The sequence below is a fragment of the Streptomyces sp. NPDC045778 genome, from assembly GCF_056431945.1.
Genome location: NZ_JBWKJZ010000017.1, coordinates 140,699 through 187,826 on the forward strand (window position 1 = coordinate 140,699; position 47,128 = coordinate 187,826).

The 47,128-nt window shown below is 72.2% G+C and carries 40 protein-coding genes and 2 pseudogenes (1 of these 42 only partly in view); 26 read left to right on the forward strand and 16 right to left on the reverse strand.

The genetic code is table 11. The features are described 5' to 3' along the window. On the forward strand, positions 1–716 hold the 3' portion of the coding sequence (locus AC07GB_RS22645; RefSeq protein ID WP_478848141.1) for a sulfurtransferase. The gene continues 115 nt to the left of window position 1, outside the view; the window shows 716 of its 831 coding nt (coding positions 116–831); the start codon falls outside the window, past its left edge; it ends in the stop codon at positions 714–716. Positions 717–943: 227 nt separating this feature from the next. On the opposite strand, the gene sepH is transcribed toward AC07GB_RS22645, so the two are convergent. Then, a complete protein-coding gene (gene sepH / locus AC07GB_RS22650) occupies positions 944–2,005 on the reverse strand; it encodes a septation protein SepH (protein ID WP_478848143.1) in 1,062 nt (353 codons plus the stop codon). 497 nt (positions 2,006–2,502) lie between these two features. Between sepH and AC07GB_RS22655 the strand changes: the two genes are divergently transcribed. Continuing rightward, on the forward strand, positions 2,503–3,879 hold the full coding sequence (locus tag AC07GB_RS22655) for a hypothetical protein (protein WP_478848145.1): 1,377 nt from the start codon (positions 2,503–2,505) through the stop codon (positions 3,877–3,879). A gap of 27 nt (positions 3,880–3,906) precedes the next feature. Here AC07GB_RS22655 and AC07GB_RS22660 read toward each other — a convergent pair whose 3' ends face one another. Together AC07GB_RS22660 and AC07GB_RS22665 are read right to left on the reverse strand one after the other, a co-directional pair. After that, complete coding sequence (locus AC07GB_RS22660; protein WP_478848147.1) at positions 3,907–5,250, reverse strand: D-arabinono-1,4-lactone oxidase; 1,344 nt, start codon at positions 5,248–5,250, stop codon at positions 3,907–3,909. Next, the gene (locus AC07GB_RS22665) at positions 5,186–6,448 is read right to left on the reverse strand and encodes an MFS transporter (protein ID WP_478848150.1); all 1,263 of its coding nucleotides are present in this window, start codon (positions 6,446–6,448) and stop codon (positions 5,186–5,188) included. Before AC07GB_RS22665 ends, AC07GB_RS22660 begins: the two co-directional genes overlap by 65 nt. A 271-nt stretch (positions 6,449–6,719) precedes the next feature. Here AC07GB_RS22665 and AC07GB_RS22670 point away from each other — a divergent pair, with 271 nt between their 5' ends. Both AC07GB_RS22670 and AC07GB_RS22675 read left to right on the forward strand, forming a co-directional pair. Next, positions 6,720–7,859 carry a ferrochelatase gene (locus tag AC07GB_RS22670; RefSeq protein ID WP_478848152.1) on the forward strand — a complete coding sequence of 380 codons (1,140 nt, stop codon included), beginning with the start codon at positions 6,720–6,722 and terminating at the stop codon, positions 7,857–7,859. A 9-nt stretch (positions 7,860–7,868) separates the two neighbouring features. Further along, positions 7,869–8,687, forward strand: a complete 819-nt coding sequence (locus AC07GB_RS22675; RefSeq protein WP_478848154.1) for an inositol monophosphatase family protein — start codon at positions 7,869–7,871, stop codon at positions 8,685–8,687. A gap of 89 nt (positions 8,688–8,776) precedes the next feature. Here the strand turns inward: AC07GB_RS22675 and AC07GB_RS22680 are convergent, their stop codons facing one another. Further along, the gene (locus AC07GB_RS22680) at positions 8,777–8,950 is read right to left on the reverse strand and encodes a hypothetical protein (protein WP_171075874.1); all 174 of its coding nucleotides are present in this window, start codon (positions 8,948–8,950) and stop codon (positions 8,777–8,779) included. 351 nt (positions 8,951–9,301) lie between these two features. Between AC07GB_RS22680 and AC07GB_RS22685 the strand changes: the two genes are divergently transcribed. The 4 genes from AC07GB_RS22685 to AC07GB_RS22700 all read left to right on the forward strand — a co-directional run bounded on the left by AC07GB_RS22685 (position 9,302) and on the right by AC07GB_RS22700 (position 12,893). Next, positions 9,302–9,955, forward strand: a complete 654-nt coding sequence (locus tag AC07GB_RS22685; RefSeq protein ID WP_030680296.1) for a response regulator transcription factor — start codon at positions 9,302–9,304, stop codon at positions 9,953–9,955. Positions 9,956–9,961: 6 nt separating this feature from the next. Next, complete coding sequence (locus AC07GB_RS22690; RefSeq protein WP_478848156.1) at positions 9,962–11,194, forward strand: sensor histidine kinase; 1,233 nt, start codon at positions 9,962–9,964, stop codon at positions 11,192–11,194. Between the two features lie 393 nt (positions 11,195–11,587). Continuing rightward, positions 11,588–11,884, forward strand: coding sequence for a DUF4193 domain-containing protein (locus tag AC07GB_RS22695; RefSeq protein ID WP_030680288.1), 297 nt, complete (start codon positions 11,588–11,590; stop codon positions 11,882–11,884). A gap of 13 nt (positions 11,885–11,897) precedes the next feature. Continuing rightward, positions 11,898–12,893: a hypothetical protein gene (locus tag AC07GB_RS22700; protein ID WP_478848158.1), complete on the forward strand. Its 996-nt coding sequence runs from the start codon at positions 11,898–11,900 to the stop codon at positions 12,891–12,893. 39 nt (positions 12,894–12,932) lie between these two features. Here AC07GB_RS22700 and AC07GB_RS22705 read toward each other — a convergent pair whose 3' ends face one another. Then, a complete protein-coding gene (locus AC07GB_RS22705; protein WP_478848160.1) occupies positions 12,933–13,379 on the reverse strand; it encodes a DUF3093 domain-containing protein in 447 nt (148 codons plus the stop codon). A gap of 58 nt (positions 13,380–13,437) precedes the next feature. Here AC07GB_RS22705 and AC07GB_RS22710 point away from each other — a divergent pair, with 58 nt between their 5' ends. The 11 genes from AC07GB_RS22710 to AC07GB_RS22760 all read left to right on the forward strand — a co-directional run bounded on the left by AC07GB_RS22710 (position 13,438) and on the right by AC07GB_RS22760 (position 25,037). Then, positions 13,438–14,022, forward strand: coding sequence for a PaaI family thioesterase (locus tag AC07GB_RS22710; protein ID WP_478848162.1), 585 nt, complete (start codon positions 13,438–13,440; stop codon positions 14,020–14,022). A 20-nt stretch (positions 14,023–14,042) separates the two neighbouring features. Beyond that, positions 14,043–14,549 carry a dUTP diphosphatase gene (dut, locus tag AC07GB_RS22715; protein WP_478848218.1) on the forward strand — a complete coding sequence of 169 codons (507 nt, stop codon included), beginning with the start codon at positions 14,043–14,045 and terminating at the stop codon, positions 14,547–14,549. Position 14,550: 1 nt separating this feature from the next. After that, complete coding sequence (locus AC07GB_RS22720) at positions 14,551–15,333, forward strand: DUF3710 domain-containing protein (RefSeq protein WP_478848164.1); 783 nt, start codon at positions 14,551–14,553, stop codon at positions 15,331–15,333. Between the two features lie 369 nt (positions 15,334–15,702). Further along, on the forward strand, positions 15,703–15,792 hold the full coding sequence (gene kdpF, locus AC07GB_RS22725) for a K(+)-transporting ATPase subunit F (protein ID WP_033264828.1): 90 nt from the start codon (positions 15,703–15,705) through the stop codon (positions 15,790–15,792). Between the two features lie 8 nt (positions 15,793–15,800). After that, positions 15,801–17,465, forward strand: coding sequence for a potassium-transporting ATPase subunit KdpA (gene kdpA, locus AC07GB_RS22730; RefSeq protein ID WP_478848166.1), 1,665 nt, complete (start codon positions 15,801–15,803; stop codon positions 17,463–17,465). Then, complete coding sequence (kdpB, locus tag AC07GB_RS22735) at positions 17,462–19,606, forward strand: potassium-transporting ATPase subunit KdpB (protein ID WP_478848168.1); 2,145 nt, start codon at positions 17,462–17,464, stop codon at positions 19,604–19,606. The genes kdpA and kdpB overlap by 4 nt, the downstream gene beginning before the upstream one ends. Before the next feature lie 6 nt (positions 19,607–19,612). Continuing rightward, positions 19,613–20,335, forward strand: coding sequence for a potassium-transporting ATPase subunit C (locus tag AC07GB_RS22740; RefSeq protein WP_478848170.1), 723 nt, complete (start codon positions 19,613–19,615; stop codon positions 20,333–20,335). Between the two features lie 201 nt (positions 20,336–20,536). Continuing rightward, the gene (locus tag AC07GB_RS22745) at positions 20,537–23,083 is read left to right on the forward strand and encodes a DUF4118 domain-containing protein (RefSeq protein WP_478848172.1); all 2,547 of its coding nucleotides are present in this window, start codon (positions 20,537–20,539) and stop codon (positions 23,081–23,083) included. A gap of 74 nt (positions 23,084–23,157) precedes the next feature. Beyond that, complete coding sequence (locus AC07GB_RS22750) at positions 23,158–23,841, forward strand: response regulator (RefSeq protein WP_478848174.1); 684 nt, start codon at positions 23,158–23,160, stop codon at positions 23,839–23,841. A 62-nt stretch (positions 23,842–23,903) separates the two neighbouring features. Further along, positions 23,904–24,302, forward strand: coding sequence for an OB-fold nucleic acid binding domain-containing protein (locus AC07GB_RS22755; RefSeq protein WP_078869048.1), 399 nt, complete (start codon positions 23,904–23,906; stop codon positions 24,300–24,302). A 3-nt stretch (positions 24,303–24,305) separates the two neighbouring features. Then, positions 24,306–25,037: a DUF3159 domain-containing protein gene (locus tag AC07GB_RS22760; RefSeq protein WP_478848177.1), complete on the forward strand. Its 732-nt coding sequence runs from the start codon at positions 24,306–24,308 to the stop codon at positions 25,035–25,037. A gap of 128 nt (positions 25,038–25,165) precedes the next feature. Here the strand turns inward: AC07GB_RS22760 and AC07GB_RS22765 are convergent, their stop codons facing one another. The 4 genes from AC07GB_RS22765 to AC07GB_RS22780 all read right to left on the reverse strand — a co-directional run bounded on the left by AC07GB_RS22765 (position 25,166) and on the right by AC07GB_RS22780 (position 27,289). Next, positions 25,166–25,828, reverse strand: a complete 663-nt coding sequence (locus tag AC07GB_RS22765) for a potassium channel family protein (protein ID WP_478848179.1) — start codon at positions 25,826–25,828, stop codon at positions 25,166–25,168. Beyond that, entirely contained in the window at positions 25,828–26,496 is a 669-nt protein-coding gene (locus AC07GB_RS22770) for a potassium channel family protein (protein ID WP_030682402.1), read from the reverse strand. Before AC07GB_RS22770 ends, AC07GB_RS22765 begins: the two co-directional genes overlap by 1 nt. A 221-nt stretch (positions 26,497–26,717) precedes the next feature. Further along, complete coding sequence (locus AC07GB_RS22775) at positions 26,718–26,957, reverse strand: hypothetical protein (protein WP_478848181.1); 240 nt, start codon at positions 26,955–26,957, stop codon at positions 26,718–26,720. Then, positions 26,954–27,289, reverse strand: a complete 336-nt coding sequence (locus AC07GB_RS22780) for an ArsR/SmtB family transcription factor (RefSeq protein WP_478848183.1) — start codon at positions 27,287–27,289, stop codon at positions 26,954–26,956. The genes AC07GB_RS22775 and AC07GB_RS22780 overlap by 4 nt, the downstream gene beginning before the upstream one ends. Positions 27,290–27,488: 199 nt before the next feature. On the opposite strand from AC07GB_RS22780, the gene AC07GB_RS22785 reads away from it, so the two are divergent. The 5 genes and pseudogenes from AC07GB_RS22785 to AC07GB_RS22805 all read left to right on the forward strand — a co-directional run bounded on the left by AC07GB_RS22785 (position 27,489) and on the right by AC07GB_RS22805 (position 36,525). Beyond that, on the forward strand, positions 27,489–29,753 hold the full coding sequence (locus tag AC07GB_RS22785; RefSeq protein WP_478848185.1) for an MMPL family transporter: 2,265 nt from the start codon (positions 27,489–27,491) through the stop codon (positions 29,751–29,753). 176 nt (positions 29,754–29,929) lie between these two features. Next, positions 29,930–31,978, forward strand: coding sequence for an APC family permease (locus AC07GB_RS22790; protein ID WP_478848187.1), 2,049 nt, complete (start codon positions 29,930–29,932; stop codon positions 31,976–31,978). 129 nt (positions 31,979–32,107) lie between these two features. Beyond that, positions 32,108–33,439 carry a class I SAM-dependent RNA methyltransferase gene (locus AC07GB_RS22795; protein WP_478848189.1) on the forward strand — a complete coding sequence of 444 codons (1,332 nt, stop codon included), beginning with the start codon at positions 32,108–32,110 and terminating at the stop codon, positions 33,437–33,439. Between the two features lie 51 nt (positions 33,440–33,490). Beyond that, positions 33,491–34,020, forward strand: a pseudogene (locus tag AC07GB_RS22800) (IS5/IS1182 family transposase); the annotation flags it as partial. Positions 34,021–34,383: 363 nt separating this feature from the next. Next, entirely contained in the window at positions 34,384–36,525 is a 2,142-nt protein-coding gene (locus tag AC07GB_RS22805) for an AAA family ATPase (RefSeq protein ID WP_478848220.1), read from the forward strand. Here the strand turns inward: AC07GB_RS22805 and AC07GB_RS22810 are convergent. From AC07GB_RS22810 to AC07GB_RS22835, 6 genes are all read right to left on the reverse strand, one after another. Then, the gene (locus AC07GB_RS22810; RefSeq protein ID WP_478848191.1) at positions 36,522–37,790 is read right to left on the reverse strand and encodes a hypothetical protein; all 1,269 of its coding nucleotides are present in this window, start codon (positions 37,788–37,790) and stop codon (positions 36,522–36,524) included. The genes AC07GB_RS22805 and AC07GB_RS22810 overlap by 4 nt on opposite strands. Before the next feature lie 934 nt (positions 37,791–38,724). Next, positions 38,725–39,390 (reverse strand): response regulator transcription factor, encoded by a 666-nt coding sequence (locus AC07GB_RS22815; RefSeq protein WP_478848193.1) that lies wholly within the window; start codon positions 39,388–39,390, stop codon positions 38,725–38,727. Then, the gene (locus AC07GB_RS22820; RefSeq protein WP_478848222.1) at positions 39,378–40,634 is read right to left on the reverse strand and encodes a sensor histidine kinase; all 1,257 of its coding nucleotides are present in this window, start codon (positions 40,632–40,634) and stop codon (positions 39,378–39,380) included. The genes AC07GB_RS22815 and AC07GB_RS22820 overlap by 13 nt, the downstream gene beginning before the upstream one ends. A gap of 207 nt (positions 40,635–40,841) precedes the next feature. Further along, positions 40,842–42,191: a hypothetical protein gene (locus AC07GB_RS22825; protein WP_478848196.1), complete on the reverse strand. Its 1,350-nt coding sequence runs from the start codon at positions 42,189–42,191 to the stop codon at positions 40,842–40,844. 99 nt (positions 42,192–42,290) lie between these two features. Beyond that, positions 42,291–42,911: a sigma-70 family RNA polymerase sigma factor gene (locus AC07GB_RS22830; protein ID WP_478848198.1), complete on the reverse strand. Its 621-nt coding sequence runs from the start codon at positions 42,909–42,911 to the stop codon at positions 42,291–42,293. Between the two features lie 253 nt (positions 42,912–43,164). Next, positions 43,165–44,043, reverse strand: a complete 879-nt coding sequence (locus tag AC07GB_RS22835) for a hypothetical protein (RefSeq protein WP_478848200.1) — start codon at positions 44,041–44,043, stop codon at positions 43,165–43,167. A gap of 267 nt (positions 44,044–44,310) precedes the next feature. On the opposite strand from AC07GB_RS22835, the gene AC07GB_RS22840 reads away from it, so the two are divergent. Together AC07GB_RS22840 and AC07GB_RS22845 are read left to right on the forward strand one after the other, a co-directional pair. Continuing rightward, entirely contained in the window at positions 44,311–45,447 is a 1,137-nt protein-coding gene (locus AC07GB_RS22840) for an MFS transporter (protein ID WP_478848224.1), read from the forward strand. Continuing rightward, positions 45,447–46,652 (forward strand): sugar ABC transporter permease, encoded by a 1,206-nt coding sequence (locus AC07GB_RS22845; RefSeq protein ID WP_478848202.1) that lies wholly within the window; start codon positions 45,447–45,449, stop codon positions 46,650–46,652. Before AC07GB_RS22840 ends, AC07GB_RS22845 begins: the two co-directional genes overlap by 1 nt. Before the next feature lie 53 nt (positions 46,653–46,705). Here AC07GB_RS22845 and AC07GB_RS22850 read toward each other — a convergent pair. After that, a pseudogene (locus tag AC07GB_RS22850) lies at positions 46,706–47,038 on the reverse strand (acyl-CoA dehydrogenase family protein); the annotation flags it as partial. Between the last annotated feature and the right edge of the window lie 90 nt (positions 47,039–47,128).

The following is a 47,128-nucleotide window of genomic DNA, read 5'->3' on the forward strand; positions in this document are numbered from 1 at the left end:
AGGAGGCGCACATCCCGTCGGCGGTCTTCGTCGACCTGGACGCCGATCTGGCCGGTCCGGCCGGCGCGGAAGGCCGGCATCCGCTGCCGGACGTCGCCCGCTTCGGCGCGGCGATGCGGGCGGCGGGCGTCTCGGGGGACCGGGACGTGGTCGTGTACGACGGCGGGCAGGGCTGGGCCGCGGCGCGCGCCTGGTGGCTGCTGCGCTGGGCGGGTCATCCGTCGGTGCGCGTCCTCGACGGCGGGCTCCCGGCGTGGCGCGGCGAGCTGGAGTCCGGTGACGTACGCCCGCCCCGGGAGGGCGCGTTCACGCCGGTCCCCGACTCGGTGGCGCGGCTCGACGCGGACGGTGCGGCCGCCCTGGCCCGCTCGGGGCTGCTCCTGGACGCGCGGGCCGCGGAGCGCTACCGGGGCGATGTCGAGCCGATCGACCGCGTGGGCGGTCACATCCCGGGCGCCGTGTCGGCCCCCACGACGGAGAACGTCTCCGAGGATGGCCGGTTCCGGCCGGCCGGGGAGCTGACGGCCCGCTTCACGGCCCTGGGCGCCCGCGAGGCGCCGGAGGTCGGGGTGTACTGCGGTTCGGGCGTCTCGGGCGCCCACGAGGTCCTCGCGCTCGCGGTGGCGGGCATTCCGGCGGCGCTGTACGTCGGTTCATGGTCGGAGTGGTCGTCGGACGCGTCCCGTCCGGTGGCGAAGGGGCCGGATCCGCAGTAGGGGATCTCCGGGGACGGCGACGGCATCGATGTCCCCGGAGCCGTGTGTCACGCCGTGTGACTTCGCGGCGCCGCGCGCCCGGGCGCGATGCTCACGCTCCGTAGGCGGGAGGCGGTTACGCTCCGTGACACGTGTCCGTTATGTGAAGGGCCCGTACGGATCTTGCGTACGGGCCCTTCGGTGTGTCCGTGGGGCGTGCGGAGGATGGTTCCTCCACCGCCGCGCGGCTACTCCTGCTTCTTGCGGCGGGTGCCGAAGACGATCTCGTCCCAGCTCGGCACGGCGGCGCGGCGGCCGGGCCGGACGCCGTCCGCCTCGGCCTGGCGGTCCGTGGACCCGACCAGGCGCTCGCGGTGGCTGGCGACGGCACGCGGCATCAGCACGTCCGCGTACGCCGAACCGGCCGACGCGGCGGTCGCCGGGGGCTCCTCGGCCTCGGGCTCCTGCTCCGGCTCCTCCGGTGCGGACGGCAGTTCGGAGGGTGCGGTGGTGGGGCGCTCCGGGACGACCATGTCGCCCCGGAAGCTCGGTACCGCCTCCAGGAGGCTGGTCAGCGAGTCGCGCTCCTGCTCGGCGACGGCGCCGCCGGGGCCCGGCTCCTCCGCGGGCTCGGGGGCCGGGGTGCCGGGGCGCTCCAGGGCGCGCTCCAGCGGCCGGTCCCGGGGCAGCCGGGCGATGCGCGGCACGAACGGGAAGCTCGGCTCGGGCGCGGCGATGTCGTCGGTCTCGCCGATGAGGGCGCGGGCCTCGTCGTCGACGGCCTGGACGAGGCGGCGCGGCGGGTCGTACGTCCAGCTCGCGGAGTGCGGCTCGGTGGCGACGCGGTAGACGAGCAGCACCTCCCAGGTGCCGTCGTCGCGGCGCCAGGAGTCCCACTGGACGGATTCCTTGTCGGCGCCGCGCAGCAGGAGCCGCTCCTGGACGGCCTCGCCGAGCTGAGGGCCGGTGTTCTCGCCGGGGCGGCGCACGGGGGTCTTCCGGGCGCGCTCGGCCATGAAGGCGCGCTCGGCGAGCACGGGGCCCTCGAAGCGGCGGACGCGGTCGACGGGGATGCCGGCGAGCGAGGCGACTTCTTCCGCGCTGGCTCCAGCGCGTATACGGGCCTGGATGTCACGGGGCCTGAGGTGGCTCTCCACCTCGATCTCGATCTGGCCGAGTCTCGGGCGGTCGCCGCGTACGGCGGCACGGAGCCGTTCGTCGATGGGAAGCGTGTACTCCGTGCTGTCCGCAGCCTTCAGCACCAGCCGTGTGCCGTCGTTGCTGACGGCCACGACACGCAGTTCGGGCATGGGGACCTCCCGGGTGGTGCCTGCCGACGTCACGTGCGTCGCTGCTTCCGCTAGTCGAGTGTGGCCTGCCCGGGTGCAGCCTGCCACAACCTTGCCGAGTTGCCCGGCGTGTCGGGCATGGGCCCTGGTTCGCCGTTATGGCACGGTTACCTATTCGCAACGCTAAGTGACCAACCTCGTCACCCTGTGCAGCGAGCCCCCTCCCGGCGGTCCTGGCTGGCCCCGGGCACCCTGGATGGAGACCGGGCCCAGGGCCAGCAACACTACTCCATTCGGGCCACCCGGGTGGACCGGCACGCCGCCGAACTTCTCCCGGGTGAAGGGAGTTGATGGTGGCAGGGGCGCGAAGCCCCCGCGCGTAGGTGGCGCTCTTCACGTAAACGCCAGAAGCGGAACTATTTTCTTCGGACGTACGTCCCTTTCTCATGTGACTCGCGTGACTCGTGCGCGAATCGGTACGGAAGTCGGCAAGGCGAGAAAGGCGGCAAGAGTCGGAGATGCGTGGCAAGCCGGATCTCGGCAGGACCTCGGAGGACACGGCGCATGACACCTCGGAAGGCACGTCGGAGGACGCGCCGAAGAAGCGGCTCGACCTGAGCGTGCCGCAGGTGGCGGGCAGTGCCGTGGCCGCCGTCCTCGCCGCGAAGCTCGCGTCCAGCTTCGGCGTGTACGGGACGATTCTCGGTGCCGGTGTGGTGAGCGGCATCGCCACCTGCGGAGGCACGGTCTTCCAGCACTTCTTCAAGCGCACGGGTGAGCAGATCCGCGACGTCGCGGTACAGGCCAAGCCGAAGGCGCAGCAGGTGCCGGTGACCGGGGCCACGCCGGTGCCCGAGGCCTTCAGAGCCGCGCCTTCCACGCCCGCGCCCGGTCACGTGCCCCCGTCCGGTCACGTGCCCCCGTCCGGCTACGGGACCTCGTCCGGTTACGCGACCTCGTCCGGCTATGTGACCGGCACGGGCCCGGTGACCACCACCTGGGGCAGGCAGCCGAGCGGCCACCACGCCCCGGACGCCGACCCGACGGCCGCGCTGCCGATGGCCGAGGTGGCCGACCCGACGGCCGTCCTTCCCAGGGCGGGAGCCGATCCGGGAGCCGCGCTGCCGATGGCCGGTGCCGCCGATCCGACGGTCGCCCTGCCCGCGCTCGGGCCCGGCGATCCCACCACCGCGCTGCCCGCCGGGTCCGCCGACGCCGAGCGGACGCAGCTCCTCGGGTCGGTGGACGCGACCCAGCTGATGCCGCGCGACCAGCGGACCCGCGTGCTGCGCGGCACCGGCCCCGCGGTGCCCGGGCCGCCGCAACCACCGCTCCCGTCGGACGAGTTCACCGAGGGCACCACGCACCGCGCGCGGGTGACGAGCTGGAAGCGGCCGCTGATCGCCGCCGCCGTCGTCTTCGGCGTGGCCCTCACCGGCATCACCACGTACGAGCTGGTGAGCGGCCAGAGCTTCAGCGGCGACGACCAGAGCACGTCCATCGGCGACTTCGTGAAGGGCAAGAACTCCTCCTCCAAGTCGGACGACCAGAAGCCGGGCGGCGACTCCGATCAGCCCTCCGACGAGGGCACGGGCGACAACGGCGACGGCTCCCAGCAGGGCGACGACACCTCCAAGGACCCCAGCGACAAGCCCTCGCCGGGCGACGGCACCGGCTCGGACACCGGGACCGGCACCGGCAAGGACCAGGGGGACAAGCCCGACGACGGCGGCAAGGACGACGGCGGTGACTCCGGCGACGGCGGCTCGAAGGTCGACCCGACCCCCACGCCCACTCCCACGCCGACCCCGACGCCCACCCCGACCCCGACGCCCACGCCGTCCAACGGCGGCGGGAACGACGTCCAGGAGCGGCAGCAGTCGCCCGAGCAGTGAACGGGGCGGCCGCCCCGGCCCGGCGGCTCAGCCGCCGAGGACCCGCCGCAGATAGGCGTTGGCGAAGAGCCGGTCCGGGTCGAGGCGGTCGCGCAGCGCCGTGAACTCGGCGAAGCGCGGATACGCCGCGGCGAAGTACGCGGCGTCGCGGGTGTGGAGCTTGCCCCAGTGGGGCCGCCCTTCGTGGGCGACGAAGATCTGCTCCGCGGCGCTGAAGTACGTACGGAAGGGCGTGCCCTTGTAGAGGTGCACGGCGATGTACGCGCTGTCGCGGCCGGACGCCGTGGAGAGCGTGATGTCGTCGGCGGGGGCCGTGCGGACCTCCACGGGGAAGCTCACGCGCAGCGCGGAGCGCTCGATCATCGCCTTCAGTTCCCGCAGCGTGTCCACGAGCGCCTCGCGCGGGACGGCGTACTCCATCTCCACGAAGCGCACCCGCCGGGGACTGGTGAAGACCTTGTACGGGATGTCCGTGTACGTGCGGGCCGACAGGGCCTTGCTGGAGATCTTGGCGATGGCCGGGATGGTCGCGGGCACGGCACGGCCGAGCGAATTGACGGCCTGGAAGAGGCCGTTGGAGAGCAGTTCGTCCTCTACGAAGGCGCTGATCGCGCCGGGCGGGGCCGCGGGGCCCAGGCTGCGGTTGTTGCGTTTGGTGGTGCAGTTGTCGGTGTGCGGGAACCAGTAGAACTCGAAGTGCTCGTTCTCGGTGACGAGTTCGTCGAACGACCCGGTGACCTGGTCGAAGGTCATGGGCTCCTCGCGTGCCCGCAGGAGGAAGAGGGGCTCTACGGAGAACGTGATCGCGCTGATGACGCCGAGCGCGCCGAGGCCCACGCGCGCGGCGGCGAAGACGTCGGGGTGCTCGTGACGGGAGCAGGTGAGGATCTCGCCGTCCGCGGTGACCAGTTCGAGCGCCGTGATCTGGGCGGCTATCGACGCGGAGTCGCGGCCCGTGCCGTGCGTCCCGGTGCTGACGGCCCCGGAGACCGTCTGGTCCATGATGTCGCCCATGTTCGTCAGCGACAGGCCTTCGCGGGCGAGCGCGGCGTTCAGGCGCTTGAGCGGGGTGCCCGCCTCGACGGTGACGGTGCCCGCGGCGCGGTCGATCCCGCGGATGCCGGTGAGCAGGTCGGGGCGGATCAGCAGGCCGTCGGTCGCGGCGGCGGCCGTGAAGGAGTGGCCGGTGCCCACGGGCTTCACCGTCAGGCCTTCGGCCCTGGCCCCGCGGACCGCCGCGACGAGTTCGTCGACCGAGGCGGGCGTCGCCTCGCGCGCGGGGTGCGCGCTGACGGTCCCCGCCCAGTTACGCCACGTCGCTCGGCTCCTCCCGGTGGCCGCTGCCGTGCCCCTGCCCGTTGCCCTGCCCATGGGTCCCTCCCCGTCGCGGATCCGGCCGCTGCAGCCGGCGATACCCCAGGAATCCGACCGCCGCCGCGAGCGCCCCGGCCACGCCCGCCACGCCGTACCCGGCGCTCGGTCCCGCGGCGTCGATCACCCAGCCGGCCACGGAGGAGCCGAGCGCGATCCCGACGGCGAGGCCGGTGCTGACCCAGGTCATGCCCTCGGTCAGCTTCGCGCGTGGTACGTGCTGTTCCACGAGGGCCATGGTCGTGATCATCGTCGGTGCGATGGACAGGCCCGCGAGGAAGAGCGCCGCGGCCAGGAACGGCAGGCTCCCGACCAGTTGCAGCGGGATCATACTCACGGCCATCGCGCACAGGCCCACCAGCCATCTGCGCGCGGGCGCCCCGGCGAAGTGCATGAGGCCGAAGCCGACGCCCGCCAGACAGGAGCCGAGCGCGTACACGGCGAGGACCAGGCTCGCGGCACTCTTGCGGCCCTCCTCCTCGGCGAAGGCCACCGTGACCACGTCCACCGCGCCGAAGATCGTGCCCGTGGCGACGAACGCGGCGACCAGGACCTGGAGCCCGGGGGAGCGCAACGCGGAGCCCCGGGTGTGGTGTTCGCGCGGATGCGGCACCGGCTCGGTGGCGCGCTGCGCGGTCAGCCAGAAGACGCCCACGGCCAGGAACACGGCCGCGAGGAGGGGCCCCGACTCCGGGAACCACACCGTGGACAGGCCGATCGAGATGATCGGCCCGAAGATGAAGCAGATCTCGTCCACGACGGACTCGAAGGAGTACGCCGTGTGCAGCTGCGGGGTGTCGCGGTACAGGGCCGCCCAGCGCGCCCGCACCATCGAGCCGAGGCTCGGCACGCAGCCCGCGACCGCGGCGAAGAGGAACAGCGTCCAGTCCGGCAGCTCGAGGCGCGCGGCGAGCAGCAGGCCCGCGACGGCGACGAGCGTCACCAGGGTCGCGGGTCGCAGCACCCGGCGCTGGCCGTGCCGGTCCACGAGCCGGGATATCTGCGGGCCGATCGCGGCGGCGGACAGCGCGACGGTGGCGGACAGGGCGCCCGCGAGGCCGTACCGCCCGGTGATCTGGGAGACCATCGTCACGATGCCGATGCCCATCATCGACAACGGCATCCGCCCGATGAGGCCGGCGGCGGAGAAGCCCTTGCTGCCGGGGGCGGCGAAGATGGCGCGGTAGGGGCTCGGCACGTGGACTCCGCGGGGGCGCAGGGGCGGCCGACCCGTGAGAGGTCGCGCGGCTCCGGTAAGGCGTGAAGATGGCTGATACAGCTTACGGCCGGGAAGACCTTTGGCGCACCGGATTTTTCCGGCTCGGCCACGCCCCGCCGAGGGGTGTCTGTGGGTCCGCCTCCCTGGGCGGCCGGCGGGGACCACCGCTTCCCGGCCGGGGAGTGCCGCGCCCCCGGTGGGCAGCACCGCCGTTTCCCGCCTGTCAGTGGCGAGTGGCAGGATCAAAGGCATGTCCGATGCGCTGGATTCCCCACTGGATCCCACTCCGTACGACGCCCTGCTGCTGCTCTCGTTCGGCGGGCCCGAGGGCCCGGACGACGTCGTTCCGTTCCTGGAGAACGTGACGCGGGGCCGCGGCATCCCCAAGGAGCGCCTGAAGGAGGTGGGGCAGCACTACTTCCTCTTCGGCGGCGTCAGCCCCATCAACGACCAGAACCGCACCCTTCTGGACGCCCTGCGCAAGGACTTCGCCGACCACGGCCTCGACCTGCCGGTGTACTGGGGCAATCGCAACTGGGCGCCGTATCTGACGGACACCCTGCGGGACCTGGCGCGCGACGGGCGCCGCCGCGTGCTCACGCTCACCACCAGCGCGTACGCCTCGTACTCGGGCTGCCGGCAGTACCGCGAGAATCTCGCGGAGGCGCTGGCGGCCCTCCAGGAGGAGGGCCTGGAGCCCCCGCGCGTGGACAAGCTGCGGCACTACTTCAACCACCCGGGCTTCGTGCGCCCGATGGTCGACGGCGTCCTGAAGTCCCTCGCCGACCTCCCCGACGAGGTCCGGGACGGCGCGCACCTGGCGTTCACCACGCACTCCATCCCGACGGCCGCGGCCGACACCTCGGGCCCGGTGGCCGACCACGGCGACGGCGGGGCGTATGTGAAGCAGCACCTGGACGTCGCCCGCGTCATCGCGGAGGCGGTCCGCGTGGAGACCGGCGTCGACCGCCCCTGGGAGCTGGTCTACCAGTCGCGCTCCGGGGCCCCGCACATCCCATGGCTGGAGCCCGACATCTGCGACCACCTGGAGGAGCGGCACGGCGCCGGCGCCCCCGCCGTGGTGATGGTCCCGATCGGCTTCGTGTCGGACCACATGGAGGTGCTGTACGACCTCGACACCGAGGCCACGGCGAAGGCGGCCGAGCTGGGTCTGCCGGTGCGGCGCTCGGCCACGGTGGGCGCCGACCCGAGGTTCGCCGCGGCGGTGCGCGAGCTGGTCCTGGAGCGCGCCGCGGCCGAGAGCGGGCGCGCGGTGACGCCCTGCGCCCTGGGCGCGCTCGGCCCGAGCCACGACCTGTGCCCGGTGGGCTGCTGCCCCGCGCGCACCCCGAAGCCCGCCGCGGCGGGCGCCGACAGCCCGTTCGCCTGAGGAGCCCCTGTGACCGACCGCACCACCGCCCAGGACGACCTGAAGGCCGAACTGCTCGCCGTCGCCCTGGAGGCCGCGCACCGCGCCGGTGAGCTGCTGCGCGACGGCCGCCCGGACGACCTGGGCGTGGCCGCCACGAAGAGCAGTGCCGTCGACGTCGTCACCGAGATGGACATCGCGTCCGAGAAGCTCATCACGGACTTCCTCGCCGAGCGCAGGCCCGACGACGGCGTGCTCGGCGAGGAGGGCGCGAGCTTCGAGGGCAGCAGCGGCGTCCAGTGGGTGATCGACCCGATCGACGGCACCGTGAACTACCTGTACGGCCGCCCGGACTGGGCGGTGTCCATCGCCGCGCGCGCGGGCGGCGAGACCCTCGTCGGCGTCGTGCACGCGCCCGTGCGCGGCGACACGTTCCGCGCGGTGCTCGGCCAGGGCGCGTACGTCAACGACAGGGCGGCGCGCGCCCGCACCGCGCCCCCGTTCGAGCAGGCCCTGATCGGCACCGGCTTCGGGTACATCGCCGAGCGCCGCGCCCGCCAGGCCGAGGTCGCCCGGGAGCTGCTGCCGCGCGTGCGGGACATCCGCCGGGGCGGCTCGGCGGCGATCGACCTGTGCGACGTGGCGGCGGGCCGCCTGGACGCGTACTACGAACGCGGCCTGAACCCCTGGGACTTCGCCGCCGGAGACCTCGTCGCGCGCGAGGCGGGCGCCCTCACCGGCGGCCGCCCCGGCGAGCCCCTGTCCACCGAGCTGACGGTGGCGGGCCCGCCCGGCCTCTTCGAGCCGCTCCAGGCGTTCCTCGACGAGCGCGGCGCCTGGCACGACTGAGGCGCCCGCACGGCCCGAGGCGGCACGTCAGGGCCCCGGCGCCCGCAGAAGCGGAGCGCCGGGGCCCTGAGGTGTCACGTGTCGGCCGGTCAGGAGGACGGGACGGCGACCTCCACACCGTGCTCGGCGGCCAGGCGGTGGAGGTCTTCCAGCTCCGCCAGCTCGACCTCGGCCAGGAAGTCGTCGCCCGTCTCGCGGGCCTGCGCGAGGTCGGATTCCGTGGTCTTTATGCGCTGCAGGAGACCTGCGGTGAATGCGTCCATGGTTGCGCCCCCTCGGCTGGGTCGTGTGGGTCGGGTGGATCGGGTGGCACGGGGGTGTGCCCGAGAAGCGGCGATCACGTCCGATGACGCTGCGTGGAGCGCGTCGTGGCGCATCACATACGAAGCGTGATCGCGGGGTGTACAGGCCGTCCTCCCCCCGGCCCTCCTCAGGGAAACCTCAAACGCTGGCGGAAGTCTGAGAAGAACCGAGAAATTCCCGTGTTCCCAGGGGCACCGGCCGTCTTACAGCCGGTTTATGGCCGAAAGGGGCAGGATGGAGGCCTCACCCCCAGATCAGACCTGCCCTGCCCACGGGAGAACCGGGGCCGGGCGCAGAGGAAGGACAGCGACGTGCGCGTACTCGTCGTCGAGGACGAGCAGCTGCTCGCCGATGCGGTGGCCACCGGACTGCGCCGGGAGGCCATGGCCGTCGACGTCGTGTACGACGGCGCGGCCGCCCTGGAGCGCATCGGTGTGAACGACTACGACGTGGTCGTCCTGGACCGCGACCTCCCGCTCGTGCACGGCGACGACGTCTGCCGCAAGATCGTCGAGCTGGGCATGCCCACGCGCGTCCTGATGCTCACCGCGTCCGGCGACGTCAGCGACCGCGTCGAGGGCCTGGAGATCGGCGCCGACGACTACCTGCCCAAGCCGTTCGCCTTCAGCGAGCTGACGGCACGCGTGCGTGCTCTCGGCCGGCGCACCAGCGTGCCGCTGCCGCCCGTCCTGGAGCGCGCCGGCATCAAGCTCGACCCGAACCGCCGCGAGGTGTTCCGCGAGGGCCGCGAGATCCAGCTCGCGCCCAAGGAGTTCGCCGTCCTGGAGGTCCTGATGCGCAGCGAGGGCGCCGTGGTCTCCGCCGAGCAGCTCCTGGAGAAGGCCTGGGACGAGAACACGGACCCGTTCACGAACGTCGTCCGGGTCACCGTCATGACCCTGCGCCGTAAGCTCGGCGAGCCCGCCGTCATCGTCACGGTGCCCGGCTCGGGCTACCGGATCTGATCTCCGGTGGCCGCGACACCGGCGCCGCCAGCGGCGCCCCCCAAGCCGACATGGGACCCCAGGAAGGTCGAACCGCCCTTCCCGTGGCTGCGTCCCACCATCCGCATAAGGCTCACGCTCCTGTACGGCGGCATGTTCCTGATCGCGGGCATCCTGCTGCTCTCGATCATCTACCTGCTCGCCGCGCAGGCGCTGAACGTGGGCAGTGAGCTGCCCTTCAAGATCGTCTCGGGCCGGGTGGAGAGCAAGGTCTGCGACCTGCCGAGCCGCGCCTCGCCGGACGAGTTCAACGCCGCGATGAACGCCTGCGTGAACGAGCAGCGCCAGCACGCCCTGGACAACCTCCTGAGCCGCTCGCTGCTCGCCCTGCTCGGCCTCGCCGTGATCGCCTTCGCCTTCGGGTACGCGATGGCGGGCCGCGTCCTCTCGCCGCTCGGCCGCATCACCCGTACGGCACGCCGCGTGGCGGGCACGGACCTCAAGCGCCGTATCGAACTGGACGGTCCGGACGACGAGTTGAAGGAGCTGTCCGACACCTTCGACGAGATGCTGGACCGCCTGGAGCGCGCCTTCACGGCCCAGCAGCGCTTCGTCGCGAACGCCTCGCACGAGCTGCGCACGCCGCTCGCGATCAACCGCACGCTCCTCGAAGTGCAGCTGTCCGACCCGGGCGCGCCGCCCGAGCTCCAGCAGCTCGGCAAGACCCTCCTCGCCACCAACGAGCGCAGTGAGCAGCTCGTGGAAGGCCTGCTGCTGCTCGCCCGCAGCGACAACCAGATCGTCGAGCGCAAACCCGTGGACCTCGCCGAGGTCGCCAACCGCGCGGTCGACCAGGCGCGCGCCGAGGCCGAGGACAAGGGCGTCGAGATCCGCGGCGAGCGCGGCCTCGCGATCGTGCAGGGCAATGGCGTCCTCCTGGAGCGCATCGCCCTGAACCTCGTCCAGAACGCCGTTCGGTACAACGTGAAGGAAGCGGGCTGGGTCGAGGTCACCACGGAGGCCCAGCACGGCCAGGCGGTCCTCGTGGTGACGAACACGGGACCCGTGGTGCCCGCCTACGAGATCGACAACCTCTTCGAGCCCTTCCGCAGGCTCCGTACGGAGCGCACCGGCAGCGACAAGGGGGTGGGTCTCGGCCTGTCCATCGCCCGGTCGGTGGCGCGCGCCCACGGGGGCCGTATCATCGCGGAGCCTCGTGAGGGGGGTGGGCTCGTGATGCGCGTCACCCTGCCGATCTGAGATGCTTCCGCGTAACGCGCCGGATGTTCGCTTTAAGCGGAATTTTCAGGATCTGATCCTGTCAGTTTCGTGTGTGATCGATCACAGAGGCGAATATTCGGCCATCCACTCTCCGTGACCGCGAAAGTCGTCGGAAAGCCGGGAAAATCCGGGTTTTCGGGGGTCTTGATCACGGGAAGTACACGGGGTGGCGCCCGTGAAGTGCGACATTCGGACCGTGTACGGTCCCGATCGCCATCCAAACCGATCACCTCTTCAGGGGTGCGGTTGGGTGTCGATTGAGTAACAGACCTTGATGTGAGGCAAAATCTCCGCCTCAGGTCGGGCACAAGTCCGGCCTCTCACGCGTTACGTGCGCTGAGACACCGCAGACACCCAGAGGGGGAGAGCGACATGGCAACGGACTACGACACCCCACGCAAGACCGACGACGACGTCGACTCGGACAGTCTTGAAGAACTGAAGGCCCGGAGGAACGACAAGTCCTCCTCGGCCGTGGACGTCGACGAGTTCGAGGCCGCCGAAGGCCTCGAGCTGCCCGGAGCGGACCTGTCCAACGAGGAGCTCGCCGTGCGCGTGCTCCCCAAACAGCAGGACGAATTCACCTGCATGAGCTGCTTCCTGGTGCACCACCGCAGCCAGCTGGCCCGGGAGAAGAACGGTCAGCCGATCTGCCGCGACTGCGACTGAGGCAGGGTCGGCCGTGACTGGCTCGACCCCGCCTGGGAAGAACCGCTTCGGCGACCACGAAGCGGACGCAGCCGTGCCCGCCGGCGAGACGGACGCCGAGCGGGGCCCTGGGGCCTCGCTCAGGCCCGCCGACGCGCCGGGAGCGGACCCGGCCGACCCCGTCGGCCACCCGGGTCCCGCCGGGGCGCAGAGCGGCGCTGAGACGGCGTACGAGGCGGTCCCCGCCCTCGTGCACGAGGCGGCGGCCACGTCGCCGCACACAGCCGTCGAGGCCGTGGAGACCACGACGGCGGGAGACGAGGGCCCCTCGACCAAGGGCAAGCGTTTCACCGCCGTCGCCAACGGCTTGAAGAACGGGGTGCTCCGTGGTGGCCGCGGAGCCAAGGCCGGCATCGGCTATCTGGCCGACCGGATCATCGAGAACGCCCCTCGGGTCCCCGTCCGGGACCTGGCCACCCTCCGCAAGCAGTTCCCGGGCCTCGGCCCCGAGCAGCTCGCGGACAAACTCATCGCGGGCGCGGCGAACGCGACGTCCACGGTGGGCGCCGGTGTCGGCGCCGCCGCCATGCTGCCGGTGCCGCCGGCCATGCCCGCCGAGCTGGCCGCCGAGATCACCGGTGTCGCCGCGATCGAGCTGAAGCTCATCGCCGAGCTGCACGAGGTGTACGGCCACCGGCCGCCCGGCACCCTCAAGGAGCGCAGCACCGCCTATCTGCGGTCGTGGACCGAGGAGCGCGGGATCGACGTGGCCAAGCCCGCGTCGGTGAACGCCGCGCTCGGCGGCCAGATGAAGCGGGAGCTGCGCCAGCAGATCATGAAGCGGATGGTGCGGAACCTGCCGAACCTGATGCCGTTCATGGTGGGAGCCGCGGTCGGGGCGTTCATGAACCGCCGCGACACGAAGAAGCTCGCGGAGCGCGTCCGTACCGACCTGCGCCGCAGGCAGGTGCCCTGGGACGCCCTGGGGGAGCTGCCGCCGCTCACCGGCCCCAAGGAACTGGAGTCCTGAGCGGGCGCCTGACCCCTCCCCCCGGGGCCCGCGCCGGGGCTAGGACGCCGTGACGGTCCCCAGCGCCTTCGCCAGCGCCTGGGGGTTCCTCGTCGACACGTACACGTACGGGGTCGGGTCCTCGGGGTCCGTGACCTCGACGCGCAGGGCCGTCGGGATGTAGCTGCGCAGCACCATGAACGCGCGCGGGTCCGCCTTGTGGGTCCGCCAGGCGCGGGCCTCGGCCGCGTCCAGGGGCTCGGCGGGGCCGAGTGCCGTCAGCGGGATCTTGGCGTCGCCCGCGACCAGGAAGCCCGCCACGACCCGGACGCGCACCGCGCCGTACGCGCTCGTGAGCACCGCCGCGAGCGCCGTGCCCGCGACCAGACCGCCCAGGAACGGCAGGGTGCCGAACGGCAGCGCGGTCAGGCCCGTCGCGATGCCGACGAGCACCGAGACGAGCCACCACGAACGGGGCGCGGTCAGGCGTTCTTCGTAAGGCTGCATGAAGCCAAGCTTGGCATGGTGCGCGACGGCCGCTGACGCGGAGGTAAGGTCTGCGCCTGTGAGTGGTACAACTGCGGCCCTGCGGCCTCCGGCCGACGCCATACCCCCTGTGCGGCACCCCGACGCGCCCGCGCCCGGGGAGCTGATCGGCGCGCACTACGAACACTGCTTCGGCTGCGGGGAGGGCCAGGCCCACGGGCTGCACCTCGCGGCCCGGGCCGGCGACGGCGTCACCGTCACCGCCGAGTTCACCGTGCGCGAGGCGCACCAGGGTGCGCCCGGTCTCGCCCACGGCGGCGTGCTCGCGACCGCGCTCGACGAGACCCTCGGCTCCCTGAACTGGCTGCTGCGGGTGATCGCCGTGACCGGGCGCCTGGAGACCGACTTCCTGCGGCCGGTGCCGGTGGGCACGGTGCTGCATCTGGAGGCCGAGGTCACCGCCGTCGCCGGACGGAAGATCTACTCGCGGGCCAGGGGGCGCGTGGGCGGCCCCGACGGGCCGCTCGCCGTACGCGCCGACGCCCTCTTCATCGAGGTGAAGGTGGACCACTTCATCGACAACGGCCGCCCCCAGGAGATCCAGGCGGCCATGAACGACCCGGACCAGATCCGGCGCGCCCGCGCCTTCGAGGTGAACCCGTGACCGACCGTGCCCCCCTGGACGTGCTGATCAGGCGCGTCGACCCCGACGTACCGCTGCCCGCGTACGCGATGCCCGGCGACGCCGGCGCCGATCTGCGGACGACCGAGCCCTGCGAACTCGCGCCCGGTGAGCGGGCGGTGCTCCCGACGGGGGTTTCCATCGCCCTGCCCGAGGGGTACGCGGCCTTCGTGCACCCCCGGTCCGGTCTCGCCGCCCGCTGCGGTGTCGCCATGGTGAATGCCCCAGGGACGATTGATGCCGGGTACCGTGGGGAGATCAAGGTGATCGTGGTGAATCTCGACCCGCGCGACAGCGTGCGGTTCGAGCGCTTCGACCGGATCGCCCAACTGGTCGTCCAGCAGGTCGAGAAGGTCCGCTTCCAGGAGGTGGCGGAGCTTCCCGGCTCGGCGCGGGCCGAGGGGGGCTTCGGGTCCACCGGCGGTCACGCCGCGGTGGGCGCCAAGCCGGGCGAACAAACGGGTGGGAATCGATACGCGTCGGTCGTATCCGACCGGGAAGGACAGTGACGTGTTCGGACGTCGCAAGAAGAGCGGTGCCGCCGAGGACGCGGCGGGCGAGGCCGAGCAGGTCGTCGACGGCACGGAGAACGCAGAGCGCGCAGAGAACGCAGCGTCCGAGGACGCCGCGCCGCAGCGCGTGCGCCTGGAGCCGGAGCCGCGCCCGGACGGGCCCTGGGACGAATCCGAGGTCCGCGACCCGGGCGAGGGCCGGGTGGACCTCGGTGGTCTGTTCGTGCCGGGGGTCGAGGGCATGGAGCTGCGCGTGGAGGTCGCGGGTGACGCGATCGTCGCGGCCACCGTCGTGCTCCAGGACAGCGCCGTCCAGTTGCAGGCCTTCGCCGCTCCCAAGCGGGAGGGCATCTGGGGCGAGGTCCGCGAGGAGATCGCCTCCGGCATCACGCAGCAGGGCGGGGTCATCGACGAGGTCGAGGGGCCGCTCGGCTGGGAGCTGCGCGCGCAGGTGCCGGTGCAGCTGCCGGACGGCACGAGCGGCTTCCAGGTCGTCAGGTTCGTGGGTGTGGACGGCCCGCGCTGGTTCCTGCGTGGAGTGATCTCCGGGCAGGGCGCGGTGCAGCCGCAGGCCGCGGGCCTGCTGGAGCAGATCTTCCGGGACACGGTCGTCGTCCGCGGCGAGGGCCCGATGGCCCCGCGGGACCCGATCGTCCTCAAGCTGCCCGACGACGCGCAGATGGTCGCGGAGGGCGTGCAGCAGGAGGACCAGGAGACCTCCCGCTTCTCGGGCGGCATGGGCCAGCTCGCCCGGGGGCCGGAGATCACCGAGGTGCGCTGACGGCGTCACCGGCCGGACAGCGCGGGCCGTCGTCACCGGCACGAGAGCTGACGCGGAAGAACGCGAGCCGAAGGGGCCGCACTCCCGAACGGGGAGTGCGGCCCCTTCGGCCTTTTGTGCGTGTGAACTGGGGGAACGCACCACCGCAAGAGAGCGGAACGCACCCCGTAAGAGATTCGTCAACGCCGCGCCCCTGCCCGCTAGGGAGACGTCAACGGCGATCGAAATCCGCCATTGAGGCGGTTTCCTCGGGATGTCAGTAATTCCGCATCTCATCTAGGAGCACACGATGGCCGACGTGGCCTTCGTCGTCACCACGGTCGCGGTTTTCGCGCTGGTGGCTCTCGTCGCCAAGGGGGTGGCGAAGCTGTGACTGCCGAAAACATCGTCGGCCTCGTCGTGGCCGTCGCCCTCCTCGGCTATCTCGTCCTCGCCCTTGTGTTCCCGGAGAGGTTCTGAGTTCCCCCATGAGTCCCGTCCTCGCTGGCGTGCTCCAGCTGCTCGCGCTCGTGGCCGCGCTGGCCCTCGCGTACCGTCCGCTCGGCGACTACATGGCCGGCGTCTACTCCTCCGACAAGCATCTGCGCGTCGAGAAGTGGATCTACAAGGGCATCGGCGCCGACCCCGGCACCCAGATGCGCTGGCCCGCCTATCTGCGCGGCGTGCTCTCCTTCTCCCTGGCGAGCCTGCTCTTCCTGTACCTGCTCCAGCGGATCCAGGGCTCCCTCCCGGGCTCGCTCGGCTTCAAGTCGATCGACCCGGACCAGGCGTTCAACACCGCCGCGTCCTTCGTCGCCAACACCAACTGGCAGTCGTACTACGGCGAGCAGGCCATGGGCCACGTCGTGCAGACGGCCGGTCTCGCGGTGCAGAACTTCGTCTCCGCGGCCGTCGGCATCGCCGTCGCCGTGGCGCTGGTACGCGGCTTCTCCCGCTCGCGCACCGGTGAGCTGGGCAACTTCTGGGCCGACCTGGTGCGCGGTGTCGTGCGCGTCCTGATCCCGATCTCGGTGGTCGGCGCCCTGGTCCTGGTCGCCTGCGGCGCGATCCAGAACTTCTCCGGGATCCACGGCGTCGGCCAGTTCCTGGGCGGCGAGCAGCAGTGGAACGGCGGCGCCGTCGCCTCCCAGGAGGTCATCAAGGAGCTGGGCACCAACGGCGGCGGTTACTTCAACGCCAACTCCTCCCACCCCTTCGAGAACCCGAACCCGATCTCGAACCTCTTCGAGATCTTCCTGATCCTGGTGATCCCGTTCGCCCTGACCCGTACCTTCGGCCGGATGGTCGGCTCGCTCCGGCAGGGCTACGCGATCCTCGCCACGATGGCGACGATCTGGCTCGGCTTCACCGCGCTGATGATGTGGACCGAGTTCCACCACGGCGGCCCGGCGTTCGACCTCGCGGGCGGGGCGATGGAGGGCAAGGAGACGCGGTTCGGCGTCGGCGGCTCGTCGATCTTCGCGGTGGCCACCACGCTCACCTCCACCGGCGCGGTGAACTCCTTCCACTCCTCGTACACCGGATTCGGCGGCGGGATCACGATGCTGGGCATGCAGCTCGGCGAGATCGCACCCGGCGGTGTCGGGTCCGGCCTCTACGGCATGCTCATCATGGCGATCATCGCGGTCTTCCTCGCGGGCCTGATGGTCGGCCGCACCCCCGAGTACCTGGGCAAGAAGCTCGGCACCCGCGAGATCAAGCTCGCGGCCTGCTACATCCTCGTCACGCCCGCGCTCGTCCTCGGCTTCACCGGCGCCTCGATGGCCATGGACACGCCGAAGAACTCGATGACCAACAGCGGCGCCCACGGCTTCTCGGAGATCCTGTACGCCTTCACCTCCGGCGCCAACAACAACGGCTCGGCCTTCGCGGGCCTGAACGCGGACACGCAGTGGTTCAACACCACGATCGGCCTCGCGATGCTCCTCGGCCGGTTCCTGCCGATGGTGTTCGTGCTCGCGCTCGCCGGATCCCTCGCCGAGCAGCGGCCGATCCCGACGACGGCGGGCACCCTGCGCACGGAGAAGCCCCTGTTCACGGGCCTTCTCGTCGGCACCATCACGATCATCACCGGTCTGACGTATTTCCCGGCGCTCGCGCTCGGGCCGCTCGCCGAGGGTCTCGCGTCATGACCACCGACACCAGGAAGCAAGAGGAGCGCAGCTCCATGACGACCGCTACTCCCACGCGCGCGCCCCACCAGGACGTGCCGACCGGCCACAAGCCGGACGACACCAAGGTCGGCGGCGGTCTCTTCGACCCGGCGCAGCTCCTGAAGTCCTTCCCGGACGCCCTCAGGAAGCTCGATCCGCGGGTGATGGTCAAGTCGCCCGTGATGTTCGTGGTCCTGATCGGCTCGGTGCTCACCACCGTGCTCGCCTTCAAGGACCCGGGGGACTGGTTCGGCTGGACGATCGCCGCGTGGCTGTGGCTGACCACGGTCTTCGCCAACCTGGCGGAGGCGGTCGCCGAGGGCCGCGGCAAGGCCCAGGCCGACACGCTGCGCAAGGCCAAGACCGACACGGTCGCCCGGCGCCTGTCCGCCGACGGCAGGACCGAGGAGGAGGTGCCCGGCACCGACCTGAGGATCGGTGACCTGGTCGTCTGCGAGGCGGGCGACATCATCCCCGGTGACGGCGACGTCGTCGAGGGCGTGGCGAGCGTCGACGAGTCGGCGATCACCGGTGAGTCGGCGCCCGTCATCCGCGAGTCCGGCGGCGACCGGTCCGCGGTCACCGGCGGTACGAAGGTCCTCTCCGACCGCGTCGTCATCAAGATCACGACGAAGCCCGGCGAGACCTTCATCGACCGGATGATCAACCTGGTCGAGGGCGCGGCCCGGCAGAAGACGCCCAACGAGATCGCGCTGAACATCCTGCTCGCCTCGCTGACCATCGTCTTCCTGCTCGCGGTGGTCACGCTCCAGCCCTTCGCCGTGTACGCCGGTGCCGAGCAGTCCATGATCGTGCTCTGCGCGCTCCTGGTCTGCCTCATCCCGACGACGATCGGCGCCCTGCTCTCCGCGATCGGCATCGCGGGCATGGACCGCCTGGTCCAGCGCAACGTCCTCGCCATGTCCGGGCGCGCCGTCGAGGCGGCCGGTGACGTCTCCACGCTGCTGCTCGACAAGACCGGCACCATCACGCTCGGCAACCGCCAGGCCGCCGAGTTCGTGCCGGTGCGGGGCACCACCGAGGCCGAGGTCGCCGACGCCGCCCAGCTCTCCTCGCTGGCCGACGAGACGCCCGAGGGCCGCTCCGTCGTGGTCCTCGCCAAGGAGAAGTACGGGCTGCGCGAGCGCCACCAGGGTGAGCTGGTGGACGCCGAGTGGATCGCCTTCACCGCCCAGACCCGCATGTCGGGCGTGGACGTGGACGGGCGCAAGGTCCGCAAGGGCGCGACCGGCTCGGTCCTCGCCTGGGTCCGCGAGCGCGGCGGCACCGCCTCCGACGAGGCCCAGGAGCTGACCGACACGATCTCGCAGGCCGGCGGCACCCCGCTGCTCGTGGCGGTCGAGGACACCGAGGGCGCCCGCGTGCTCGGCGTCATCCACCTCAAGGACGTCGTCAAGGAGGGCATGCGGGAGCGGTTCGACGAACTGCGCCGCATGGGCATCAAGACCGTCATGATCACGGGTGACAACCCGCTGACGGCCAAGGCGATCGCCGACGAGGCGGGTGTGGACGACTTCCTCGCGGAGGCCACGCCCGAGGACAAGATGGCCCTCATCAAGCGCGAGCAGGCCGGCGGCAAGCTCGTCGCGATGACGGGCGACGGGACGAACGACGCCCCGGCGCTCGCGCAGGCCGACGTCGGCGTGGCCATGAACACCGGCACCTCGGCCGCCAAGGAGGCCGGGAACATGGTGGACCTGGACTCCAACCCGACCAAGCTCATCGAGATCGTGGAGATCGGCAAGCAGCTGCTCATCACGCGCGGCGCCCTGACGACCTTCTCGATCGCCAACGACGTGGCGAAGTACTTCGCGATCATCCCGGCGATGTTCGCGGTGGTCTACCCGGGCCTGGACAAGCTCAACATCATGGACCTGTCCAGCCCCAAGTCCGCGATCCTGTCGGCCGTCATCTTCAACGCGCTGATCATCGTGGCCCTGGTCCCGCTGGCCCTGAAGGGCGTCCAGTACCGGCCGATGAGCGCCGACCGGATGCTGCGCCGCAACCTCGGGATCTACGGTCTCGGCGGCCTGGTCGCGCCGTTCATCGGCATCAAGCTCATCGACCTGCTCCTCTCCCTCATCCCCGGCATTGGGTGACGCGACATGAACAACTCCGTCGGAAACACCGCCCGGCTGCTGGGCGCGGGCCTGCGGGCCGTGCTCGTCCTGACCGTGGTCTGCGGCGTGATCTACCCCCTCGTCGTCACCGGCGTCGCCCAGGCCGTCTTCCACGACAAGGCCAACGGTTCCGAGATCAAGGACGGCGGCAAGGTCGTCGGCTCCGAACTCATCGGCCAGCGCTACGACCTGCCCCTGAAGAAGGGCCAGGAGACGCCGGACCCCGACCTGAAGTGGTTCCAGCCCCGGCCGTCCAACGGCCTCGGCAGCAACAGCGTGAACACCCAGTACAAGCTGCTCCTGTCCGGCGCGACCAACCTCTCGGGCGACTCCGGGTCCATGAAGGACAAGAACGGCAAGCAGGTCTGCGACCCCAAGGCCGAGGACGGCCTGTGCGCCCAGGTGAAGGCCGCACAGGACGCCGTCGTCAAGGACAACTCGACGGCCGACTTCACGGTCCGCCCCGCCGACGTCCCGGCGGACGCCGTCACGTCCTCCGCCTCGGGTCTCGACCCGCACATCTCACCGGAGTACGCCGACCTCCAGGCGCACCGGGTCGCCGAGAGGAACCACCTGGCCGTCAAGGACGTCGAGAAGCTGGTCGACGACCACACGGACGGCCGCGTCCTCGGCTTCATGGGGGAGTCCCGGGTGAACGTCCTGAAGCTCAACATCGCTCTGAAGCACCTGGTCGCCGCCAAGGGCTGACCTGCCCGTCAGCGGCTCGCGCACGGCCCGTGGGCCCCGGGACACCCCGGGCCCACGGGCCTGTTTCCGTGCGCCCGCGGGCCAGAGCCATCAGAGTTGCGTCAAGGACCCCCGGGAACGCCCGCCCCGTCCGTTTTACCGCGATTGTTGGCCGTAAGGTCGACGCTGCGTACACAGCAGTTTCAGGAAGACAATGAGGCCATGGCACGCGGCAAGCTTCGGATCTACCTCGGTGCGGCACCGGGTGTCGGCAAGACGTACGCGATGCTGTCCGAGGCGCACCGCCGCGTCGAGCGCGGCACGGACTGCGTGGTGGCGTTCGTCGAGCACCACGGCAGACCGCGCACCGAAGTGATGCTGCACGGCCTGGAGCAGCTGGAGCGCAGGGAGCTGGGCCACCGGGGCGCGACCTTCACCGAGATGGACGTGGACGCCGTGCTGCGCCGGGCGCCGGCCGTGGCGCTCGTGGACGAGCTGGCCCACACGAACGTGCCGGGTTCGCGCAACGCCAAGCGGTGGCAGGACGTGGAGGAGCTGCTGGCCGCGGGCATCGACGTCATATCCACGGTCAACATCCAGCATCTGGAGTCGCTGGGTGACGTGGTGGAGTCGATCACGGGGGTGCGGCAGCGCGAGACGGTGCCGGACGAGGTGGTGCGGCGCGCGGACCAGATCGAGCTGGTCGACATGTCGCCGCAGGCGCTGCGGCGCCGGATGGCGCACGGGAACATCTACCAGGCGGACAAGGTCGACGCGGCCCTGTCGAACTACTTCCGGCCGGGCAATCTCACCGCGCTGCGGGAGCTGGCGCTGCTGTGGGTGGCCGACCGGGTCGACGAGTACTTGCAGCAGTACCGGGGCGAGCACAACATCCGCTCGACCTGGCAGGCCCGCGAGCGCATCGTCGTCGGCCTCACCGGAGGACCCGAAGGACGCACCCTGATCCGGCGCGCGTCCCGCATGGCCGCCAAGGGCTCGGGCAGCGAGATCCTCGCCCTGTACATCGCCCGCAGCGACGGTCTGACCGCGGCCTCGCCCAAGGAACTCGCCGTCCAGCGCACCCTCGTCGAAGACCTGGGAGGAACGTTCCACCACGTCATCGGCGACGACATCCCCGCGGCGCTCCTCGACTTCGCGCGCGGCGTCAACGCCACCCAGATCGTCCTCGGCTCCTCGCGCCGCAAGGCCTGGCAGTACGTCTTCGGACCCGGCGTCGGCGCCACCGTGGCCCGCGACTCAGGGCCCGACCTGGACGTCCACATCGTCACGCACAGCGAGGTCGCCAAGGGGCGCGGCCTCCCCGTGGCGCGCGGGGCCCGGCTCGGCCGCTCCCGGATCATCTGGGGCTGGCTCGCCGGCGTCGTGGGGCCCGCGCTGCTCACCCTGCTCCTGACGCACATCGACGCCGACCTCGGCCTCGCCAACGACATGCTGCTGTTCCTGAGCCTCACGGTCGCGGCGGCACTGCTCGGCGGCATGGCCCCGGCGCTCGCCTCCGCGGCCTTCGGCTCCCTCCTCCTCAACTATTTCTTTGCGCCGCCGCTGCACCGGTGGACGATCTCCGACGCCAAGAACATCGTCGCCATCTGCGTCTTCGTGTCCGTCGCCGTGGCCGTGGCGTCCGTGGTCGACCTGGCGGCCCGGCGCACCCACCAGGCCGCGCGCCTGCGGGCCGAGTCGGAGATCCTCTCCCACCTCGCGGGCAGCGTGCTGCGCGGCGAGAACAGCCTCGAAGCCCTCCTGGAGACCATGCGGGAGACCTTCGGCATGGAGGCCGTGGCCCTCCTGGAGCGCGCGGGCGACACCGCGCCGTGGACCTGCGCGGGCAGCGTCGGCACCGGCGCGCAAGTGAGCCGCCCCGAGGACGCCGACGTCGACGTCCCCGTGGGCGACCACATGGCGCTCGCCCTGTCCGGCCGGGTGCTGCCCGCCGAGGACCGCCGCGTGCTCGCCGCGTTCGCCGCGCAGGCCGCCGTCGTCCTCGACCGGCAGCGCTTGCAGTCCGAGGCCGACCAGGCGCGCACCCTCGCCGAGGGCAACCGCATCCGCACCGCCCTGCTCGCCGCCGTCAGCCACGACCTGCGCACCCCGCTCGCCGGGATCAAGGCCTCGGTCACCAGCCTGCGCTCCGAGGACGTCGAGTGGTCCGACGAGGACCAGGCCGAGCTGCTCGAAGGCATCGAGGCGGGCGCCGACCGGCTCGACCACCTCGTCGGCAACCTCCTGGACATGTCACGGCTCCAGACCGGCACCGTCGCCCCGCTGATCCGCGGGATCGACCTCGACGAGGTGGTGCCGATGGCGCTCGGCGGCGTACCCGACGGCAGCGTGGACCTCGACGTCCCCGAGGTCCTGCCGATGGTCGCCGTAGACAAGGGCCTCCTGGAGCGCGCCGTCGCCAACGTCGTCGAGAACGCCGTCAAGTACGCGCCTGACGACGCGCCGGTCCTGGTGTCGGCGAGCGCCCTGGGGGAGCAGGTGCAGCTGCGCGTCGTGGACCGCGGCCCCGGCGTCCCCGATGACGCCAAGGACCGCATCTTCGAGCCGTTCCAGCGTTACGGTGACGCTCCACGCGGCAGTGGCGTGGGCCTCGGCCTCGCCGTCGCCCGCGGCTTCGTGGAATCCATGGGGGGCACCCTCAACGCCGAGGACACCCCCGGCGGCGGCCTCACGATGGTGCTGACGCTGAAGGTGGCGGGCGGCCGGCCGGCCGCCCGGCCCGACCTCTCCGCCCGGATGACCTCGTGACCGCCACCGCCGGCCGCGCACGTGGCACAACCAGCCGCGGAAGCGGCGCTGACAAGCCCGAAAGGCAGGTAGGAATGACCCGGGTGCTCGTGGTCGACGACGAGCCGCAGATCGTACGCGCCCTCGTGATCAACCTGAAGGCGCGCAAGTACGAGGTGGACGCGGCACCGGACGGCGCGACCGCCCTCCAGCTCGCCGCCGCCCGCCACCCCGACGTGATCGTGCTCGACCTCGGTCTGCCCGACATGGACGGGGTGGAGGTGATCAAGGGGCTGCGCGGCTGGACGCGGGTGCCGATCCTGGTGCTCTCCGCGCGGCACAGCTCGGACGAGAAGGTCGAGGCCCTCGACGCGGGCGCCGACGACTACGTGACCAAGCCCTTCGGCATGGACGAGCTGCTCGCCCGGCTTCGCGCCGCCGTGCGGCGGGCCGAGCCCACCGGGGCCGGTGAGGACGACGTCACCATCGAGACCGAGGACTTCACGGTCGACCTGGCCGCGAAGAAGGTCAACCGGAGCGGGCGCGATGTGCGCCTGACACCCACCGAGTGGCACCTCCTGGAGGTCCTCGTACGCAACGCGGGCCGTCTCGTCAGCCAGAAACAGCTCCTCCAGGAGGTGTGGGGGCCCTCGTACGGCACGGAGACGAACTACCTGCGGGTCTACATGGCCCAGCTGCGGCGCAAGCTGGAGGCGGACCCGGCGCACCCCCGGCACTTCATCACGGAGCCGGGCATGGGCTACCGCTTCGAGCGGTGACCTCCCCACGGGCCGCGCACCGGCGTTGCGAGGGTGTCGGGGCACACCGGTAGGCTCGGGGTATGAGTGCTGTTCCTGGACCCGACAAGCCCGCAGGCCGCTTCCGGCGCATGCTCGACCGGCTGTCGTCCTCCCAGCAGGACTTGGACTCCCAGGAACTGCGCGAGGACGCCGAGACGGCCGGCTGCACCCGCATCGGGGACTGCCACGACCGCCAGATCGTCACGGTTACTGGTACGTTGCGCACGGTCACCCTGCGGCCACGGGCCGGTGTGCCCGCTCTGGAGGCGGAGCTGTTCGACGGCTCCGCCGCGGTGGACGTGGTCTGGCTCGGCAGGCGTTCCATCGTCGGCATCGAGCCGGGCCGCCGCCTGATCGCGTCGGGGCGGATATCCATAGACCGCGGCCGCAGAGTGCTCTTCAACCCCAAGTACGAACTCAGACCGCTCGGACGGGAGTAGCCGGTGACGTCAGTCGACAAGCCGACCGACCAGGGCCTGGCGGGCGCGAGCCCCCAGGACACGGACACCAGGGCTCTGACGCAGGCCGCGCTCTTCGACGCCTTCGGCGGTATTCGCGGCACGGTCGAGACGATGGTCCCGGGCCTGCTGTTCGTGCTGATCTACACGATCACCAAGGACCTGCACAGCTCGGCGATCGCCGCGCTCGGCGTCGCGCTGCTCCTGGTCGTGGTCCGGCTGGTCCGCCGCGACACGGTCAAGCACGCCTTCAGCGGCGTCTTCGGCGTCGCGTTCGGTGTGGCCTTCGCCATGTTCACGGGCAACGCCAAGGACTTCTACCTGCCTGGGATGATCTACGGCACCGGGCTCGGCGCCGCCTTCTTCCTGTCGGCGCTCGTGGGCTTCCCGCTGCTCGGCCTGCTGCTCGGTCCGGTCTTCCGGGAGAACCTCTCCTGGCGCACCCGCAACCCGGGCCGCAAGAAGGCGTACACCAAGGCGTCCCTGGCCTGGGGCCTGATCTTCCTCGCCAAGTACGCGATCCTCTTCCCGCTGTACTGGTGGGCGGACACCGAGCAGCTGGGCTGGGTCCTCATCGCCCTGAAGCTGCCGCCGATGGTCCTCGCGGTGTACTTCACCTGGGTCTTCCTGGCGAAGGCCCCGCCGCCGATCGACGTGTTCGCCGAGATGGAGGCGGAGGAGCGGGCCGAGGCCGAGCGCAAGGCAGCCGGAGCGTAAGCCGTCGGTCGTCTGCCGGTCCGTCGTGGCTGGTCGCGCAGTTCCCCGCGCCCCTTACGGGGCCGGACGCAGGTGGGGGCGCCCGGAACATTCCGGGCGCCCCCACCTGCTTACGAAGCCCTACGGCTCTAGTCCCGTGCCGAGAGCAGGTCCTCCAGCTGCTCCTCCCGGGCCTGCGCGGCCACGAAGAGCAGCTCGTCGCCCGCCTCCAGGGAGTCGTCCGGGGTCGGCGTCAGGACGCGCGTGCCCCGGATGATGGTGACGAGCGAGGTGTCCTCGGGCCACTGGACGTCGCCGACCCGGGTGCCCGCGAAGGTGGACTCCGGCGGCAGCGTCAGCTCGACCAGGTTCGCGTCGCCGTGGCTGAAGCGCAGCAGGCGTACCAGGTCGCCGACGCTCACCGCCTCCTCGACGAGCGCGGACATCAGGCGCGGCGTGGAGACCGCGACGTCCACACCCCAGGACTCGTTGAAGAGCCACTCGTTCTTCGGGTTGTTGACGCGGGCGACGACGCGCGGGACGCCGTACTCGGTCTTGGCGAGGAGCGAGACGACGAGGTTCACCTTGTCGTCGCCCGTCGCGGCGATGACCACGTTGCAGCGCTGGAGCGCCGCCTCGTCCAGGGAGGTGATCTCGCAGGCGTCGGCGAGCAGCCACTCGGCCTGCGGGACGCGCTCGACGGAGATGGCCGTCGGCGCCTTGTCGACGAGCAGCACCTCGTGCCCGTTCTCAAGCAGCTCGCCGGCGATGGAACGGCCCACCGCACCGGCTCCGGCAATGGCGACCCTCATCAGTGACCGCCTTCCTCGGGGCCCTCGGCGAACGCCGCCTCGACCTTCTCGACCTCGTCGGTGCGCATCATCACGTGCACCAGGTCGCCTTCTTGCAGAACCGTCTGCGAGGTCGGCAGGACCGCCTCGCCGAGCCGGGTGAGGAAGGCGACGCGCACGCCGGTCTCCTCCTGGAGTCGGCTGATCTTGTGGCCGATCCAGGACGCCGAGGCGTGCACCTCGGCGAGCTGGACGCCGCCGGTGGGGTCGCGCCACAGCGGCTCGGCGCCCGACGGCAGGAGCCGCCGCAGCATCTGGTCGGCGGTCCAGCGGACCGTGGCGACCGTGGGGATGCCCAGGCGCTGGTAGACCTCCGCGCGGCGGGGGTCGTAGATGCGGGCCGCGACGTTCTCGATGCCGAACATCTCGCGGGCCACCCGGGCAGCGATGATGTTCGAGTTGTCGCCGCTGGAGACGGCGGCGAAGGCGCCCGCGTCCTCGATGCCGGCCTCGCGCAGGGTGTCCTGGTCGAAGCCGACCCCGGTCACGCGACGGCCGCCGAAGCCGGAGCCCAGACGGCGGAATGCGGTGGGGTCCTGGTCGACCACGGCGACCGTGTGCCCCTGCTGTTCCAGGGTCTGCGCGAGAGCGGAACCGACTCTCCCGCAGCCCATGATGACGATGTGCACGTCGCTACCCCGCGCTCCTCACGGCCCACTTGACCTGCGTAAATGCCCTACTCATGACTCTCTTTCGGCGCGCCTGCGCGGTGGCGGCGCATCCCGGCCCGCGCTCGCGGTGCGGAGCGCCATCGGCCCGCCCGGTGTGTCCGGACGCGTTTGCAGAGTCCACGGTAACGGCTTTCGCGCGCGGGCCGGAGCCGGAGTGCGCGCGCCCTCCCCGCGGGCCGCTAGTCGACGGAGCGCAGCATGCTCTCCATGGACTTGACCCGCACGTTCAGCTCGGTGAGCTGCATGCGGACGGCGTCCGACTCGGACCGGGCGGTGTCGACGGCCCGGCGGTAGGACTCCATCGCCGCCGCGTACTCGCGGTCGCGCTCGCGGCTGCGCTGCGTCTGGAAGTAGGCCACGGCGACGATCGCGCCGGCGAGTATCAGGAAGAAGGCGATCGGGATGATCGCGTCGCTCATTGGGGCGTCCCCTCGGTCGAATGCTGTCCGGCCTCGCTCGCCCCGTCCCGCTGGGCAGCAGCCAGAATCGTATCCACGTTCAACCGCACGTCAAACGGCGCGAGTTCGAAGTACTTGAGGGCCTTGCCGTCGTCGGACAGCTCCAGCCTGCCGAGGACGAGGTCCGCCTTCTCCAGGCGCTCCAGGTGCATGTAGAGCAGGGGCCGGGAGACGCCGAGGCGCCGGGCCAGCTCGCTGACGTACATGGGGCCCGCGGCCAGCTCCTTGATGATCCGGATGCGCTGCGCGTGGCCCACCGCCGAGAGGAAGGCAAGCAGCTCCTCGCTGTTCATGGCCCGCCTCTGTGCCGTCCCGATACCTGTCAGCCAAGGCTTACGCACGCTGTGAAGCACTGTCAAACCCTCCGTCGCCCCGGAGTTCCCGCGGGATCTGACAGTTGACGTACTCATCCTTCACCTGTCAGTCTGCGCTTACACATCACATGTAAGTCAGTTCTTACACATGAAGCACGGCTAGTCATGGGGGTCGGAGATGGGGATACGAGGATCGGGCGGGGAGCGGCGGTCGCTGACCGTGCGGGTGGCCCGCTGGAGCGCGCTGCACCCGTGGCGGGCGATCGTCGGCTGGTTCGTCTTCGTCGCGCTGTGTCTCGTCGCGGGGAGCGCGGCCGGGATGAACAGCGCGACCTCCGCGGACTTCCGCGTGGGTGAGGCCGGGCGCGCCGAGGCCATGGCCTCCGAGGGAGACCTCCAGATCAAGTCGCTGGAGCAGATCCTGATCAGCGCCAAGGGCGGAAAGCTGGACGAGGCCGCCGCCGACGCCGCCGTACGGGACGTCACCCGGCGGATGAAGGCGCTGCCCGAGGTCGACGAGGTGGGTGCGCCCGCCCGCTCCGCGAACGGCGAGGTCATCCGCGTACCCGTGACGCTGAAGGGCCCCGAACAGGAGGCCAGGGAGATCGTCGTCCCGCTCCAGGAGCTGACCGAGAAGATCAAGAAGGCCCATCCGGACGTCGTGGTCGAGGAGACCGGCGCCGCCTCCGTGAGCAAGGGCGTCGACGACCAGCGGGACGCGGACCTCGCGTTCTCCGAAGCGATCACACTGCCCATCACGCTGATCACGCTGGCCCTGGTGTTCGGCTCGCTGCTGATGGTCGGCGTACCGCTGCTGCTCGCCGTCACCTCCATCGCGGCGACCATGGGCCTGGCGATGCTGGCCTCGCACCTGCTGCCCGACACGGGCGTCGGGCTGAGCATGATCCTGCTCATCGGCATGGCCGTCGGCGTCGACTACACGCTCTTCTACCTCAAGCGCGAGCGCGAGGAGCGGGCCCGCGCGGGCGGCAGGCTGTCCTCCGAGGCGCTCGTGGAGGCCGCCGCCGCGACGGCGGGGCGCGCGATCGTGGTCTCCGGGCTCGCCGTCATCGTCTCCACCGCGGCCCTGTTCCTGGCCGACGACGTCATCTTCGACTCGCTCGCCGTCGGCACCATCCTGGTCGTGGCGGTCGCCGTGGCCAGCTCGGTGAGCGTGCTGCCCGCGATGCTGGTCAAGCTGGGGCAGCGGGCCGAACGCCGGGCGGAGCGCCGCCGGGCCAAGGGCAAGCGCGTGCGGCTCCACGAGGACCAGCGCCCCGGCCGGTTCTGGAACGCCCTGCTCGCGCCCGCCCGCAAGCGCCCCGCGCTCACCCTGGGGCTCGCGGTCCTGGCCCTGGTCGGCCTGGCGCTGCCCGCGCTCGACCTGAAGCTGAAGGACCCGGCGCGGGACAGCTTCTCGCGCGAGATCACGGCGATGCGGGGGTACGACCGGCTGCTCGCCTCCTTCCCCGACGAGCGCCTGCGCTTCCAGGTCGTGGCCCGCTCCACGCCCGAGCGGTCCGACGACGTCGTCCGCGCCCTGCGCGCCCTGGACCGCGAGGCCGCGGCCGACCCGCTCTTCGCCGCCCACGAGACCCCGCGGATCAGGACCTCGAAGGACGGCCGGATCAGCACCCTGGACCTCGGCGCCCGGCACGCCACGTACTCGGACGCGGCCGTACGGACCCTGGACCGCCTCCGCGACGACTATCTGCCCGCCACCGTCGGCAAGCTCGGCGGCGTCGAGACGGCCGTCAGCGGTGACGTGCCCCGCGGCGTCGACTACGTGGCCCACCAGAACGAGAAGCTGCCGCTGGTCCTCGGCGCGCTGCTCCTGCTGACCTTCGCCATGACCGTGTACGCCTTCCGGTCCGTGGTGCTCGGCCTGCTCGGCATCGCGCTCAACCTGCTGTCGGCCGCGTCCGCGCTCGGGCTGCTCGTCCTCGTCTTCCAGGGGGAGTGGGCGGAGGGCCTGCTGTCGTTCGTGTCACTGCACGGCATCTCCTCGCGCGTGCCGCTGTTCCTCTTCGTGATCCTCTTCGGGCTCTCGATGGACTACCAGGTCTTCGTGGTGAGCCGGATCCGCGAGGCGGCCCTGAACGGGGTCCCGACGCACAAGGCCGTCATCGACGGCATCGCCTCCTCGGCGAAGGTCGTCACCAGCGCGGCGATCGTCATGGTCACCGTCTTCGCCAGCTTCGTGATGCTGCACATCCTGGAGATGAAGCAGATGGGCTTCGTGCTCGCGGTGGCCGTCCTCGTCGACGCCTTCGTGATCCGCGTCATGATCCTGCCCGCCGCGCTCCTCCTGCTCGGCCGCGCCACCTGGTGGCCCTCGAAGGCGGTGCGGCGCGCCGAGGAGCGGCTCACCCGCGGCTGCACGCCGCCGGACGCGGGCACGGATCCGCTGGTCACAGGGGTAGGGGCGGCCTCGGGACGGTGAGCCGGCGCGCGCGCCGCGCGCCGGGGAAGGACGTGAGCGGCCCGGCCGGTGTTCCCCCACCGGCCGGGCCGCTCACCCGTCGCTTGAACATCTCTTTAACCTTTTCCCCAGCAGCTCTTGACAAGTCCGGGGTACTGGGTGGGCGACACGCTGACACAGCGCTTACGATCCTCTGCGTGTCCAAACTGACCGACGTGCCCAAACGGATCCTCATCGGGCGCGCACTGCGCAGCGACCGGCTCGGAGAAACGCTCCTGCCGAAGCGCATCGCCCTCCCTGTGTTCGCGTCCGACCCGCTGTCCTCCGTCGCGTACGCGCCCGGCGAGGTGCTGCTCGTCCTGTCGATCGCGGGCGCGTCGGCGTACCACTACAGCCCCTGGATCGCCGTCGCGGTCGTCGTGCTGATGTTCACCGTCGTGGCGTCGTACCGACAGAACGTGCACGCGTACCCGAGCGGCGGCGGCGACTACGAGGTCGCCAACACCAACCTCGGACCCAAGGCGGGCCTGACCGTCGCGAGCGCCCTGCTCGTCGACTACGTCCTGACCGTCGCCGTGTCGATCTCCTCCGGCATCGAGAACCTGGGCTCCGCGGTGCCCTTCGTGGTCGAGCACAAGGTGCTCTGCGCGGTCGCCGTCATCGTGCTGCTCACGCTGATGAACCTGCGCGGCGTGAAGGAGTCCGGGAAGCTCTTCGCGATCCCGACGTACGTGTTCGTCGCGGGCGTCTTCATCATGATCGCCTGGGGCGCCTTCCGCGGGTTCGTCCTCGACGACACCATGAAGGCCCCGACGGCCGACTTCAAGATCGAGGCCGAGCACCAGGGCATCGCCGGCTTCGCCCTCGTCTTCCTGCTCCTGCGCGCCTTCTCCTCCGGCTGTGCCGCGCTCACCGGCGTCGAGGCGATCAGCAACGGCGTGCCCGCCTTCCGCAAGCCCAAGTCGAAGAACGCCGCGACGACCCTCGCGCTCATGGGCGGCCTCGCCGTCACCATGTTCTGCGGCATCATCGGCCTGGCCATGGCGACCAACGTCCACATGGCCGAGAACCCCGCCAAGGACCTCATCGAGAACGGCTCGCCCGTCGGCGGCGACTACGTCCAGAACCCGGTGATCTCGCAGGTCGCCGAGGCGGTCTTCGGCGACGGCAGCTTCCTGTTCGTCGTCCTCGCCGCGGCCACCGCGCTCGTGCTCTTCCTCGCCGCGAACACCGCCTACAACGGCTTCCCGCTGCTCGGCTCGATCCTCGCGCAGGACCGCTATCTGCCGCGCCAGCTGCACACCCGCGGCGACCGCCTCGCCTTCTCCAACGGCATCGTGCTCCTCGCCGGCGCCGCGGCCCTCCTCGTCTTCATCTACGGCGCGGACTCCACCCGGCTGATCCAGCTCTACATCGTCGGCGTCTTCGTCTCCTTCACGCTCAGCCAGATCGGCATGGTCCGGCACTGGAACCGTCACCTGGCCACGGAGCAGGACCCGGCCAAGCGCCGCCACATGGTCCGCTCCCGCGCGATCAACACCTTCGGCGCCTTCTTCACGGGCCTGGTCCTGATCGTCGTCCTCGTCACCAAGTTCACGCACGGCGCCTGGGTCGCGCTGCTCGGCATGGTCATCTTCTACGCGACGATGACCGCGATCCGCCGCCATTACGACCGGGTCTCCGAGGAGATCGCGGCCCCCGAGGGCCCCACCGACGACAGCGTCCGCCCCTCCCGGGTGCACTCCATCGTCCTCGTCTCCAAGATCCACAAGCCGACGCTGCGCGCCCTCGCGTACGCCAAGCTGATGCGCACGGACACCCTGGAGGCGCTGAGCGTCAACGTCGACCCGGCGGAGACCAAGGCCCTGCGCGCCGAATGGGAGCGCCGCGGCATCTCCGTACCCCTGAAGGTCCTCGACTCGCCCTACCGGGAAATCACCCGCCCGATCATCGAGTACGTGAAGTCGCTGCGCCGCGAGAGCCCGCGCGACGCGGTGAGCGTGATCATCCCCGAGTACGTGGTGGGCCACTGGTACGAACACCTCCTCCACAACCAGAGCGCCCTGCGCCTGAAGGGCCGTCTGCTCTTCACCCCCGGCGTGATGGTCACCTCCGTCCCCTACCAGCTGGAGTCCTCCGAGGCCGCGAAGAAGCGGGCCCGCAGGCGGCAGGAGTGGAACGCGCCGGGGTCGGTGCGGCGCGGCCCGGTGGAGAAGCGCGCCAGGGAGAAGAGCGGGAAGGGCTGAGCCGGAGCCCGTGGGGCGCGCCCCGGGTGCGCCTTCCGTGTGCCTGGGTGAGCGAGCGGACGACACCCACGTAGACTGGTGGGCTGTTGTCCGGCCGCTCATCCTTTGACGTTGTGGAGTCACCCCGCCATGCAGGCAGAACCGAAGAACTCACTGGTGGGGGAGGAGTACGAGGTCGAGGTCGGCCCCGTCGCCCACGGCGGCCACTGCATCGCCCGTACGGCCGAGGGCCGCGTCCTCTTCGTCCGCCACACCCTGCCCGGCGAGAAGGTCGTCGCGCGGGTCACGGAGGGCGACGATTCCTCCCGCTTCCTGCGCGCGGACGCGGTGACGGTCCTCGAACCGTCCAAGGACCGCGTGACGGCTCCCTGCCCCTACTCCGGCCCCGGCCGCTGCGGCGGCTGCGACTGGCAGCACGCCAAGCCGGGCGCGCAGCGCCGCCTCAAGGGCGAGGTCATCGCCGAGCAGCTGAAGCACCTCGCGGGCCTGACGCCCGAGGAGGCGGGCTGGGACGGCACGGTGATGCCCGCGGAGGGCGACAAGCTCCCGGCGGGCGAGGTCCCGCAGTGGCGCACCCGCGTGCAGTACGCGGTGGACGCCGAGTCCGGCCGGGCGGGCCTGCGCCGCCACCGCTCCCACGAGGTCGAGCCGGTCGACCACTGCATGATCGCGGCCGAGGGTGTCTCCGAGCTGGGCATCGAGCAGCGCGGGTGGGCGGGCATGGAGTCCATCGAAGCCATCGCGGCGACGGGCTCGCAGGACCGCCAGGTCATCCTGACCCCGCGCCCCGGCGCCCGCCTGCCCATCGTCGAACTCGACAAGCCGGTCTCGGTCATGCGGGTCGGCGAGAAGGACGGCGGCGTCCACCGCGTCCACGGCCGCCCCTTCGTCCGCGAGCGCGCGGACGGCCGCACGTACCGCGTCGGCAGCGGCGGCTTCTGGCAGGTCCACCCCAAGGCCGCGGACACGCTGGTGACGGCGGTCATGCAGGGCCTCCTGCCGCGCAAGGGCGAGACGGCCCTCGACCTGTACTGCGGCGTGGGCCTCTTCGCGGGCGCCATCGCCGACCGCGTGGGCGACGAGGGCGCCGTCCTCGGCATCGAGTCCTCCAAGCGCGCCGTCGAGGACGCCCGCCACAACCTCACCGCGTTCGACCGCGTCCGCGTCGAGCAGGGCAAGGTCGAATCCGTCCTCCCGCGCACGGGCATCACCGAGGTCGACCTCATCGTCCTGGACCCGCCCCGCGCGGGCGCCGGCAAGTCCACGGTCAACCACCTGGCCGGCCTGGGCGCCCGGCGGATCGCCTATGTGGCTTGCGATCCTGCTGCGTTGGCTCGGGACTTGGGGTACTTCCGGGAGGGGGGGTATCGGGTGCGGATGCTTCGGGCGTTCGATCTTTTTCCTATGACGCATCATGTGGAGTGTGTCGCGATTCTTGAGCCCCTCTCCAAGGGTCGCTGACCTGCGGATTTAGACGTAGTCCTCTGGGGTGAGGCGGAGTGGTGCCTCACTATGGGCCAGGGGGCGTGGAGTTGGATCGTTCCGGGCGGGTTATGGGGGCTCGCGGAGCCGTTGCTTCCGCCGCCGAGGCTGCGGCCTCAGGGCGGCGGGACGTCGATGCGCGTGGTGAGACGCTGTTTGCCGCGATCTCTACGTGTTGGTCAGCGGACGTGCCTGGCGGCGGCATCTGCCGCCCTGCTCCGGGTCTCGAAGTCGCCTGATCGTCGGCGGTTTTTGATCTGGTCCGGAGCCGGTGTCCGGGGCCGGTTGCGTGAGGCCGTGCGCCATCGACTCGATGGCGCCGGCCTCATCGACGCCACCCGTGTGGTGCTCGACACTGCCCTCGTCCGCGCTAAGGGGGCGAACACGCAGGACCCAGCCTCCATATGCCACACGGCCCGCATCGCGGCCGCTAGTTCAAGCCTCGGTGTCTCCATGCGGGCGAGGTTTACGACGCCCCCGTCCTGCGGCGGTGGCTCTGGGGCAGGCGCAGCGGCGTCCGTGTCGCGTGCGAGGGCATTGAATCCAGCAAACGGTTGGGCCCCTTCCCTGAACACCCTTGTACTCAGCGCGGATTGCCCGTCTCGGCCGGAAGACGTGGCTGGCGTTTTCAGGCTGTCTTGCAGTCTCTCTGGGCTGTGTGGAAGGGCGGCCCTCCTGTAGCGGGGTGGGGCAGTAGCGAGCCGTCAGGCCGGCGGATGGCCTGCGGTTCAGTGCAGAGCAGGTGGCGAAAATACCCCTTGCGTCATTGGCTGAGAGTGACGGGTTTCCTGATTTCGGAGGCCGTGGAGATTCATGCCCACCGCGTGAGCCCTTGCCTCATGGCTGAGTTGACAGGCCCTCAAAGGTTTTCGCGGGCTGTAGCCATGGCGATACAGTCCGGCAGGGACAAGGGAGGGGCTGAAGTGCTGGAGACTGTGGCGCTGAGCGCGCTGACTGCTTTTCTCACGGCCGCGTGGAACGGCGCCGCGGGAGAGATGGGCAAGCAGGCGCTCTTGTCGGCCGGGGTGATGGCGAGAAGGACCTTGGGGAGGGAAACGCCGCTGCCGACAGGACTGGAGGAGTGGCAGACCCTGGCGGGTCAGGTTCACGCGCGCCTTGGCAATGATCCCCAGCAGGCAGGCGAGTGGGCGCTCCTCGTGCGTAGCTTCCCGGGGCCAGCGATGGCTCTGTCGCCCTCGGCCGGACTTCCCCCAGCCTCAAGGGACTTCACCAATCGCCAGAAGGTCCTGAAGCAGTTGCAGCGGGAGGTGACGCGCCGGGCCGACGGGCGGCCGCGCGTCGCGTTGCTCCATGGGCCGCCCGGGATCGGCACCACCGCGGTGGCCCTGCGTCTGGGCGCGGCGCTGCACGCTCAGTTCCCCGACGGGCAGTTCTACGTGGACCTGCGGGACACCTCAGGCGGGCATGGCCCGGAACCCGCCGCTGTGCTGCTGCGTCTGCTCCGACAGATGGGCACCCCGCCGGAGCGGATGCCGCCTACCGCATCGGGCCGAGAACAGCTCTACCGTCAGCTCACCACAGGCCGTAGGGCTCTGGTGGTGATCGATCACGCTTCCTCGGCCGCCCAGGTCCGCAGGCTTGTCCCGGCTACTCCTGATGTATTTCTGCTGGTAATCGTCTCCGGCCGCCCCTTTGCGCTGGAGGCTGAGCGCGTCGCTGTTCCGCCCCTGAGCGACCGGTACGCGGTCCAGATGATGAGAAAGGTGGCCGGCAAGGAGAACGTCGCGCGTGCCAAGGCCCGGATGCCACACCTGCTCGCGCGGTGTGAGGGAAACGCTTTCGCGCTGAAGGCCGAGGCGTTGCGACTCCAGACCGAGGAGCCCGGTCAGTCCGCTCAGGGCGTTTCGGAGCCAAGGGCGGGAAGGCCAGGGCGTGATCCGGTGCGCGACGCCGTCCGGGCCGCCTGTGACGGCCTCCGGCCGGAGACGGCGCGGCTCATTCGGTTGACGGCGCTGGGCGGCTGGCCCTCCATCGACGCATGCCTTGCCGCCGCGGCCGCGGCCGCGGACACCACGCCCGACGGCGCGGCTCGGATGCTCGCCGAGGCATCGGAGGCCCAGCTGCTGGACTCGGTGGGGGACGAGCGCTACCACTTCCGTCCCGAGGTGCGGCGCTGCCTGGCCGACACCGCGGGCCTTGAGCACGGCATACCTGAGTGTTCCGCCGCTGTGGAGCGCGCGCTCAACTCCCTGCTCAACCGCGCTCTGCACGCGGCCCATGCCGCACTTCCGCAGAGTTGGCGCACCGAACCCGCGCCGGAGGACGGGGAGGTCCACCGTGGCGAGGCACAGGGCGTGGCGGAACTCGCGGCGGAGGTCGACAATGTGGTCCGAGCGGTATCCGTGGCCGTGGAGTACCAGCACTTCATGACGGCGCTGCGGCTGGCCCGGGCCCTTTGGCCACTTCAACTGAAAGCCGGCTACTGGGACGAGGTGCTGCCCGCGCTGCGCGTGGCGACCAGGTGCGCCGACGAACGCAGGCCGCACTCCCGCGCAGCGGCCGGCCTCCACTTCCAACTCGGGCACTGCCTGGGAGAACTCCAGCAGTGGGAGGAAGCCGCGCAGGAGGCGCGTGCCGCCATCGCGTGTGAACGCGCGGCAGGGCACGTACGAGGCGAGGCTTCGTCCGTCGAGTTGCTGGGCCTCTTGTACCTCTACCAATGGCGCCACGAGGCCGCCTTCGAGCAGTTCGGTGCGGCTGAGCGCATCTACCGGCGGATCACTGCTGGACAGGAGGGGGCGCGGGACGTGCCGCGCGCCCTCGCCCTCGCCGAGCGCAACCAGGGGCGTGCCCTCCGAGGGATGGGGCGGTTGGCCGAGTCGCAACGCCTGCTGGAGTCGGCGACGGACTTCTTCAAGGAACAGGGCGAGAGCTACAACCGCGCCCGTGCGCTCACGGACCTGGCCGAGACCCTCCTCGACGCGGGCGAGAACGCCGAAGCGCTGGCGAAGATCACCGAGGCGGAGAGCCTGCTCACCCCAGTGGCCACTCCGCACCTGCGGTACCTCGCCGGACTCCGGCTGCGCTGCGAGGGCAACGGTTAGCGGCCCCTCACGACCACCGGGTGCACGCCTCCGGCGACGTGTACCTGGAGTGTGACGGCGCCTTCGCGCGGAACGCTGCCACCGTCCGCCAGCCACGCATACAACGCTGAGGCATACGCCGCCGGGTCGGTGTCGGCCGCCGGGCACGCGGACAGGCTGAGCAAACCGTGCTTCCGGCTGCGCACGGTGCAGGTGTGCGGGCCGCTCACGTAGGCGGCGACCGCGCAATGCTCGTGCCGCGCGAGGGCCTCGGCCGTCCACACCTCCGGGCCGCCGAGGCGCGGGTCGTTCGCGGACTCGTCCCGTACGATCACGTCGGCCAGCTCCAGGCGGCCCGGATCCCGGGTCTCCTCGTGCACCGCCAGATGCACGTCGCCGACGGCGTCGTAGGGCTGTTCGGTAGCTCGCTCGACCACGATGTCGGTGCCGGTGACGCGCGTGAGTACGCGGAGCGGAGCTGTCCGCCGTGGTGGGTCGTAGGGAGGCAGGGGCAACGGTTCCAGGAGAGCCGGGCCAGCGGGCTCGGGAAGGTCCATCAAGGCATAGAAGTGCTGGCGCAGGAGCGCTGCCGATGCGCCTGGTGCCGAGGTGACGAACGCTCCGTGATCGGTGGCCGGGCGGTGCTTGGTGATCAGCCGCTCCAGCTGGGGACGCAGGGGGCCGTGCGGATCGAGCAGCGGTGCGTTTCGCACGAACGCGGCGAGCGGCGTTTCGGGGTCCAGCCGGTCCTGCCCTCTGGTCGCCATCAGTACCGGGAGGCCCAGTGCGGACGCGTAGTAGGAGACGGCGCCGAAGTCGCCGACGACGGCATCGGCTGCCAGCAGGGCCTGTCGCCAGGCATGCGCGGGGTCGATGAGAGTCAGGCCGCTGCGCAGGGCCTGGTCCAGCCAGGCGCGGACTTGGCCGGGGCCGTGTCCGTACCAGATGTTGGGATGCAGTACTGCCGCGATCCGGTAGTCGTCGGCTGGCAACTCCGCGGTGAGCCGGGGGAGGAGGCCCGGAAGGAGGTCTTGATCCCCGCCGCTACCGAAGAACCCCTCGGGGTTCCACGTGGAGTTGAGTACGACGAGCCGTTGGCCTCGTCGCAGGCCCAGGGCCCGCCGGAAGCGATCGCGGTACGGGCGCGCGGCGAGCATCCGGTCGAAGCAGGGGTCGCCGGCGAGCACGGAGACCTTCACGGCCTCCGGGCACACGCGACGCAACCGGTCCAGTTGTTCCGGATGCGACAGTACGAGACCGTCCATGAACGGTTTGCCGTCCGCCAAAAGCCACTCGGGAGACAGCCCGAACGTCGGCTCCCGGCTCCCGGCTCCCGGCTGGCTAGCTTCTTAGTGTAGCCAATTCCATGTGAAATAACGGATAGTTTGCCCGGAAGGCAAGAGATCTGTCCGCCGAAGCTCGCAGATACCGCAAGGTCCACGGGTGTTGAAAGTGCTTGATCCCAAGGCAGCACGGGAAGGCCTAAGTTGGCGGATAGCTCCTCAATTCCATCCTGAAAAGCGGAGGAGCCCGTAGAGGTGAGGAGTAGCTGCACGCGGAAGTCGTCGTGGAAAAGCGGCAGCACGTCCATGAGGCGGCCGGCGGACGTGACGTTGTGAATCACCAGCAGCACCCGACGGCGAGCGGTACGGCTGGTCCAGCGTTCCGACTCGAGCCCGACCGGCACGCGTATTGGCAGGGGGTCGGCCCGCACTTGTGCCCCTCCTGAGCGTGTGTGGTGTTATCGCGCGATCACTGTAGCTGTGTCGCGCTTCAGTCAGGCCTGCCGGGCGGAGGCGCGATCGTTTTCAACGAGCGTGTGATCAGTCAGGCCGACGCAGCCCATCCCCTCGCGTCAGCCCATCTCTTGCCCGGGTGACAACCCCTCTTGCGTCGATCCAGATCAAGGTCACGGTCTGGCCGCGCCAGGGAAACCCACCCTCGACCGAGCTGGTGCGGCGTAAGGACGAAGCGTCGAACTCGGCGAATCTCGGCATAGCGTGCACCCTAGTACCCGCAATTCCCTCCGGGGAGCGAGGGTCACGGACCGCTGCCGGACAGGCCGAAGCCGCACGCTCCTTGGCCCGCACGGCGCGGGTTCCGCACCGCGTTCCGCACGCCGGCCGGGCAGCGGCTCCGTGGGACCCGGAGCTGGCCGGTGCCCCGGAGGAGGCAGGGCGATCGGGCTCGGAGGTGTGCGCCGCGAGCTGCCGGACACGGTCAGGTCTGTGTCTCTGGGCTGTCTCGCAGGTGGGCCAGGACTGCCAGGACGCGGCGGTTGCCCTCTGTGGGGTCCAGGGAGAGCTTCGTGAAGATGTTGCCCGCGTGTTTGACGACCGAGGCCTCGGTGACCGTGAGGCGGGTGGCGATGGTGTGGTTGTTGAGGCCTTGGGCCATGAGGGAGAGGACTTCCCGTTCGCGGGGGGTGAGGCGGGCGAGAGGTTCGGTGCGGCGGGAGAGGAGGACGCGGACCACCTCGGGGTCGATGACCGTTTCACCCGCGGCGACGCGGCGCAGGGTGGTGAGGAAGTCGGCGACCTCGCCCACGCGGTCCTTCAGGAGGTAGCCGAGGCCGGAGAGGCCCGCGCCGTCGCCGGACAGGAGCTGGGTCGCGTAGGCCGTGGCGACGTACTGGGAGAGAACGAGGACGGGGAGGCGGCCGTGGCGGGCGCGGAGGTCGAGGGCCGCCTTCAGGCCCTCGTCGCGGAAGCCGGGGGGCATGCGGACGTCCGTGATGACGACGTCCGGGCGCTCGGCCTCGACCGCGCGGGTCAGGGCCGGGGCGTCGCCCACCGCGGCGACGACCTCGTGGCCGCCGCGCGTGAGCAGTTCCACCAGGCCTGCGCGCAGCAGGACGGCGTCCTCGGCGAGGACTACGCGGAGCACGGTACCTCCACTGTCAGTTCGGTCGGGCCGCCGGCGGGGCTGGACACCGTCAGGCGGCCGCGCAGGATCGCCAGGCGGTCGGCGAGGCCGGTCAGGCCCGTGCCGCGGGCGGGGTCCGCGCCGCCGCGGCCGTTGTCGGTGATCGTCAGCGTAAGGGTTTCCTTCCGGAGGCTGCCGCGCACGCGTACTTCCGTGGCCTCGCTGTGTTTCGCCGCGTTCGTCAGGGCTTCCGTCACCGTGAAGTACGCCGTCGTCTCCACCGCGTCGGGCAGGCGGTGCGGCAGGTCGATGTCGACCGTCACGGGTACCGGGTGGCGCAGCGCGACCTCCGTGACCGCGGCGGCCAGGCCGTGGTCGGTGAGGACCTGCGGGTGGATGCCGCGCACCAGGTCGCGGAGCTGGTCCAGGGCGTGGCGCGCCTCGCCCCTGCCGCGGGCGAGCAGTTCGGCCGCCGCCGGGTTGGTGCCGCCCAGCTCCATCTCGGCGAGGCCGAGCGTCATGGTGAGGGCGACCAGCTGCTGTTGCGCGCCGTCGTGCAGGTCGCGCTCGATGCGGCGCCGCTCCGCCTCGAAGGCGTCCGCCAGGCGTGCCCGGGAGCGGGTGAGTTCGACGACGTGCCGGGTGAGCGGTTCCTCGCGGGGGGCCAGGAGAAAGTGCGCCGTGCGGACCTGGAGGCCCGCGAGAAGTCCCGCCGCGTACGCGGTCAGGGCCAGGAAGAGCAGTCCCGCGGCGGTGAACGGCAGGGCCGCCGGCGGGTGCGGGACCGCCTGCCCCGGGATGATCATCACCGTGTCCGGGGCCAGCGCCCAGACAATGACCGGGCAGGTGAGGAGTACGAGCCCGAGGAACAGCAGCAGGGTGATGCCGAGGCCCGTGGCCGGGAAGACCAGGGCCAGCAGACCTACGTAGCCCAGCTCGCGCCACGTCGCCCGCTCCCCGCACCGCGTCCGCAGCCGTGCGCGGAGCCCGGCGCCCTTGAGGGGGCGGTGCGGGTCGCGCAGGGGCGTCGGTTCGACGAGCCGGAGGCGGCGGCGCTCGACGCGGCCCAGGGGGATGCCGGACAGGGCGGCCGCCGTCAGGAGGGCCAGGCCGATCCCCACGGCGGATGTCAGCAGCCCTGCGGCCACGAGCACCACCATGACGACCAGGACCGCGAGCCCCAGGGGCACCCCACCGCACACGTACGCCCAGCAGCGCAGCGGCCAGGAGGAGAGCAGGAAGCGGTGGGGTGGGTGGTGGCGCATCGCCGTCCATACGGTGACGGCGGGGATGGCGGGTGCGGTCCCGGGGGCGGGCGCCGCCCCCTCGTCGGGCCGCTCGCCCGGTCCCTCGGTCCGTCCGTCCTGCGGGTGCCCCGGCATCGGTCTGGCCTCCCGCGCGGTGTCGTGCTTCGTGATCCTGAAAAGCGTAAGCGGGCACGAAGCGGCGCGGGAGTGGGCCTTCCGGTGTTCTCAGGGGTGGGTTTTCCCCACCACCTTTCCCCGCCGTGCGACCTTTCCCCGCCGTACGACCGCCGGCACGACCGCGCGTCCACCCGCGTGCCCGGACGCGAGCCGCGGCCACACCACGAGGAGCACCGGCAGCGCCAAGTAGCCGAACCGCCCCGCGGGGGCCAGTAGGAACGCCACGCACAGGCCCGCCGCGAGCCGGTCGGCCGCGGCCACGGCGGTGGCCGGCGGGCGCAGGACCAGCGTCGCCGCGACCGCGGCCCCGCCGCACAGGAGCAGGCCCACCGCCGCGTACCAGCCGAGCGGGCCGAGGTCGGCGAGGAGACGGCCGGGCAGGGGGCTCGCGGCGGGCGTCGGCACGTCGCCGCGCCCGGCCGGGAAGGCCAGGACCTGGCGGGCCATGGGCCCGGGCGTGAGCAGCGCGCTCGGCAGGGCCGCGGCCACCGCCCCTGCGACCGCCGTGCCCGCGCAGCGCACGGCCGCCCCGGTCCCCGCGACGTCGCCCAGCAGCGCCGCCGCGACCGCCACCGCGGGCCACGCCGTCCACTTGAGCGCGCACGCGGCGGCGAGGGCGAGGCCCCCCGCCACCGGCCTGCCGCGCGCGGCCAGGGCGAGGCCGAGGCAGCACAGGCCCGCGAGCGGCAGGTCCACCCCGCTCACGCACAGCGGCAGGGCGACGACGGGGGAGGCGAGCAGCACGGCCAGACCGGCACGGTACGAGCCCCGTGACGCCCCGCCCGCCGCGGCAGCCGGCCCCGCCGACCCCGTCCGCAGGCACACGAACCCCGCCCTCAGACACACCAGGAACACCCCCGCGCACCACAGCCGCGCGTCCCCGAGAACCCGCAACGGCAGCGCGTCGTCCCCGAACAGCGCCCGGGGCAGCCCGAAGAGCGCCATCCCGGGCAGGTAGGGCGTGTACTCGCCCACGGTCCGCGGGTCTGCCAGATAGGGGCTCGCCTGACGGACGAGCAGGACGCCCGAGCGCTCGATCACCCCGACCTCGCTCTGGCCGCGCCCGGTCAGGACGAGCAGCGTCAGCGGCACGACGACGGCGCCGGTGAGAGCCGAACCCAGCGACAGTACGCGGGCCCACGGCCGGGGCAGCCACCACGCGGCGAGCGCGGCGCCGGCGTACCCGGCCGCGGCGAAGGTCCCCCACACGCGGTGCGTCGCGAGGGTGGAGACGAGGGGGAAGGCCAGGGCCCACGCGGCGGCGGCGAGCCAGCCCGCGACCCAGAGGGCCCGCCGTGGCGTGGCGTCCGTACGCGTCCGCGTACGCGGCGGTGGGGAGGGCGTCGCCCGGTCGATCAGCACCCGTCCATTGCAGCCGCGCGGCAGGGGCGCGGTCATGACAGGTAGATCGACACTTCGTGGTCGGGTTTCCCCGACCACGGTCACGCAGAGGGGGGTGGCGCCCGGCGGCGTCACCCCCCTTCCTGTCGTGCCGGGTCAGGCCGCGTCGAGGGCCTCGATCAGGTTGGCGCGGGCCCGGGCCACCCGGGAGCGGACCGTGCCGACGGGGCAGCCGATGGCCGCGGCGGCCTCCGCGTACGGCTGCTGGAGGAGCTGCGTGAGGACGAACGCCTCGCGCCGCTCGGCCGGTATGCCCGCGAGGAGTTCGGCGAGCGCGATGCCGTCGTCGAAGCCGGGCAGGCCGCGCGGCTGGGCCTGCTCGGCGGCGGTCTGCCAGTCGTCGCGGTCGGAGAGCCGGGGCCGGGCGGCCGCGTGCCGCAGGCTGTCCACGACGGTGCGCCGCGCGATGGAGAGCAGCCAGGTCCGCGCCGATGACCGGCCCTCGAACCGGTGCAGGCTGCCGAGCGCCCGCAGGAACGTGTCCTGCGCGAGGTCGTCGGCGGCCTGCGGGTCGGCGCTCAGGTGCGCCACGTACCGCAGTACGTCGCGGTGCAGGGCCCGTACGAAACGGTCGACGGCCTCCGGGTCGCCGTCGCGCGCGGCGAGCGCGAGCCGCGTGACGGGTTCGTCGGCGGCGTCGGTGCGGCGGCTCGTGGGCCGACAGGCCTTGTCCTTCGGGAGTTTTCGGGCAGGAGGGGTCGCCAGGGCAGCAGTCATCGCCTGAGGTCCTTACGGATGTCCGGAGACCGCGGGTGCGGCGTCCGGAGCGCGGGGTTCGGGATCCGGCCGCGACGGTGTGCGGCCGGTGCGAGGTGTCGTACGGCCCGGACGCGCCCGGGGGCGGTGCGGGCCGATGCCCGGTGCGCGTACGCCGACGAGCGGCGCGGCGCGCGAGCGCGCCGGGCCGGGTGCCGTCGTGGCGGGCCGGGGAACCGGCTGTCGGCGGACAGGGGGCCCGGAGGCGGGCCTGTCAGCCGGCAGCGATCCCGAGGGGTGGGCCCCGTGAGGTGATGGCGTGGACGAGGAGCAGCCGGCGCAGCCGCCGCGCGCCGTGGTCGCGGCGCGGGCGCAGGCGCGGCCGGTGCGCGGGCGGCGGCAGCCGGAAGGCGAGCCGCAGCGGTGCGACGAGCCAGCCCGCGACGGCCCGGCCGACGCGGAACGCGGCACGCTCGCCGTACGCGAGCCACAGGCCGCAAAGGAGCGCGGCGACCAGGTGCGCGGCGAGCATGCCGAGCGGCGACATGCCGGCCATGTCGTGTCCGGCGTGCGTGCCGGACATCGATCCGGACACGGTGTCGGACATCGCGCCCGACATCGTGTCGGACATCGCGCCCGACATCGTGTCGCCGTGGCCCCCCGCGGACGTCATGTGGGTCATGTCGTGCGCGCCGGGCGCGGGTGCGGCCGTCTCCTGCATGCCCATCGAGTGCCGGGTGTGCCCGGCGGCCTCGTGCATCCGGTCCGCGAGTCCCGCCTCGGTCACGGCGCGGACGGCCTCCGCCTCCGACATGGTCCCCGTGCCGCCCGCCCCGCAGAGCAGATGGCGGGCCCACTGCTGGGCGAGGGAGGCACCGCCGGACGCCGAGGACTGGGCCGCGGCCTGCGCGAGCGAGAACCACGTGTGCAGCGCGGCCTGCGCCACGACGGACGCGGAGGTGACCACGAGGACGCCGCGCTCACGCCCGGCGAGCAGCCAGGCGCCCGCGAAGGTGGCGGCGCCCGCGCCCGGCAGCGCCCACCACGGAAGCGGGGACGCCGACATGAGGGCGTGGCCGGTGGCCGCGAGCAGCACACAGGCGGCCGCGAACACCGCGGCCCGTATCGCGCGACAGCTTCGGCCCCCAGACATGGCGGCCTCATCTTTGCATCCGCCCGGCGCGCTCAACGGGCGGGTCCGGAATGTTCCGCGCGGGGCCGCTGTGTGGCGCGGGTCACTCGGGCCGCCGGGAACTGGTACGGGCGCGCGGCCGACTCCTGACCGGCCGACCATCGGCCGGGCATCGGCCGGCCGTCGCACAGGGGGAGCAGCCGCGTGGCGAGAGAGCACAGGGACGCGGGCACGAAGAGCCCGGCCGCCACCGCCCGTACGCCGTCGACCGCGCTGCTCACCTGCGCCATGGCCTTCTCGATGCTCCAGCTGTTCCTGCTCGGCGCGCTCGGGCCGCGCCTGGTGGACGAGTTCGACGTGTCGCCGACGACGCTCGGCCTGACCACGACGATCGGCTTCGGCACCGCCGCCGTCCTGTCGCCCGTCGGCGGCCGGATCGTGGACCGGGTGGGGCCGCGCCGCGCGCTCGCCGCGCTGCTCCTGCTCTCGGCGGCGGCCCTCGCGCTGATCGGCGCGGCGCCCGGCGCGGGCTTCCTGCTCGCGGCGGTCGCGCTGGGAGGCCTGCCGCAGGCCCTTGCCAACCCGGCCACGAACAAGGCGATCCTGGCGTCCGTGGAGCCCGCCCGGCGGGGCGCGGTGACCGGCGTGAAGCAGTCGGGCGTCCAGCTCGGGGCGTTCGCGGCGGGTCTGCCGCTCGCGGCACTCGCCGGGTGGCTCGGCTGGCGCGGCGCGGTGTGGACGGCGGCGGGAGCGGCCGTGGTGACCGCGGTCTGGGCGCTGCGCGCGCTGCCCAGGGCCGCCGGGGCGGCGCCTGCCCGCGCCGCCGGGCCCGCTTCGCTCCTGCCGCGCGGCGCCATCGCCTGGCTCGCGGTGTTCTCGCTGCTGCTGGGCTGCGGCATCGCGTCGGTCAACACCTACCTCGCGCTGTACGGGGCGCACCGCCTTGACCTGCCGTCGGCCGCCGCGGCGGCGCTGGTCGCGGTGCTCGGCGTGGCCGGGATCGCGGGGCGTGTCGCCTGGTCGAGGGCGGCAACCCCGAGCCGCGCGCCGTGGCTGCCGGGGTGGCTCGCGGCGGGCGCGGTCGGCGCCGCGCTGCTGCTCGTCGCCGCGGCGGCGGTGGGTCCGCTGGTGTGGCTCGCGGCCGTCGCCGTCGGGGTGTTCGCGGTGTCGGCCAACGCGGTCTCCATGGTCCTGGTCATGCAGCGTGCCGCCCCCGGCCGCGCGGGCCAGGACTCGGCCCTCGTCTCCGCGGGCTTCTTCGCGGGCTTCGCCCTCGGCCCGCCCCTGTTCGGCGTCCTCGCGGACGCGGGCCGCTACGGCTTGGGCTGGGCCCTGGTCGCGGTGGAGTTCGCGGGGGCGTGCGCGGTGGGCCTGACGTGGGCGGTACGGGAGCGGGGCGCGCGGCGCCGCGCGGGGCAGGCCTGATGTCGCGCGGCCCCGGGGAGGTGCCCGCCTGGGCCGGGCCCGCCCTGCGCGCCGTCCTGGACCGGGCCGCCCTGACCCGGGCCGAGGCCGGCGCCCGCTTCCCGCTGTACGCCGAACCCGGCAGCGGTACGTGGACGACGACCCGGCGCGGCGCCTGGACCGGCGGCTTCTGGGCGGGCCTGCTGTGGCTGCGCGCGCGGTACACGGGCGCGGCGGAGGACCACGCGGCCGCGGCCGCGTGCACGGCCCGGCTCGCCGACTGGGTGCACGCGGACACGGCGACGCGGGGCCTGATCCTCTGGTACGGCACGGCGTGGGCGGGGGCCGCCCCGGCGGTGGAGCCCGTCCCCGCGCCGGGCCGCGCCTCCGCGCCCGACCGCGCCCCCGCCGTGCCGGGCCCCGCCCCCGCCCTCGCCCCCGCCTCGCCGGAGCCCACCCCCGGCGCCCTGCGCGCCGAAGCCGCCCGTGTCTGCCTCGACGCCCTGGACCCCGGCCTCGGCCTCGTCCCCTGGGGCGCGGCCTTCGGCGGGCCGCGGCTCGTGGCCCGGGCGGACGCCGTGCCCGGGCTCGTGCCGCTGCTCGCCACCGCGGGGCCGCGCGGTGCCGAGGCCGCCGCCGCGCACCTGCACCGGCACCTGGACCTGTGCCGGGCCGGAGCCATGGCCTGGCGGTACGTGCCGGGCAGCGGCTGGCGGCCGCTCGCCGAACCGGCGCCCGGCTGGAGCCGGGGCCGCGCCTGGCTGCTGCTCGCGGTCGCGGACGCGCTGGGGCGCGCGGACCACGCGGACCACGCGGTCTGGCGCCCGGAGCGGCTGCGCCAGGAGGCGGCCCGGCTCGGCGCGCCCCTGACGTCGGGGGACCGCGCGGCCGAGGCGCCCCTCGTGCCGTACGCCGACACCGCCGAGCCGGGCGGCCCCCTGGACACCTCCGCCGCCGCGATCACCGCCGTCGCGCTGCTCAAACTCGCCGCGCTGCCCGGCGTGGACGCCGAGCCGCTCACGCGGCGCGCGACCGCCGTCCTGCACCGCCTGGTGACCGCGCACCTGACGGCGGCGGACGGCGGGCGGCCCGCCGGGATGCTGCTCGACGGCTGCTACGACGCCGCCACCGGCACCGCCGAGCGGCACGAACTCGTCTGGGGCGACTACTTCCTGGCCCTCGGCCTCGCCGTCCTCACCGGCCTCGTCCGCCCCGGCGACGTATAGACGTACAGGCGTACGTAGAGATGTGCAGATGTGGCCGCACGTCTAGGACGGAGCTACGCGTAGGCGTCCAGGACCCGGCGCGCCACCGACGTGACGTGCAACTCGTCCGGGCCGTCGAGGATCCGCGCGGCGCGCGCCGTGCGCAGGAGCGCGGGCAGCGGGGTGTCGGGGCCGAGCCCGGCGGCGCCGTGCACCTGGATCGCCGCGTCCACCACCTGGTGCAGGGCGCGGGCCGCGGCGACCTTGGCGAGGCCCACCTCGATGTGCGCGTCCTCGTCCGCGGCGAGCCGCGCGACCGCCTCGTGCACCAGCGGGCGCGTCGTGCGCAGCGCGAGCAGCGACTCGAAGACGTGCCGCTGGACGAGTTGGTGGGAGTGCAGCGGGCCGGGGGGGGGGGGGGGGGGGGGGGGGGGGGGGGGGGGGGGGGGGGGGGGGGGAGGGGTACTCTTTTCGTTCCATCCCACTGCTCCCTCCCT

Excerpts from the sequence above, each read along its gene's own strand:
- AC07GB_RS22820 (WP_478848222.1), bottom strand. The coding sequence starts at position 40,634 with ATGCGCCACCACCCACCCCACCGCTTCCTGCTCTCCTCCTGGCCGCTG.
- AC07GB_RS22655 (WP_478848145.1), top strand. The coding sequence starts at position 2,503 with ATGCGTGGCAAGCCGGATCTCGGCAGGACCTCGGAGGACACGGCGCAT.
- AC07GB_RS22785 (WP_478848185.1), top strand. The coding sequence starts at position 27,489 with ATGGGGATACGAGGATCGGGCGGGGAGCGGCGGTCGCTGACCGTGCGG.
- sepH (WP_478848143.1), bottom strand. The coding sequence starts at position 2,005 with ATGCCCGAACTGCGTGTCGTGGCCGTCAGCAACGACGGCACACGGCTG.
- AC07GB_RS22840 (WP_478848224.1), top strand. The coding sequence starts at position 44,311 with ATGGCCTTCTCGATGCTCCAGCTGTTCCTGCTCGGCGCGCTCGGGCCG.
- AC07GB_RS22765 (WP_478848179.1), bottom strand. The coding sequence starts at position 25,828 with ATGAGGGTCGCCATTGCCGGAGCCGGTGCGGTGGGCCGTTCCATCGCC.
- AC07GB_RS22660 (WP_478848147.1), bottom strand. The coding sequence starts at position 5,250 with ATGGGCAGGGCAACGGGCAGGGGCACGGCAGCGGCCACCGGGAGGAGC.
- AC07GB_RS22740 (WP_478848170.1), top strand. The coding sequence starts at position 19,613 with ATGAACAACTCCGTCGGAAACACCGCCCGGCTGCTGGGCGCGGGCCTG.
- AC07GB_RS22670 (WP_478848152.1), top strand. The coding sequence starts at position 6,720 with ATGTCCGATGCGCTGGATTCCCCACTGGATCCCACTCCGTACGACGCC.
- kdpB (WP_478848168.1), top strand. The coding sequence starts at position 17,462 with ATGACCACCGACACCAGGAAGCAAGAGGAGCGCAGCTCCATGACGACC.
- AC07GB_RS22830 (WP_478848198.1), bottom strand. The coding sequence starts at position 42,911 with ATGACTGCTGCCCTGGCGACCCCTCCTGCCCGAAAACTCCCGAAGGAC.
- AC07GB_RS22845 (WP_478848202.1), top strand. The coding sequence starts at position 45,447 with ATGTCGCGCGGCCCCGGGGAGGTGCCCGCCTGGGCCGGGCCCGCCCTG.
- kdpA (WP_478848166.1), top strand. The coding sequence starts at position 15,801 with ATGAGTCCCGTCCTCGCTGGCGTGCTCCAGCTGCTCGCGCTCGTGGCC.
- AC07GB_RS22755 (WP_078869048.1), top strand. The coding sequence starts at position 23,904 with ATGAGTGCTGTTCCTGGACCCGACAAGCCCGCAGGCCGCTTCCGGCGC.
- AC07GB_RS22825 (WP_478848196.1), bottom strand. The coding sequence starts at position 42,191 with ATGACCGCGCCCCTGCCGCGCGGCTGCAATGGACGGGTGCTGATCGAC.
- AC07GB_RS22795 (WP_478848189.1), top strand. The coding sequence starts at position 32,108 with ATGCAGGCAGAACCGAAGAACTCACTGGTGGGGGAGGAGTACGAGGTC.
- AC07GB_RS22745 (WP_478848172.1), top strand. The coding sequence starts at position 20,537 with ATGGCACGCGGCAAGCTTCGGATCTACCTCGGTGCGGCACCGGGTGTC.
- AC07GB_RS22775 (WP_478848181.1), bottom strand. The coding sequence starts at position 26,957 with ATGAGCGACGCGATCATCCCGATCGCCTTCTTCCTGATACTCGCCGGC.
- AC07GB_RS22705 (WP_478848160.1), bottom strand. The coding sequence starts at position 13,379 with ATGCAGCCTTACGAAGAACGCCTGACCGCGCCCCGTTCGTGGTGGCTC.
- AC07GB_RS22680 (WP_171075874.1), bottom strand. The coding sequence starts at position 8,950 with ATGGACGCATTCACCGCAGGTCTCCTGCAGCGCATAAAGACCACGGAA.
- AC07GB_RS22780 (WP_478848183.1), bottom strand. The coding sequence starts at position 27,289 with ATGAACAGCGAGGAGCTGCTTGCCTTCCTCTCGGCGGTGGGCCACGCG.
- AC07GB_RS22695 (WP_030680288.1), top strand. The coding sequence starts at position 11,588 with ATGGCAACGGACTACGACACCCCACGCAAGACCGACGACGACGTCGAC.
- AC07GB_RS22835 (WP_478848200.1), bottom strand. The coding sequence starts at position 44,043 with ATGTCTGGGGGCCGAAGCTGTCGCGCGATACGGGCCGCGGTGTTCGCG.
- AC07GB_RS22750 (WP_478848174.1), top strand. The coding sequence starts at position 23,158 with ATGACCCGGGTGCTCGTGGTCGACGACGAGCCGCAGATCGTACGCGCC.